This window comes from Rothia sp. HMSC078H08 (assembly GCF_001808955.1).
In the GTDB taxonomy this organism is placed as follows: Bacteria; Actinomycetota; Actinomycetes; order Actinomycetales; family Micrococcaceae; genus Rothia.
The window spans coordinates 316,307-373,977 of the sequence record NZ_KV795256.1 but is presented as its reverse complement, the minus strand read 5'-3'; the positions used below and the strand labels follow the sequence as shown (position 1 = coordinate 373,977).

At 57.7% G+C, this 57,671-nt stretch carries 41 protein-coding genes, 1 tRNA gene and 1 pseudogene (1 of these 43 cut by a window edge); 36 read left to right on the top strand and 7 right to left on the bottom strand.

Features of this window, described 5'->3' with window-relative positions:
• Positions 1-86: 86 nt before the first annotated feature.
• The 19 genes and pseudogenes from merR to HMPREF2528_RS06785 form a co-directional block, all read left to right on the top strand.
• A pseudogene (gene merR / locus HMPREF2528_RS09055) lies at positions 87-407 on the top strand (Hg(II)-responsive transcriptional regulator); the annotation flags it as partial.
• Between the two features lie 35 nt (positions 408-442).
• Positions 443-2,101 (top strand): mercury(II) reductase, encoded by a 1,659-nt coding sequence (gene merA, locus HMPREF2528_RS09050; protein ID WP_083297888.1) that lies wholly within the window; start codon positions 443-445, stop codon positions 2,099-2,101.
• A gap of 324 nt (positions 2,102-2,425) precedes the next feature.
• On the top strand, positions 2,426-3,463 hold the full coding sequence (locus HMPREF2528_RS06865) for an NAD kinase (RefSeq protein WP_141744447.1): 1,038 nt from the start codon (positions 2,426-2,428) through the stop codon (positions 3,461-3,463).
• Between the two features lie 19 nt (positions 3,464-3,482).
• Positions 3,483-5,201, top strand: a complete 1,719-nt coding sequence (gene recN, locus HMPREF2528_RS06860) for a DNA repair protein RecN (RefSeq protein WP_005506652.1) — start codon at positions 3,483-3,485, stop codon at positions 5,199-5,201.
• A gap of 340 nt (positions 5,202-5,541) precedes the next feature.
• A complete protein-coding gene (locus HMPREF2528_RS06855) occupies positions 5,542-7,236 on the top strand; it encodes a CTP synthase (protein ID WP_070543410.1) in 1,695 nt (564 codons plus the stop codon).
• Between the two features lie 145 nt (positions 7,237-7,381).
• Positions 7,382-8,050 carry an NUDIX domain-containing protein gene (locus tag HMPREF2528_RS06850; protein ID WP_070543408.1) on the top strand — a complete coding sequence of 223 codons (669 nt, stop codon included), beginning with the start codon at positions 7,382-7,384 and terminating at the stop codon, positions 8,048-8,050.
• Between the two features lie 96 nt (positions 8,051-8,146).
• A complete protein-coding gene (locus HMPREF2528_RS06845; protein WP_070506807.1) occupies positions 8,147-9,319 on the top strand; it encodes a site-specific tyrosine recombinase XerD in 1,173 nt (390 codons plus the stop codon).
• Between the two features lie 94 nt (positions 9,320-9,413).
• Positions 9,414-10,274, top strand: coding sequence for a ParA family protein (locus HMPREF2528_RS06840; RefSeq protein ID WP_005506637.1), 861 nt, complete (start codon positions 9,414-9,416; stop codon positions 10,272-10,274).
• 192 nt (positions 10,275-10,466) lie between these two features.
• The gene (locus HMPREF2528_RS06835; RefSeq protein WP_070543405.1) at positions 10,467-11,474 is read left to right on the top strand and encodes a segregation and condensation protein A; all 1,008 of its coding nucleotides are present in this window, start codon (positions 10,467-10,469) and stop codon (positions 11,472-11,474) included.
• Positions 11,449-12,471: an SMC-Scp complex subunit ScpB gene (scpB, locus tag HMPREF2528_RS06830; RefSeq protein WP_070543403.1), complete on the top strand. Its 1,023-nt coding sequence runs from the start codon at positions 11,449-11,451 to the stop codon at positions 12,469-12,471. The genes HMPREF2528_RS06835 and scpB overlap by 26 nt, the downstream gene beginning before the upstream one ends.
• A gap of 169 nt (positions 12,472-12,640) precedes the next feature.
• Positions 12,641-13,801, top strand: a complete 1,161-nt coding sequence (locus tag HMPREF2528_RS06825) for a pseudouridine synthase (RefSeq protein ID WP_070543401.1) — start codon at positions 12,641-12,643, stop codon at positions 13,799-13,801.
• A gap of 18 nt (positions 13,802-13,819) precedes the next feature.
• A complete protein-coding gene (locus HMPREF2528_RS06820) occupies positions 13,820-14,989 on the top strand; it encodes a prephenate dehydrogenase (RefSeq protein ID WP_070543399.1) in 1,170 nt (389 codons plus the stop codon).
• 54 nt (positions 14,990-15,043) lie between these two features.
• A complete protein-coding gene (gene cmk / locus HMPREF2528_RS09210) occupies positions 15,044-15,736 on the top strand; it encodes a (d)CMP kinase (protein ID WP_070543397.1) in 693 nt (230 codons plus the stop codon).
• Between the two features lie 111 nt (positions 15,737-15,847).
• On the top strand, positions 15,848-17,428 hold the full coding sequence (gene der / locus HMPREF2528_RS06810; protein ID WP_070543394.1) for a ribosome biogenesis GTPase Der: 1,581 nt from the start codon (positions 15,848-15,850) through the stop codon (positions 17,426-17,428).
• Between the two features lie 240 nt (positions 17,429-17,668).
• Positions 17,669-17,742 (top strand) — tRNA-Pro (locus HMPREF2528_RS06805).
• A 579-nt stretch (positions 17,743-18,321) separates the two neighbouring features.
• Positions 18,322-19,959 carry an L-lactate permease gene (locus HMPREF2528_RS06800; protein WP_070543392.1) on the top strand — a complete coding sequence of 546 codons (1,638 nt, stop codon included), beginning with the start codon at positions 18,322-18,324 and terminating at the stop codon, positions 19,957-19,959.
• A gap of 493 nt (positions 19,960-20,452) precedes the next feature.
• The gene (locus HMPREF2528_RS06795; RefSeq protein ID WP_070543390.1) at positions 20,453-22,075 is read left to right on the top strand and encodes an L-lactate permease; all 1,623 of its coding nucleotides are present in this window, start codon (positions 20,453-20,455) and stop codon (positions 22,073-22,075) included.
• 573 nt (positions 22,076-22,648) lie between these two features.
• Positions 22,649-24,271: an L-lactate permease gene (locus HMPREF2528_RS06790; protein WP_049362796.1), complete on the top strand. Its 1,623-nt coding sequence runs from the start codon at positions 22,649-22,651 to the stop codon at positions 24,269-24,271.
• Between the two features lie 272 nt (positions 24,272-24,543).
• Complete coding sequence (locus HMPREF2528_RS06785; RefSeq protein ID WP_005506606.1) at positions 24,544-24,933, top strand: DUF1304 domain-containing protein; 390 nt, start codon at positions 24,544-24,546, stop codon at positions 24,931-24,933.
• Between the two features lie 136 nt (positions 24,934-25,069).
• Here HMPREF2528_RS06785 and HMPREF2528_RS06780 read toward each other — a convergent pair whose 3' ends face one another.
• Both HMPREF2528_RS06780 and HMPREF2528_RS06775 read right to left on the bottom strand, forming a co-directional pair.
• Complete coding sequence (locus HMPREF2528_RS06780) at positions 25,070-25,858, bottom strand: DNA-3-methyladenine glycosylase I (protein ID WP_049362798.1); 789 nt, start codon at positions 25,856-25,858, stop codon at positions 25,070-25,072.
• Positions 25,859-26,073: 215 nt separating this feature from the next.
• Positions 26,074-26,685 (bottom strand): methylated-DNA--[protein]-cysteine S-methyltransferase, encoded by a 612-nt coding sequence (locus HMPREF2528_RS06775; protein ID WP_049362801.1) that lies wholly within the window; start codon positions 26,683-26,685, stop codon positions 26,074-26,076.
• Between the two features lie 313 nt (positions 26,686-26,998).
• On the opposite strand from HMPREF2528_RS06775, the gene HMPREF2528_RS06770 reads away from it, so the two are divergent.
• Positions 26,999-27,604: a hypothetical protein gene (locus HMPREF2528_RS06770; RefSeq protein WP_152901969.1), complete on the top strand. Its 606-nt coding sequence runs from the start codon at positions 26,999-27,001 to the stop codon at positions 27,602-27,604.
• Positions 27,605-27,711: 107 nt separating this feature from the next.
• On the opposite strand, the gene HMPREF2528_RS06765 is transcribed toward HMPREF2528_RS06770, so the two are convergent.
• Positions 27,712-28,026, bottom strand: a complete 315-nt coding sequence (locus HMPREF2528_RS06765; protein WP_246823643.1) for an N-acyl-D-glutamate deacylase — start codon at positions 28,024-28,026, stop codon at positions 27,712-27,714.
• A gap of 350 nt (positions 28,027-28,376) precedes the next feature.
• On the opposite strand from HMPREF2528_RS06765, the gene HMPREF2528_RS06760 reads away from it, so the two are divergent.
• The 7 genes from HMPREF2528_RS06760 to grpE all read left to right on the top strand — a co-directional run bounded on the left by HMPREF2528_RS06760 (position 28,377) and on the right by grpE (position 38,339).
• Positions 28,377-30,557, top strand: coding sequence for a hypothetical protein (locus HMPREF2528_RS06760; protein ID WP_070543387.1), 2,181 nt, complete (start codon positions 28,377-28,379; stop codon positions 30,555-30,557).
• A 97-nt stretch (positions 30,558-30,654) separates the two neighbouring features.
• Complete coding sequence (locus tag HMPREF2528_RS06755; RefSeq protein WP_070543385.1) at positions 30,655-31,278, top strand: hypothetical protein; 624 nt, start codon at positions 30,655-30,657, stop codon at positions 31,276-31,278.
• A 78-nt stretch (positions 31,279-31,356) separates the two neighbouring features.
• Positions 31,357-32,925, top strand: a complete 1,569-nt coding sequence (locus tag HMPREF2528_RS06750; RefSeq protein ID WP_246823908.1) for an Hsp70 family protein — start codon at positions 31,357-31,359, stop codon at positions 32,923-32,925.
• Between the two features lie 119 nt (positions 32,926-33,044).
• Positions 33,045-34,280, top strand: a complete 1,236-nt coding sequence (locus HMPREF2528_RS09045; protein WP_083297887.1) for a J domain-containing protein — start codon at positions 33,045-33,047, stop codon at positions 34,278-34,280.
• A 127-nt stretch (positions 34,281-34,407) separates the two neighbouring features.
• Complete coding sequence (locus HMPREF2528_RS06740; protein WP_070543378.1) at positions 34,408-35,958, top strand: Hsp70 family protein; 1,551 nt, start codon at positions 34,408-34,410, stop codon at positions 35,956-35,958.
• Between the two features lie 83 nt (positions 35,959-36,041).
• Complete coding sequence (locus HMPREF2528_RS06735; RefSeq protein ID WP_141744695.1) at positions 36,042-37,196, top strand: J domain-containing protein; 1,155 nt, start codon at positions 36,042-36,044, stop codon at positions 37,194-37,196.
• A 504-nt stretch (positions 37,197-37,700) separates the two neighbouring features.
• The gene (grpE, locus tag HMPREF2528_RS06730) at positions 37,701-38,339 is read left to right on the top strand and encodes a nucleotide exchange factor GrpE (RefSeq protein WP_070543375.1); all 639 of its coding nucleotides are present in this window, start codon (positions 37,701-37,703) and stop codon (positions 38,337-38,339) included.
• Between the two features lie 426 nt (positions 38,340-38,765).
• Here grpE and glpK read toward each other — a convergent pair whose 3' ends face one another.
• The 3 genes from glpK to HMPREF2528_RS06715 all read right to left on the bottom strand — a co-directional run bounded on the left by glpK (position 38,766) and on the right by HMPREF2528_RS06715 (position 43,252).
• The gene (gene glpK / locus HMPREF2528_RS06725; protein WP_049353020.1) at positions 38,766-40,322 is read right to left on the bottom strand and encodes a glycerol kinase GlpK; all 1,557 of its coding nucleotides are present in this window, start codon (positions 40,320-40,322) and stop codon (positions 38,766-38,768) included.
• A 42-nt stretch (positions 40,323-40,364) separates the two neighbouring features.
• Positions 40,365-41,162, bottom strand: a complete 798-nt coding sequence (locus tag HMPREF2528_RS06720; RefSeq protein ID WP_005507711.1) for an MIP/aquaporin family protein — start codon at positions 41,160-41,162, stop codon at positions 40,365-40,367.
• Positions 41,163-41,506: 344 nt separating this feature from the next.
• Positions 41,507-43,252 carry a glycerol-3-phosphate dehydrogenase/oxidase gene (locus HMPREF2528_RS06715; protein ID WP_070543373.1) on the bottom strand — a complete coding sequence of 582 codons (1,746 nt, stop codon included), beginning with the start codon at positions 43,250-43,252 and terminating at the stop codon, positions 41,507-41,509.
• A gap of 123 nt (positions 43,253-43,375) precedes the next feature.
• On the opposite strand from HMPREF2528_RS06715, the gene HMPREF2528_RS06710 reads away from it, so the two are divergent.
• The 3 genes from HMPREF2528_RS06710 (at position 43,376) to HMPREF2528_RS06700 (ending at position 46,776) form a co-directional block, all read left to right on the top strand.
• Positions 43,376-44,323, top strand: a complete 948-nt coding sequence (locus tag HMPREF2528_RS06710) for a sugar-binding transcriptional regulator (protein ID WP_070543371.1) — start codon at positions 43,376-43,378, stop codon at positions 44,321-44,323.
• Positions 44,324-44,524: 201 nt separating this feature from the next.
• On the top strand, positions 44,525-45,967 hold the full coding sequence (locus HMPREF2528_RS06705; RefSeq protein ID WP_246823907.1) for a 6-pyruvoyl tetrahydrobiopterin synthase: 1,443 nt from the start codon (positions 44,525-44,527) through the stop codon (positions 45,965-45,967).
• Positions 45,968-45,978: 11 nt separating this feature from the next.
• Positions 45,979-46,776 (top strand): transcriptional initiation protein Tat, encoded by a 798-nt coding sequence (locus HMPREF2528_RS06700; protein ID WP_070543367.1) that lies wholly within the window; start codon positions 45,979-45,981, stop codon positions 46,774-46,776.
• 193 nt (positions 46,777-46,969) lie between these two features.
• Here the strand turns inward: HMPREF2528_RS06700 and HMPREF2528_RS06695 are convergent, their stop codons facing one another.
• A complete protein-coding gene (locus tag HMPREF2528_RS06695; protein WP_070543365.1) occupies positions 46,970-47,896 on the bottom strand; it encodes a LysR family transcriptional regulator in 927 nt (308 codons plus the stop codon).
• Between the two features lie 514 nt (positions 47,897-48,410).
• Between HMPREF2528_RS06695 and HMPREF2528_RS06690 the strand changes: the two genes are divergently transcribed.
• From HMPREF2528_RS06690 to HMPREF2528_RS06665, 6 genes are all read left to right on the top strand, one after another.
• The gene (locus tag HMPREF2528_RS06690; protein WP_070543363.1) at positions 48,411-51,902 is read left to right on the top strand and encodes a bifunctional proline dehydrogenase/L-glutamate gamma-semialdehyde dehydrogenase; all 3,492 of its coding nucleotides are present in this window, start codon (positions 48,411-48,413) and stop codon (positions 51,900-51,902) included.
• 332 nt (positions 51,903-52,234) lie between these two features.
• Positions 52,235-52,627: a glycine cleavage system protein GcvH gene (gene gcvH, locus HMPREF2528_RS06685; RefSeq protein WP_070543359.1), complete on the top strand. Its 393-nt coding sequence runs from the start codon at positions 52,235-52,237 to the stop codon at positions 52,625-52,627.
• A gap of 597 nt (positions 52,628-53,224) precedes the next feature.
• Positions 53,225-53,998, top strand: coding sequence for a transcriptional regulator FtsR (locus HMPREF2528_RS06680; RefSeq protein ID WP_049337539.1), 774 nt, complete (start codon positions 53,225-53,227; stop codon positions 53,996-53,998).
• 715 nt (positions 53,999-54,713) lie between these two features.
• A complete protein-coding gene (locus HMPREF2528_RS06675) occupies positions 54,714-55,358 on the top strand; it encodes a MerR family transcriptional regulator (RefSeq protein ID WP_049340762.1) in 645 nt (214 codons plus the stop codon).
• A gap of 191 nt (positions 55,359-55,549) precedes the next feature.
• Positions 55,550-56,362: a ParA family protein gene (locus HMPREF2528_RS06670; RefSeq protein WP_049345252.1), complete on the top strand. Its 813-nt coding sequence runs from the start codon at positions 55,550-55,552 to the stop codon at positions 56,360-56,362.
• Positions 56,363-56,637: 275 nt separating this feature from the next.
• Positions 56,638-57,671, top strand: partial view of a mycothione reductase gene (locus tag HMPREF2528_RS06665; RefSeq protein WP_070543357.1) — the 5' portion only. It continues 424 nt past the right edge of the window; 1,034 of the gene's 1,458 nt are visible here — the first part of the coding sequence; its start codon is at positions 56,638-56,640; its stop codon lies off the right edge, out of view.

Here is a 57,671-nt window from a genome sequence, read left to right as displayed (position 1 = left end):
ATACTTTGGGAAAAAAATAAAATAGTCCAATTTACTTGACCGTGTACTATGGTACATGGTTTATAATATTCAGGGGGTGAAATAAGATGATTTATCGCATTAGTGAGTTTGCAGATAAATGTGGAGTTAATAAAGAAACGATCAGATATTACGAGCGAAAAAATTTATTACAAGAACCTCACCGAACGGAAGCTGGTTATCGGATATATTCATATGATGACGTTAAGCGTGTTGGGTTTAATAAACGAATACAGGAACTTGGTTTCTCTTTAAGTGAGATTTATAAATTACTTGGTGTTGTAGATAAAGATGAAGTTCGTTGTCAAGATATGTTCGAATTTGTTTCTAAAAAACAAAAGGAAGTGCAAAAACAAATAGAGGATTTAAAACGAATTGAAACTATGTTATAATAGAAACATTAACAAACGAAAGGAGCTTTTTTATGAATAAATTTAAGGTAAACATTTCAGGAATGACTTGTACGGGTTGTGAAAAACACGTAGAATCAGCACTTGAAAAGATAGGTGCTAAAAATATTGAGTCTAGTTATCGTCGTGGTGAAGCAGTATTTGAACTGCCCGATGATATTGAGGTTGAAAGTGCAATAAAGGCGATTGCTGACGCAAATTATCACCCGGGCGAAGCAGAAGAAATACAAGTGCAATCGGAAAAAAGGACAGATGTAAGTTTAAATGATGAAGGTAACTATGATTATGATTACATCATCATCGGTTCTGGTGGAGCTGCCTTTTCATCTGCCATTGAAGCCGTTACTTTGAACGCAAAAGTGGCTATGATTGAGCGTGGAACGGTGGGTGGAACTTGCGTTAATGTCGGATGCGTTCCTTCTAAGACCTTATTAAGAGCAGGGGAAATCAATCATCTAGCAAAAAATAATCCATTTGTGGGATTACACACTTCGGCTTCAAGTGTTGATTTAGCGCCATTAGTAAAACAAAAGAATGATTTAGTAACCGAGATGCGAAATGAAAAATATGTGAATTTAATTGATGATTATGGTTTTGAATTAATAAAAGGTGAAGCAAAATTCGTAAATGAAAATACAGTTGAAGTAAATGGCAATCAAATCACAGCCAAAAGATTTTTAATAGCTATAGGTGCTTCTTCAACTGCACCTAATATTCCCGGATTAGATGAAGTAGATTATTTAACAAGCACTAGCTTATTGGAATTAAAGAAGGTTCCAAATCGTCTTACCGTAATTGGTTCAGGATATATCGGCATGGAATTAGGACAACTATTTCATAACCTCGGGTCAGAAGTCACTTTGATTCAAAGAAGCGAGCGTCTATTAAAAGAATACGATCCTGAAATTTCAGAAGCCATTACTAAGGCCTTAACAGAACAGGGAATTAATTTAGTAACAGGTGCAACCTATGAACGAGTTGAGCAAGATGGAGACATTAAAAAAGTTCATGTTGAGATAAATGGTAAAAAGCGAATTATTGAAGCAGAACAATTGCTAATTGCCACTGGAAGAAAACCAAATACAGAATCATTAAACTTACATGCAGCAGGCGTTGAAGTTGGTTCCCGTGGTGAAATTGTCATTGATGATTATCTTAAAACGACCAATTCCCGAATTTATTCAGCTGGAGATGTCACTCTCGGTCCCCAATTTGTTTATGTAGCTGCTTATGAAGGTGGACTTGCTGCTCGTAATGCAATCGGAGGACTAAATCAAAAGGTCAATTTAGAAGTGGTTCCAGGCGTTACGTTTACTTCTCCATCGATTGCAACGGTTGGTTTAACGGAGCAACAGGCAAAAGAAAAAGGATATGAAGTGAAAACATCGGTATTGCCGTTGGATGCTGTTCCAAGAGCGCTCGTTAATCGGGAAACAACAGGTGTTTTCAAATTAGTGGCAGACGCGAAAACATTGAAAGTGTTAGGGGCGCATGTAGTGGCAGAAAACGCAGGAGACGTAATTTATGCAGCAACATTAGCTGTGAAATTCGGTTTAACTGTTGGAGATCTGAGAGAAACGATGGCTCCATATCTAACAATGGCAGAAGGATTGAAGCTGGCTGTCCTAACTTTTGACAAAGATGTTTCGAAATTATCTTGCTGTGCAGGCTAAGGGAACTTTTTTACAACTCCCTATTCAACGGTGTCGAAAGTAAATATAGTGCCGAAAATAAATAGTGCTAAGGCAGTCTGAGAGAAACCGCTCGGTAACGCAGGACGCGTTGAGGGCGGGGCTTTCTCAGGCTGCCGCGCTATTCGCAGGTATTTTTACAGGTATTTTTACAGGTATTTTAGAGATACCCCAGCCGTACGCTATTCGAAATAATTTTCTAAAAATATAGCTCTTTAGAAAATCTTCGAGAACATATTCGGTATGATAGGTGTAGATACACCATCTCAACATCCCGATCTCAACACCCGATGGGAGAGAGTCGTTATGGCAGAACACGAAAGCCACGCACCGCAGGAAGCAACCGCACAGGTAGTTGCCGCAGGTGCGCGTCATAGTTCCGAATACCACAGTTTCGAACGTCATGGTTTTGAAGACTCGGTGGAACAACGTCACCGTAAGATTCTCGTCTTCGCCCATGTGGGGCGCAAAGAAGCACGAGATGCCGCCCGACAGGCATGCACCCAGCTCTACGAAGAGGGACTCGCACCCGTCATGACTCGCTCCGATCTGGAAACCCTGAGCGAAAACTGGGACGAGCCCGTCCCCGTGCAGGTCGTCCATGAATCCGTGGCGCTCATCGATATTGAACTCGGCGTGGTACTCGGTGGTGACGGTTCGATTCTTCGCGCCGCAGAAATGGTGCGCCGAACCAGTGTTCCGCTCATCGGTGTGAACCTGGGGCACGTCGGCTTCCTTGCCGAATCCGAAGAGAGCGACCTGACCGAAACCGTTCGCTGCATCGTCAACAACGAATACACCGTTGAAGAACGCATGGCAATCGACGTGGAAGTCTGGAACGACGGCAAGCGCGTGCACAGCGACTGGGCGCTGAACGAAGCCAGCGTCGAAAAGGGCAACCGCGAAAAAATGATTGAAGTCATTATCGAGGTGGACTGCCGCCCGCTCAGCAGCTTCGGATGCGACGGCGTGGTCATGGGAACCCCCACCGGCTCGACCGCCTACGCTTTCTCCGGCGGCGGCCCGGTCGTCTGGCCCGAAGTTGAAGCAATTCTCATGGTGCCCCTCTCGGCTCACGCGCTCTTCGCACGCCCGCTGGTAGCAGCGCCGACCTCCACTCTGGCGGTAGAAATGATGCCCGGAAACGGCGCTTCCGGCGTGCTCTGGTGCGATGGCCGCCGAACCGTAGAGCTGGACCCCGGCTCCCGTATTGAGGTGAGACGCTCCGAAAAGTCGGTGCTGCTCGCCCGTATCCACCCGGCTCCCTTCTCAGAGCGACTGGTGCGTAAATTTGAGCTTCCGATCCGTGGCTGGCGCGGCCCGCAGGATACCGAGAAGCACTAAAGAAAAGGAACGAACGTTCGTGATTGAGGAAATCCATATTCGAGACCTCGGCATCATCACCGATGCGAGGCTCCCCCTCGAACCCGGATTCTCCGTGCTGACCGGCGAAACCGGCGCAGGTAAAACCATGGTCGTCACTGCCCTCGGCATGCTCCTGGGCGCCCGATCCGACGCATCCAGCGTGCGCAACGGCGCCAAGAGCGCCCTCGCCGAAGCAGTCATTCGCCTGCCCCACGGGCACCGCGCCCTTGAGCTTGCTGAAGAAGCCGGCGGCACCGCCGAAGACATCGACGAACAGACCTCCGAGCTGCTTCTGGCACGCACCGTCAACGCCTCGGGACGCTCCCGCGCGCATGTTGGAGGTTGCTCCGCGCCCATCGGAACCCTGTCTCAGATTGGTCAGACTCTTGTTGCAGTCCACGGCCAGTCCGATCAGTTGCGCCTCAAATCAGCGGCAGAGCAGCGCCAGTCCCTCGACCTGTACGCGGGTGAAGAGCTCGCCAACCTGCTTGAGAAGTACCGCGAAAACTACGAGCGATACCGCGCCGCCGCCGCAGAGCTGAAGGAAGTACGCGAAAACTCTCGCGCACGAGCCCTCGAAGCGCAGACCCTGCAGGGTGCCCTCGAAGAAATCAGCGCCGTCAATCCGCAGGCCGGGGAAGAAGAAGAGCTCAAAGCCGAAATGGTGAAGCTCATGAACGTGGAAGCGCTACGCATTGCCTCGGCAACCGCATCCGCAGCGCTCAGCGGTAGCGAGTACTCCACCGGCGACGAGCAGAGCGTCATGAGCTTGCTCGATGCAAGCCGCTCCGCGCTACAGGCGCAGGCAGACGCTGACGAAGAGCTTGCCTCCCTCGCGGCGCGCGTCAACGAGCTGCTGATTCTTGCCACCGACATCTCTTCGGATCTGTCCTCCTACATGGCCTCCCTGGATGTTGAAGGGCCCGAACGTCTGGCGCAGGTGCAGACTCGCCGCGCCCAGCTGGCGACCCTCACCCGCAAGTACGGTGCCGATATTGCTGAGGTCCTCGAATGGGCCGAAGAATCCCGCGCACGCCTTGAGACCCTGGTGGACGACCCGCAGCGACAGGAAACCCTGGAAACCGAGCTGGTACAGCTACGCAAGGTGCTTGGCGCCCAGGCAGAAGAGCTGACCGCCCTGCGCCGTGCCGCCGCGCAGAAACTGGCGGACGCCGTCAGCGAAGAGCTCACCGCTCTTGCCATGCCGAACGCCTCCCTGGTCGTGGAGGTTGCCGAAGCTGAAAAGTTCTCGGTGCACGGTCGAGACACCGTGACCTTCATGCTGGCCCCGCACCGAACTGCCGTGCCGCGCCCGCTCGGTAAGGGCGCCTCCGGTGGTGAGCTTTCCCGCGTGATGCTCGCCCTGGAGGTAGTGCTTGCCGAAGTGGATCCCGTGCCCACCTTCATCTTCGATGAGGTGGACTCCGGTGTGGGTGGTAAGGCAGCTATCGAAATCGGTCGCCGCCTTGCCATGCTCGCCCGACACGTGCAGGTTCTGGTGGTCACCCACCTGCCGCAGGTTGCCGCCTTCGCGGACCAGCACATCCTTGTGCTGAAAAATGATGACGCGTCCCTCTCGAAGGTCAAGGTACTTTCCGAAGAGGAACGCGTGGTGGAACTGGCGCGAATGCTCTCCGGGCACGATCAATCAGAATCGGCACGAGAGCACGCCCGCGAGCTGCTGGCAGCCGGTCGAGAAGTGCCGCAGGGGCGCTGAAACTGACGGCAAACCTGCAGGGAAATACATTGGGAAAGTGCTGGCAAAAGCGTCGAAAGATAGCATCTTTCGCACTAAAGACCATCAAAGGGACTGAAGTGCGCGAGCCTGCCCCGGAAAGTTGTCAGTACAGCCCAAGCCGGTGACCAACAGTGGTGCATGGAGTGCGGAGGATGTGAGATACTCTGTGCATACTCCTACACCTGCTTCTACACGGCGCGGCGGGAATAATAAATCCCCAGCTCCGTTTACAGTGGTGATAAGGACAAATAGGGGAGGGAAAACCGCCTGAGAGAATCCTCTCGCGGCAAAACCCTCTGCTTGGATAGCAGACAAGAAAATGGTAGGCTTAAATTCCGTGGTGAATGAAAAAAATAACGCTCTGAACGCGTCCTCTAACGACAAGGTAACCCGCCAGATTTTCGTGACCGGCGGCGTTGCATCTTCTCTCGGTAAGGGCCTGTCGGCCTCTTCCCTCGGTCAGCTTCTTCGCGCACGTGGCCTCTCTGTGACCATGCAGAAGTTCGACCCCTACCTGAACGTTGACCCCGGTACGATGAACCCCTTCCAGCACGGTGAAGTCTTTGTCACCGACGACGGTGCTGAAACCGACCTCGACATCGGACACTACGAGCGCTTCCTGGACGAAAACCTCGACCAGTCCGCTAACGTGACCACCGGCCAGGTCTACTCCTCCGTCATCGCAAAGGAACGCCGCGGCGAATACCTCGGCGACACCGTCCAGGTCATCCCTCACATTACCGACGAAATCAAGGCCCGCATGCGTCACGCAGCGGAAATTGACAACGCACCCGACATCATCATCACCGAAATCGGTGGTACCGTCGGCGATATCGAGTCCCTGCCCTTCATGGAAGCAGCACGCCAGGTACGCCGCGATGTTGGCCGCAAGAACGTCTTCTTCCTACACGTCTCCCTGGTGCCCTTCATCGGCCCCTCCGGCGAGCTCAAGACCAAGCCGACCCAGCACTCCGTCGCAGCACTGCGTGGCCTGGGTATCCAGCCTGACGGTCTGATCCTGCGCTGTGAGCGTGAGGTTCCCGTATCGCACCGTACCAAGATCGGTAACGCATGCGACGTGGACAGCGACGCAGTCATCTCCTGCGCCGACGCACCCAGCATCTACGACATCCCCAAGACCCTGCACAGCCAGAAGCTCGACGACTACATCCTCGACTACTTCGGCATTGAGGCTCCCGCACCGGACTTCACCCAGTGGGACCGCCTGCTCGACGCAGTGCACCGCCCCGCAGCAGAGGTGAACGTGGCCCTGGTCGGTAAGTACATCGACCTGCCCGACGCATACCTGTCTGTCTCCGAGGCTCTGCGCGCCGGCGGCTTCGCAAACAACGTGAAGGTCAACATCAAGTGGGTTGCAGCCGACCTGTGCGCAACCGACGAAGATGCCGACCACCAGCTGCGCAACATGGACGCAATCCTCGTGCCCGGCGGCTTCGGCATCCGCGGCCTGGACGGCAAGATCGGCGCCCTCAAGTACGCACGCGAGCACAAGATCCCGACCCTGGGTATCTGCCTCGGCCTGCAGTCCATGGTCATCGAGTACGCACGCAACGTACTGGGCCTGTCCGAAGCATCCTCCACCGAGTTCGATCCGGAAACCTCCGTACCGGTCATCGCAACCATCGAAGAGCAGAAGCAGTTCGTCGAAGGTGCAGGCGACCTGGGCGGCACCATGCGCCTGGGCCTGTACGAGGCAAACCTTGTTCCCGGCTCTCAGGTTGCTAAGGCGTACGGTGCAACCGAGGTTGCAGAGCGTCACCGCCACCGCTACGAGGTGAACAACGAGTACCGCGAGCAGCTTGAAGAAGCAGGCCTGCGCATCTCCGGTACCTCCCCGGACTCCTCTCTGGTTGAGTACGTGGAACTGCCCGCAGAGGCACACCCCTACTACGTGGCAACTCAGGCACACCCCGAGTACCGCTCGCGTCCGACCCGCCCGCACCCGCTCTTCTCCGGCCTGATTAAGGCTGCTCTGGAGCGCCGCGGCGCCTAACATCTAGGCACAAACGTTCAGCATCCCGCTCACCCCGCGCAGGGGAGAGCGGGATGCTTTCGTTTAAACCTGAACGTGCTTTAATCCGTGCCCGTACCTGACGCGCCAAACGTAGCGGGGCTAAGAAGCCGCCTACAATGAAAGAATGAGCAACAACCAGCAGATTATTGATGCACCCTCCGAACGCACCATCCGCACCCGCACCGTGAAGTACAGCGGCTACGTGATCGAAACGACCGTTGAAGAGTACGAACTCAACAAAAACACCGTGCTGACCCGCGACGTCGTGGAAATGCCCGGCGCCGTCGCCGTGGCGGTCCTCAACGACAACGACGAACTGCTGATGCTCAACCAGTACCGCCACCCGGTGCGCATGAACCTCTGGGAAGTACCCGCTGGACTGCTCGACATCGATGGTGAAGACCCTCTGGTCGCCGCGCAGCGCGAACTCGCCGAAGAGGCAGACCTGCAGGCAGAAACCTGGAACGCACTGACCGACTACTTCAGCAGCCCCGGCGCAACCAGTGAAGCGGGTCGCGTCTACCTGGCCCGCGACCTGAGCGAACTGCCCGCCGAAGAACGCATCGAGCGTACCGAAGAAGAGGCGGAGATGACCTACCGTTGGGTTCCCCTGCAGGACGCGGTGCAGTTGGTTCTGGACGGTAAAGTGCACAACGCGCTGGCCATCCAGGCGATTCTGGCCACCTACGCCGCCTCGGCGCGCGGCTTTGAGGGCCTGCGCGAAGCCGCCGGCGGCTGGGAATTCCACCCCTACATGGGGCATCGCCGACAGAAGCCGCAGACCTTCCGTTAGGGTTCGGAATCTTCTCGCCCGATCCCTCGAAGAGGCATTTCGCGCTACCGTGCGCATCCGAACAAACCCGAACGACCGCGTGAGAAGGGAAGAGATATGGCACAGCCCGCACTGAAGGGCGCTACCCCCGCGGTCGAGGGGGCCGGCGAACAGACCCCCCTGGAGCGGGCCATCGACCAGTACCTGGTGCATCTGCGGGTCGAGCGGGGTAGCAGCGAGAACACCATCGCCTCGTACGCGCGAGACTTGCGCCGCTACGCCGCGTACCTCTCCACCCTCGGGGTAATCGACCCCGAACGCATTACGACCGCGCAGGTGCGTTCATTTATGCGCGAGCTTGCCGCACCCACCGTGCCCATACCCGGCCTGGCCGCTCCAGCTAAAAAGCAGCCGGGGGAAGAGAACTCCGTGGATGCCGAGGAGGCCGCAGAATCCCTGGCCGTCCTCATCGCCGCCGAAGGGGGCCGCGGTACCGCGGCGGGGGAGCGGGAGAGCGGCGAGGGAAGCATCCCGTTGCCTCTAGGCCCTAACTCCATTGCCCGCACCATGGCCGCCGTGCGCGGAGCCCACGCCTTCTGGGTCTCTGCCTTTCTGGTGGAAAAAGACCCCGCCGCGACCGTGACACCGCCCAAAAACGTCAAGCGCCTACCCAAAGCTATTACTGTGGAGCAGATGCAGCGCCTCCTCGCCGTGCCGGATCGAGACACTCCCATCGGCCTGCGAAACCGCGCCATACTTGAATTCCTGTACGCCACCGGTGCCCGTGTGAGCGAAATGCTCAATGCCGATATCGACGACGTGCACTTTGAAGAAACCCTGACTGACGAGGACGGCAACGACATCACCCTCCCCGGGTACGTGCGGCTCTTCGGCAAGGGGAGCAAAGAACGCCTCGTGCCCCTCGGAAATTACGCCCACAAGGCCATTCAGGATTACCTGGTGCGTGCCCGCCCCTCCCTCGTAGCGCACGGTAAAGGCACCGCCGCGCTCTTCGTCAACGGACGAGGCGGCAGACTCGGACGCCAAGGCGCCTGGCTCATCCTCAAAGAAGCCGCCGAAGCCGCCGGGCTCAGCTCCGACTTCTCGCCGCACTCCATGCGCCACAGTTTCGCAACGCACCTGCTACAGGGCGGAGCCGATATTCGTGTGGTGCAGGAACTGCTCGGGCACGCCTCCATCGCGACCACGCAGGTGTACACGAAGGTCACGCCCGAGGGGCTCATGGAGGTGTACCGCATGGCGCATCCGCGTGCTCACGAGAGGGGATAAAACCCCGTCAATCCGCGGAACAGCCGCTCTTGAGGTAACCTTATAGACAACGCTTAAACTTTAAAACTTCGAATTCATTGATGAAGGTGAACCATTGACTGAAGCTCAGGCTCAAGAACTCGGCCCCACCGGTCGACCCCTGCGCGTATACCCCGACCCGGCTCCGCTGAGCAGCCACGGTCCCGCCCGCATTATCTCTATGGTGAATCAGAAGGGCGGCGTGGGTAAGACCACCTCCACCATTAACCTGGGCGCGGCGCTGGCAGAATGCGGCCGTAAGGTGCTGCTGGTCGACTTCGACCCGCAGGGTGCTCTCTCCGCCGGTTTCGGTGCGAACCCGCACGAACTGGACCTGACCGTCTACAACGTCATGATGGACCGCAAGGTCGACATCAAGGACGTCATCCTGCCTACCGGCGTGGAGAACATCGACCTGCTGCCCGCCAACATTGACCTCTCCGCAGCTGAAGTTCAGCTGGTCAACGAAGTGGCTCGCGAGCAGGTTCTCGCCTCGGCACTGCGCAAGGTCCGTGACGAATACGACGTCATCCTCATCGACTGCCAGCCCTCCCTGGGCCTGCTGACCGTCAATGCACTGACCGCTTCCGAAGGGGTCATCATTCCGCTGATTTGTGAGTTCTTCGCGCTGCGCGCCGTCGCACTGCTGGTCGACTCCATCGAGAAAGTTCAGGATCGACTGAACCCCGACCTCGAAATCTCCGGCGTACTTGCCACCATGTTCGATGCGCGCACCATCCACTCCAAGGAAGTTCTGGCACGCATCGTGGACGCATTCGGCGACAAGGTCTTCGACACCGTCATCAAGCGCACCGTGAAGTTCCCGGACGCATCGGTGTCCGCTGAGCCGATTCTCAGCTACGCCTCCAGCCACCCCGGCGCGGAAGCATACCGCCAGGTGGCACGCGAACTGATCTACAAGGGCGGCGCACGCTAAAGCCCCCACACCTATACGCCCTCTGCTGAGGTGATTCTCACCCTTGAGTCACACCGGCAGAGGGCGTATAATTGTGTGGATTCTAAAGACCCCGCACACTGCTTACGCCGAAAAAGTAGGCGAAGTAAAAGCCGCATCTGAGACGGCACCAACAAAGCCGGGGAGAATAAACCTAAGGAGAATAGGTCGTTTATGACCACGAACGTCGCTGCCGTGAGGGTACCGACACCGAACGCAGACACCGCCGCAAACGCCCGGACTGAGGGCCGCGGCCTGCAGAACCCGGGTTTCACCCTCACCCTCAGTAATTTTGAGGGTCCCTTTGATCTTCTACTGACCCTGATTTCGCGCCGCAAACTCGACATTACCGAGGTGGCGCTTGCAGAGGTTACCGACGAGTTCCTCGCATACCTGCACGCCCTCTACGCTGAAGGCACCGAACGTGCACTCGACGAAGCCAGCGAATTTCTGGTCACCGCCGCAACCCTGCTGGAACTCAAAACCGCACGCCTGCTCCCGCAGCATCGTGAACCCCTCGAAGAGGACGTTGCACTGCTGGAGGCGCGCGACCTGCTTTTCGCCCGTCTGCTGCAATACCGCGCCTACCGCGAAGTCGCCGATATTTTTGCTGAACGCTGGGCGCAAGAAGCGCAGCGTTTTCCCCGTGCGGTAGCCCTCGAAGAACGATTCGCCCAGGCGCTACCCGAGCTGGTCTTCACCGGAGGTGCCGAAGAGTTCGCCCGCATCGCCGCAGCAGCGCTGAGCCGAACCCCCAAAGAGTCCGAACCGGAACCCGAAGAAATCGTTGAAGAACTCAACGAGCACCTGCACGTTCCGCTAACCACCATCGCGGCTGAAGAACACTACATTCTGCACAGCCTGCTCGATACCGCGGCGCGGGAGCTGAGCTTCGCCGAACTGGTTCAAGGATCCGGCGAACTAGAAATCGCGGTGGTTCGTTTTCTCGCCCTGCTCGAGCTCTACAAAGAAGGCGCCCTGCACGTGGAACAGGACACACCGCTCGGAGCCATTCGGGTACGTGCGAGCGCGAGCGCTGCACAGTTCGTGATTCGCGAAGCAACAGACACTCAGGATGCGCATGAAATCGGTGAAGCGTCTGAATCACCCGAAGTGAACGAATCTGAAGCTAACACGGAACCGGTAGAGGAGGATTATGAGTATTCACGGCTCACGCTTTGACCGTGAATTCACCCCTGATGACCTTGCCATCGTGAACATGGGCTACTGGGATCCGAACGCGGATGAGGATTCGGAACAGGCTGACTCGGCGCCGGTAGAGGTAGCAGAGACGGTAGAGACTGAGAGCTCAAAGCCTGCTGAGGCGGACGCTGAGCCTGCTGAGCACGAGGTAGCAGCAGCCCCTCTGGGCACTGAGGTTGCCGAAAAAGCTGAGGACGCTGAAACGGTAGAGGACTCCGATAATTCCGAAATCCCTGAGGAATCGCAGGAAACTGCGCCCCGCGAGTCGAAGAAACCGGAAGCGAAATCGGTAGCGAAATCGGCAAAGATTCCGGCGGGAGGCCCCTCCACCGCACCCAGCGTGGCGGTCGATGCCGAAGCCGAATTTTCCAAGGTCGAGGCAATCCCCGGTGGCGTCAAAAGCGCCATCGAGGCGATCCTCGCCGTTGCCGAAGCGCCCGTGAGCGTGCGTGAACTCTCCGCCGCTCTCATCGTCAGCGAACGCGCTGTTGAGCACGCGCTCGACCAGTTGTACCGCGAGTACAACGGCGAAGAAAGCGGCTACGGAGAAGACGAAAACCGGGTGGCGCCCGAACCGCGCGGATTCCAGCTGCGGAACATCGCAGGAGGCTGGAAGCTCTACGCCCGCGACGACTTCGCCCCCTGGGTGGCACGCTTCGTGACCCGCTCCAAGAGCGCGACGCTGAGCAAGCCCGCCTACGAGACGCTCGCCGTGATTGCCTACCAGCAGCCGGTGACCAGGGCGAGGGTAGCCTCCATTCGAGGCGTAAACGCGGACGCGGCAATCCGTCAGCTACTGCAACGGCAGCTGATTCGTGAGGCTGGTCGTGAATCCGGAAGCGGCGCGACCCTCTACGAAACCACGGAGCTGCTGCTGGTGAAGCTCGGGTTGAACTCCCTGGAGGAGCTGCCGGCGCTTGCGCCCTTCCTGCCCGACGACACGGAGGCGGCGGTCCTCGCCGAAGGTAACGACTAGCCCGCCAGCTACAGCCGTTTCGGCAATAACGAAACGTCCAACGGTTCTGCTGAAAACCTGCGGCAGAACTACCCGGATAAGCGCCCTTGGCGCTGACATAAACACCGCATATTCGGTGCCGGGCACAAAGACTAACAAGAACTACAACGACAGAAAAGAGAAGAACACCATGGCATATGGAAACTCCTCCCGCGGCGGCCGCTCTGCATCCGGTCGCCCCCAGAACTCCCGCGGTGGCCGTCCCGGCGCCGGTCGTCCCGGTCAGGGCGGTAAGCCCGGCGCTAAGGGCGCATCCGCACGCGGCGGTCGTCCCGGCGCACCGAAGAGCGGCGCAGGCAAGGGTGGCGCAAAGGGCTTCGGCGAGAAGAAGTTCGGTGACAAGAAGTTTGGCGAGAAGAAGTTCGGCGCAGGCCGCGCAGGTTCCGGCCGAGGCCGCGGTACCGAACTGCCCAAGCGCGAACGCCGCGCACCGGGCCGCCCCTACCGCTCCGGCGAAGCCTTCGCAAACGAGCGCGGCGAATACCGCGTCAGCAACTACGCCGGCCCGCACCGCCCCCGCCGCCCCCGCAACGCCCCGGTAGACCACTACGAGTTCTACGACCACGACGGCGTGCGCCTGCAGAAGCTGCTGGCTCAGGCCGGTGTGGCATCCCGCCGCGTCTGCGAAGAAATGATTACCGAAGGCCGCGTTACCGTCAACGGTGAAGTCGTGACCGAACTGGGTGTGCGCGTGGACCCCTCCAAGGTGACCGTGCAGGTGGACGGCATGACCGTTCAGACCAACGACAAGCTCGTCTACATGGCATTCAACAAGCCCGCCGGCGTGGTCTCCACCATGGAAGATCCCGAAGGTCGCCCCTGCATCTCTGACTTCCTGCGTTCCTCCATGAGCGAGCGCGTGTTCCACGTGGGCCGCCTGGACGTCGAAACCGAGGGTCTGCTGCTGCTGACCAACGACGGTGAACTGGCGAACCGCCTCACCCACCCCTCCTACGAGGTGCCCAAGACCTACCTGGTGCAGGTTCCCGGCCCGATGGAGCCCGGCGTCGGCGCAGCCATGAAGAAGGGTATTCGCCTGGAAGACGGTGTGACCCGCGTGGACGAGTTCAAGCTGGTGGACTCCACCCCTGGCCACGTGCTCGTTGAGGTGACCATCCACTCCGGTAAGAACCGCATTGTGCGCCGCCTCTTCGACGCGGTCGGCTACCCGGTCGAGCGCCTGGTCCGTGTCGAGATGGGCCCGATTCGTATTGGTTCGCAGAAGCAGGGCACCGTCCGTAACCTCTCCAAGGTCGAGATCGGTCACCTGCTCGCTTCGGTGGACATGTAATAACGCTAAGGAGTTGTCATGAGCTCGCCCGCTGAGCTTTCCGCATCTGAGCTGCCCATGGACTCAACGCTAACCGGGCCGGTGCTCATTATCGGCTCGGGTCTGCTGGGTGCCTCCATTGGTTTGGGGTTGCGTGCGGCAGGATGCGAGGACGTGTACGTCCAAGATATTTCACCCACCGCCGAGGCAGTGGCGCAGGATATTGGTGCCGGTACAAGCATCTCCACCCTGTCGGAGGAGGAACGCGCCGCGTTCGCCCCGCAGCTGGTGGTGGTGGCGGCGCCTCCGGATAGTGCCGGTGCCGTGTGCGCTCGCGCGTTGAACACCTATGCGCCTCGACCGGAGGCGGGCTACCCCGGCGCCGTGGTGACGGATGTTGCCTCGGTGAAGGTGCAGCCGCTGGCTGATGTGCTTGCCTCGGGTGCGGATGCGTCCCGTTACGTGGGTTCGCATCCGATGGCTGGACGTGAGAAGTCTGGCCCGGTGGCTGCTCGCGGTGAGCTGTTCCAGGCGCGTCCGTGGATCATCTGCGAGCACGATTCGGTCCGCCCCGAGTGTGTGCGCCTGGTGCGTTCTGTTGCGGTGGAGCTGGGCGCGATTGTGACTTCTCTGGGCGTTGAGGAGCATGATCAGACGGTTGCCCTGATCTCTCATGTGCCGCAGGCGATGAGCTCGCTGTTGGCTTCGCGTCTGCAGGACACTCCGCTGTATGCGCTGTCTTTGGCGGGTCAGGGCTTGCGCGATACGGTGCGTATCGCGGCTTCGGACCCGACGCTGTGGGTGCAGATTTTTGCGGCGAACGCTGACCCGATTGTGAAGACCCTCTACGGGGTGCGTGATGACCTGAACCGCCTCATCGCGACGCTGGAGAACCCGACGGCATCCGGCGCTCGCCTGGATTTGGCGCAGCTGATGAGCGAAGGCAACGCGGGCGTGAGCCGTATTCCGGGTAAGCACGGTACTGCCCCCGCCGCGTTTGCAAAGATGACGGTGCTGGTGGACGACACCCCCGGCACGCTGGCTCGTTTGCTTGCCGAGATTGGTGAGCTGGGCGCGAACCTTGAGGATTTGCGTCTGGAGCACTCGACGGGTGCCCCGGTGGGTATGGCTGAAATCTCGGTCAATCCGTCTATTCATGAGGCACTGGTCCGCGATTTGTCGGCTCGCGGTTGGCGTGTTGTGAAGTAGAGTTAAAGCTGTATTTTCCGGCATAAAGTTTGAGACGAATTTTAAGGAGTGCTGATGCACGAGAACCCTAAACTGACGATTGCTATTGACGGTCCCTCCGGTTCCGGTAAGTCGTCTGTGTCTAAGGAAGTTGCACGCCACTTTGGCCTGGCGTACCTGGACACCGGTGCAATGTACCGTGCCGCAACCTACCGTGTGCTGGAACTTGGCATTGACCTGAACGACGCTGAGGCGATCGCGAAGGCTGTCGAGGAGATGCCCCTGGTGTTCGGTACGAACATTAAGGAAGAAGAGATTCTGATGGGCTCGACCGATATCCGTGAGGAGATTCGTAGCGAGCGCATTTCTTCGGCTGTGTCTGCTGTGGCTTCGGTTCCGGCGGTTCGTGAGCACCTGATTGGTCTGCAGCGTTGGATGATTGACCACGCTATTAACGGCATGGTCGCTGAGGGCCGCGACATCACCACCGTGGTTGCTCCCGACGCTGATGCGCGCATCCTGCTGACTGCTTCTGAAGAGGTGCGCATGGCGCGCCGCGGCCTGGAGAACTCCGAGAAGTCGGGTGCTTCGGGTGATTTGAGCAAGCAGATCGCTGAGCGTGATGCGAAGGATTCGAAGGTCAATAACTTTATGGAAGCTGCCGAGGGCGTGACCCTGGTGGACAGCTCGGACCTTGATTTTAATGCGACGGTCTCTGCAGTGATTAATGCTGTGAATGACCAGTTGAAGGCGAAGCGCGAGGGCTAGGCCCCGCCGAAACGCTGGGGGAGTGGTGCAGCCGCTCTCGCGAAGACGTTGAGCCGCGCTCGCGTGCTGACCTTTGGGTTGGGCGTGGGGCGGGTAGAGAAAGGAATGCGCATGGCTGAGGACGCTATCCGCGACGATTACGAAGATAAGTACCTGGGCGGTGGCGAGGACGACGTTATCGAGCGCCTCGCTGAGATTGATGATGAGACTGCTGATCAGCGTGCTCAGGCTCTTCTTGAGGGTCTTGAGGACTACGACCTGGATGAAGAGGACCGCGCCCTGCTGGGTGCTTGGGGCTTCGACATTGAGGAAGAGGAAGAGCAGCTCGCTGATCCGGTAGTGGCGATTGTTGGCCGCCCGAACGTGGGTAAGTCGACCATCATTAACCGTATTCTGGGCCGCCGTGAAGCGGTGGTTGAGGATAAGCCGGGTGTGACTCGTGACCGCGTGTCCTATAAGGCTGAGTGGCTGGGTAAGAGCTTCACCCTGGTTGATACCGGTGGTTGGGAGTCTGACGCTCGCGGTATTGACGCTCAGGTTGCTGAGCAGGCTGAGATTGCTGTGGAGCAGGCCGATGTTGTGGTCCTGGTGGTTGACGCCCGCGTGGGTGTGACCGCTTCGGATGAGCAGATTGTGCGTATGCTGCGCCGCGTGAAGAAGCCGATCGTTCTGATTGCTAACAAGATTGATGACGCTCACCTGGAGCCGGAGATTTATAACCTCTGGTCGCTGGGTATGGGTCAGCCGTTCCCGGTGTCGGGTCTGCACGGTCGCGGCCTGGCGGATGCCCTGGACGAGATTCTTGAGGTCATGCCGGAGCACTCGCAGTTCGCTCAGCCGGAGGCGCTGGGCGGCCCGCGTCGTGTGGCTCTGGTGGGTCGCCCGAACGTGGGTAAGTCTTCGCTGCTGAACAAGCTGGCTGGTTCTGAGCGTGCCGTGGTGAACGACCTGGCTGGTACGACTCGTGACCCGATTGACGAGATTATTGAGCTGGGCGGCTACCCCTGGCGTTTCGTGGATACCGCGGGTATTCGCCGTCGTCAGCACATGGCTAAGGGCGCGGAGTTCTACTCTTCGCTGCGTACTCAGACTGCTCTGGAGCGTTCTGAAGTTGCCGTGGTGCTGCTGGATGTTTCCGAGCCGATCTCTGAGCAGGACGTGCGTATCGTGCAGACCGTGATTGATTCGGGTCGTGCGATGGTCCTGGCATTCAATAAATGGGATACCCTCGATGAGGACCGCCGCTACATGCTTGAGCGCGAGATCGAGCGCGACCTGGCGCACGTGCAGTGGGCTCCTCGCGTGAACATTTCGGCGAAGACCGGCTGGCACAAGGACAAGCTGGTGCCCGCCCTGGAGCACTCGCTGGAGTCGTGGGATTCGCGTATTCCGACCGGTCGCCTGAACGCGTTCCTGGGCGAGATTGTGGCCGCGCATCCGCACCCGCTGCGTGGTGGTAAGCAGCCGCGTATTCTCTTCGGTACTCAGGTGTCTTCGCGTCCGCCGAAGTTCGTGCTCTTTACTACCGGCTTCTTGGACCCGGGTTACCGTCGCTTCATTATGCGTCGTTTGCGTGAGACTTTTGATTTCACGGGTACTCCGATTGAGATTTCGATGCGTGTGCGTGAGCGCCGTTCCCTGGGTGAGCGTCAGAGCGCGAAGGCTAAGAAGGGCAAGAGCGGCCGCCGCTAGTAGCGGTACGTACCTGCTTGGTGCCGTGTTGCTGGGCTGGCTCCCTTGCTAGGCTTGTGCTAGGCTTGGCTCCCGCGCGCTGGATTCTGTGCGGAAAATCTGCACGAAAAATCCGTGAGGAAAAGATTTTTAAGATTTTTTCTAAAAATAGGGATTCTGGCTTGCGCGGGGGTTAAAAGCCCGGTATAGTTATTCGAGTGTTCAGGGGAAACCTTGAAAACAATATCGTGAATAACGAATCGGGTTGTGGCGCAGCTTGGTAGCGCACTTGACTGGGGGTCAAGGGGTCGCAGGTTCAAATCCTGTCAACCCGACAGATAAAGCTCCGGAAGGTTTTCCTTCCGGAGCTTTTTGTATGCCGTTTAGTGGTTTTTGTTTTGCTTGCTTGGATGGGGAAATACGGGAGTCGGTGCCAAATACACGGCTGGAAGCACTGAAGGGCGCTCTCTTCCTTGGGATGGCGGGGGAGGGGCCGGCATTGCACCTGTAAAGCGGTGGGTCTTTAGGTTAGTGTGCAATTATGAGCTTCGATCTAAATGTTGGAATATGCCCGATTTTGTGGGTGATGGGTGGTACATTGGGTACACAAGGAATCGCGTTTTAGCGGTCAGAAATTTTAGCTTTGGCACTGAATTTCCCTTGACAAATCAAGGAATATTTAGGTTTCTGTGACTAAAACACGACTTCATACACACTGAATTTCATAGCCGCAAAACCAACACGAACCCAAGTGAAGGCATATATCCCCAGAGGATAGCGCCCATAACGCATAAAACAGCTAGGTGCACGCACCTGCAACACACGGCACACACGCCGCCACAAGCGTCGCTGGGAAGGTTTTACGGCACAACTCGATCCCGCCCCCGTGGGCGTGGAAAGGAACGCAATAAACCATGTGGCAGCAAGTCTACGACCCGCTGAACTCGAGCGCGCTCTCCGCACTTGTAGCAGCAGTCCCGATTATTTTCTTCCTTCTGGGCCTCACCGTCCTGAAGCTCAGCGGTATTAAATCTGCCGTTATCTCCCTCGTTCTAGCTCTCCTCATCGGTTGCGCTATCTTCGGTATGCCCGTCACCGCAGGTGCAGGCTCCATCCTCTACGGTTTCCTCTCGGGCATGTGGCCCATCGGCTGGATCGTTCTCATGGCAGTGTGGCTCTACCGCATTTCCGTGCGTTCCGGCGGCTTCGAAATCGTTCGTTCCTCCATCTCCTCCATCTCTACCGACCAGCGCATCCAGATGCTGCTGATTGCATTCTGCTTCGGCGGCTTCCTTGAAGGTGCTGCAGGCTTCGGTATCCCGATTGCTATCTGTGCTGCACTGCTCGTGTCCCTGGGCTTCAACCCGCTCAAGGCTGCAATGTTCGCACTGATTGCTAACGTGAGCTCCGGCGCATATGGCGCTATCGGTATCCCCGTGACCACCGCAGCAACCCGCGGTGGCGTGGACCTGCACGGTCTGTCCACCGAGCTGGTCCTGGTTATCCAGATCATCGCAGCTCTCATCCCCGTACTGCTCGTGGCTATTCAGGACGGCATCCGCGGTATCCGCGAAGTCGGTCTGGTAGCTCTCATGGTCGGCGTTATCTACTCCGGTGGCCAGTCCGTTCTGCTCGCAACCCTGGGTAACCCCGAGCTCGTTGACATCATCCCGCCGCTGCTGGCACTGGTCGCTCTGGCACTGGTCATGCAGAAGTGGCAGCCCAAGCACATCTTCCGCGAGCCCACCGCTCCCTCCCTGGAAGAAGTTCAGGCTCAGCAGAGCGTCAAGCACACCAGCGGCGAAATCCTCAAGGCTTGGAGCCCCTTCGTCTACCTGTCCGTCGTGATTCTGCTCTGGTCCACCGCTCTGAAGCCCCTCTTCGCTGCTAAGGGCGCGCTCGGCTTCACCAACATCTCCTTCCCCCTGCCCTGGCTGCACCAGAGCATCTCGCAGGCGGCACCGATTGTTGCAACCCCCAAGCCTATCGACGTGACCTACACCTGGAACATTGTGGGCGCATCCGGTACCGCAATTCTGGTGGCTACCATCATCACCATCCTGACCTCCTCTATTAGCTGGGGTGAGGCTATCGAGGAGCTCGGCGGCACCTGGAAGCAGCTGCAGACCCCGATCCTCATGATTTGCCTGGTCATGTCCGTTGCTAACGTCATGAACTACGCGGGTATGATTACCTCCATCGCACTGGCTGTTGCCGCTGTGGGCGCAATCTTCCCGCTGCTGTCCCCGATTATCGGTTGGATTGGCGTGTTCGTGACCGGCTCCGTGGTGAACAACAACATCCTCTTTGCAGGCCTGCAGGCTACCACCGCACAGCAGATTGGCGTCAGCCAGACCCTGCTGGTTGCATCTAACACCGCTGGTGGTGTGATGGCGAAGATCGTTTCCCCGCAGTCCATCGCAATTGCAGCTGCTGCTGTGAACAGCTCCGGCGAGGAATCGAAGATTACCTCCATGGCGATCAAGTACAGTGCAGCTCTGCTGGCTATCACCTGTGTTTGGGTTTACGTCCTGTCTCTGGTCGGCATCTAAACAGCGTGAGAACCCGATGCGTGTAGCCTACCTTCTCTGAAGGTAAGGTGCCCGCGACACGGTTGAGCGAAAGCCCCTTCTACTTCGGTAGGAGGGGCTTTTGCGCGTCTGTGTTTGTGTGCTGGGGAGGAGGTTTGTGGCTAAGGAGCGCAATTATGCACATAAGTTTCATTTGTGCACACTTAAGGTCACCCTATCCTGAAGTCTCGAGGAAGACCTGTTAGCTTAGACAGATAAAGTCAAGAGCACCTAGTGAGAGGGAAAGGTTCCGCTCACCGCCGCCGCGCCCCGGTATATTGCCTCGGCATATCGCCACGTCATACAACCAAACGCCCGGCAGCTCAAGACCATCACGCTTCACCGATGGACCCATCCACGACGCAAGGACCGGGGCCATCGGTTTTTATGCGGCCTAATGCTTCCATACAGCGCAGGCGCCGTACCGGAAGAAGCGACCGCTAATACACACAGACCGAAAGGAACACCCGCCCCAATGTGGCAGCAAACCTACGACCCGCTAAACGCACCGGTGCTCTCCGCACTGGTTGCCGCAGTGCCCATCATTCTCTTCCTGCTGGGCCTGACCGTCCTGAAACTCAGCGGTCTCAAATCAGCGCTGCTGACCCTCGGCACCACCCTCATCATCGGCTGTGCCATCTTCGGCCTGCCTATCACCGCAGGCGCCGGTTCCATCCTCTCTGGCTTCCTCTCGGGCGCATGGCCCATCGGCTGGATCGTACTCATGGCGGTGTGGCTCTACCGCATCGCCGTGCGCGCCGGTAACTTCGACATTGTGCGGGCATCTGTCTCCTCCATCTCGAACGATCAGCGCATCCAGGTGCTGCTGATTGCCTTCTGCTTCGGTGGCTTCATCGAAGGCGCGGCAGGCTTCGGCATCCCGATCGCTATCTCTGCTGCACTGCTGGTATCCCTGGGTTTCAACCCCCTCAAAGCATCCATGCTGGCGCTGGTAGCCAACGCCGCATCCGGCGCATACGGCGCTATCGGTATTCCCGTGACCACCGCAGCTAAGGTCGGCGGCCTGGACACCGCGCACCTGTCCGCAGGCATGGTTCCGGTACTGCAGATCTTCGTCGCCTTCGTGCCGCTGCTGATGGTCGCAATCCAGGACGGTATGCGCGGCATCCGCGAGGTCGGTCTCGTAGCGCTCATGACCGGCGTCATCTTCTCCGGCGGTCAGGCAGCTATCCTGACGCTGCTCGGCTCTCCCGAACTGGTCGACATCATCCCGCCGCTGCTGTCCCTGGTAGCACTGGCACTCATCATGCAGAAGTGGCAGCCCAAGCACATTTTCCGCGAACCCACCGCGCCCAACCTCGAAGAAGCCCAGGCACAGCAGAACGTCAAGCACACCGGCGGCGAGATTGTTAAGGCGTGGAGCCCCTTCATCTTCCTCTCCGCAACCATCCTGCTCTGGTCCACTGCCCTGAAGCCGATTTTCGCAACCAATGGCCTGCTCGGCGCTGCAACCCTGGCATTCCCCATCCCCGGCATTCACGAAGCCATCACCACCGGTGCCGGCAAGACCGTGACCGCGATGTTCTCCTGGAACACCCTGGGCGCATCCGGCACCGCAATTTTGGTAGCGGCACTCATCACCATCCTGACCTCGAATATCAGCTGGGGCGAAGCCTTCGAAGAACTCGGCGGTACCTGGAACCAGCTGAAGATGCCGATCCTCATGATCTGCCTGGTCATGTCCGTCGCGAACGTCATGAATTATGCCGGTATGACCACCTCCATCGCTCTGGCGCTCGCGGCAGCCGGCCCGGTCTTCCCGCTGCTGTCCCCGATCATCGGTTGGATTGGCGTGTTCGTGACCGGCTCCGTGACCAATGCTAACGTGCTCTTCGCGGGCCTGCAGTCCACCACCGCAGCCCAGATCGCTGTTGACCCGACCCTGCTTGTTGCCGCAAACACCGCCGGTGGCGTGATGGGTAAGATTGTCTCCCCGCAGTCCATCGCGATTGCGGCGGCGGCTGTGAACAGCGCAGGCGAGGAATCGAAGATTACCTCCATGTCCATCAAGTACAGCGCTATTCTGCTGGGCCTGGTCTGCGTCTGGTCCTTCGCCCTCTCGCTCATGGCTGGCTAAAGCCATTCGTGAGCCTCACACCAGGGCAGATAGCGGCATGACGCTGAACCCCTGATGATTCTGATGCAAAGCCCCCTTCTCGACCCGTGCGGTCGGGGAGGGGGCTTTGTCTTATCTGCCGCCGTATAGGTTTGGCTCGGGTAGCAGAAAGGGATTGACCGGAGAAAAATTACCGACAAGAGCTAAATCGTAATGACTCTTAACTAGCGTTTCACACTGTAAAAGCACCCAGTACCTAGCAAAGGACCCACATGCCACAGTGATACAGTTCTCAGTGGGCATTGGCGCCGTAGGCGAGAGCACGAGCTAAGGAACTTTTAGCTTCGAGGCCTCCAACGAGAGAACCAACGCCCCGCATCGTGGAAATATCCTTCCCCGCGCCCCCTGCCTTCAGCCAAGGCTACAACACAGACACATGATGTTGCTACGCCTTTCACGTTCAGGGACCCTCAGCGGTAGAGGCGTCGTGAGGTTACGCCTCGTGCTACCCCATAAGGGCAGGCGGACGCACCCTACAGCGGCATCCAAACCGCTGTAGGTACACCCTGCGGCGAGGAAGGACATACCACTCTCATGTGGTCGCAAACCTACGATCCCCTCAACTCCCCGGTGCTCTCTGCACTCGTAGCGGCATCTCCCATTATCCTTTTTCTACTCTGCCTCACGGTTTTCAAACTCAGCGGCATCAAATCAGCGCTAATCACCCTAGCCCTGACCCTGTGTATCGCACTCGGAGTCTTCCACCTGCCCTGGACAGCAGCCGCAGGTTCTATTTTCTACGGATTCCTCTCAGCGCTATGGCCTATTGCATGGATTGTGCTCATGGCAGTGTGGCTCTACCGTATCGCGGTGCGCAGCGGAAAATTCGCCATCGTGAGGTCCTCTGTCTCCTCAATCTCAGCGGACCAGCGCATCCAGGTGCTACTCATCGCCCTCTGCTTTGCCGGGTTTATTGAGGGCGCGGCGGGCTTCGGCATCCCGATTGCTATTTCTGTAGCGCTACTGGTTGCCCTGGGTTTCAACCCGCTCAAAGCCGCTATGCTCTCCCTGGTCGCTAACGCCACCGTGGGCGCCTACGGTGCGGTCGGTATTCCTGTGACCACCGGTGCCGCTATCGGTAACGTAGACCTGGGGCACCTATCCAACCAGATGGTTTGGGTCCTGCAGATTTTTGCGGCCCTCGTACCCGTGCTCGTGGTCGCTATTCAGGACGGTCTGCGCGGCATTCGTGAGGTAGGCTTAGTAGCGCTCGCAACCGGTATCGTGATTTCTGGCTTGCAGAGCATCATGCTGTGGGTCCTGCAGGACCCCGAGCTCATCGGCATTTTGCCGCCCCTTGTCGGACTGGTGTTCCTGGCGGTCGTGATGCACTTCTGGCAGCCCAAGCACGTCTATCGCGAGCCCACCGCACCGACTCTGGAAGAGCTCTCCGCGCAGGACGAACCGACGTACAGCCTGCGCGAAGTTGCGAGCGCCTGGAGCCCCTTCATCTTCCTTTCCATCACCATCCTGCTCTGGTCCACCGTGCTGCGCCCCGTCTTTGACCATAACGGAGCCCTGGGCTTTGCAAACCTGAGCTTCCATGTGCCCGGTATCCACCATCAGATTGGCGACGGTGAAGGCCTGGCTATCCACGCGGTCTTCAACTGGAACATCCTGGGTGCGGCGGGTACCGCCATTCTGGTGGCGGCTCTGCTCTCTGCGTTCACCTCGAAAATTACCGTCCGTGAGACTCTGCAGGAGCTTAACGGTGCATGGCAGCAGTTGAAGAAACCCATCTACATGATTTGCCTGGTCATGTCCGTAGCAAACCTCATGAACTACGCGGGCATGACCTCCTCCATCGCTCTGGCGGTAGCTACCGCGGGTGCGCTCTTCCCGCTCTTCTCGCCCATAATCGGCTGGGTTGGCGTGTTCGTGACCGGTTCGGTGACCAACAACAACGTGCTCTTCGCCGGTCTGCAGGCAAGCACCGCGCATCAGATTGGTGTAGACCCCGCCATGCTGGTTGCAGCCAATACCTCCGGTGGTGTGATGGGCAAGATTGTGTCCCCGCAGTCGATTGCGGTGGCGGTTGCCGCCGTGAACGAGGCAGGGCAGGAGTCGAAGGTTACCTCCATAACCATCAAGTACAGTCTCTTCCTGCTGGTACTGCTGTGCATTTGGACGTACCTGCTCACGCTCATCGTGCACTAGGCTTTTAAGCGACTTTTCCTGTCTTCGAGGAAGAACCGGAAAGATGGGCTGAACGCTCGTTGCGACGTAACGTCGTGGCGAGCGTTCGCCGTATCCTGGGGTCCACGGAACAGAAAGCAGACAAACCACGAGGTAGGGGTAGAATTAGTATTTGTGCCCACACACCGGAGACGTGCACAGGAGAGGCAGCCCGGCTGTTATCTGTGCGTTACTCGCTCGCCCGCTACGTGAGACACACGGCTAACAGATGACCTACTACTCAAGGAGAAACAATGCAGGCACTCGCAACGGTCACCACCGTTTTTGCCTTCGTAGCAATCGCTATTCACGTGTACATCTGGATTATCGAATCCTTCCTCTGGACTAAGCCTAAGGGTCGCGAAACCTTCGGAATGACCGAAGAATTCGCCGAGTCTACCAAGGAGATGGCAGCAAACCAGGGCCTGTACAACCTGATGCTCGCCTGGATCGCCGCAACCGGTCTGCTCGCTTTCTGGTTCGGCTCCCCGCAGGTAGGTGTGGCACTCATGTTCGCAGGCCTGGGCTCCATGGCGATTGCCGGTGTCTACCTGTTCCTCACCTCCCCGGATAAGCGCAAGCCGGCACTGATTCAGCTGACCCCGCCGCTGCTGGCGCTGATTTTCCTCTTCGTGATGATCTAACCCTGTGACGATCTAATTCAGAGCGGAACCTCTCAACGTATAGAAGCCGCGTGCTTACTTCTACGAAGTGGCGCGCGGCTTTTCTGCGCCCTTAGACGCGAGCACGCCGAGCGTGGGGAGCTTAGGGCGAGGGGGCTTAGGTAAAGAGCCCCGAACAGCCGCGCCGATGCGAGTCCACCAGGTGCGCATCCACCATGCCGACCGCGCACATGAGCGCATAGGCAGTCACCGGACCCAAGAACACACCTCCTAGAGCTTTAAAAGATTTGGCAAGAAGCGCGGACTCGGGTGTATCGGTAGGAATATCCTGCAGGGTATGCGGCGCGATAGTCTCGTGCGGCGCGAAGGACCACAGCCACGCCGGTAGCCCGCCCGGTACACGCGTGCCGTCGGATAGGGTGCGCTCGCGCATCCGGTCCAGATCTTCATCGCTGAGCGTACGAACTCGACGACGGCGGGTATTCGGCGCCTCAACGCTATCCGTATTGGTCGGGGCAGAAGAGGGAGCGATAAGGGGAAGACGAATATCCTCCGCGGATGCGTCACGCTGCGTGGCGGCAAGCTCACGCATCCGAAGGGTCAGCTGCGCATTGGAGATGACCGCGCGAATCTTCCGCTCGTTACGGATAATCTCTTCGTCCTGGAGGAGCCGCGCAACATCCCGGTCGGTGAACGCAGCCACGCGTTCGGGATCGAAACCCTCGAAAGCGTGACGAAATGCCTCACGGCGGGCAAGAATCGTGCGCCAGGAGAGCCCAACCTGAAAAGCCTCGAGACTCAGGGCTTCGAAGAGTCCCCGCTCATCGGTGACGGGCATACCCCATTCGGTGTCGTAGTAGTCGCGCAGAAGCTCATCGGTCACCCACGTGGGGTAGCTCGGGGTGTTTTCGAGGGGGTTGGCGGGAATAGTAGGTTGCGAGGTCACGGTTTCTCCTCTCTGAGAGTGCTGAGCTCATCCGAATATTTCGGAAGCATGTTCTACTTAAACAGTAGCCCTAGCGTGAGTAAATCGCAAGTATATTCGATTATATGTCGTGGTGCAGAGCAACGAAACCGAAAATAGGTACGACAGAGGGCAGAGCCCGCATCCGATGCACGCTCCGCCCTCTGACAAGTCTCAATCACCGCCGGGTGACATCGCTAGAAGAGCCGCGCCTCCCGCACCTCTTCCGGCTCCTCCAGATTGAGAAGGAACTGCTTACGTTCAACCCCGCCAGCGTAGCCAGTCAAACTACCATCAGCACCAATAACGCGGTGACACGGAATCATAATAGAAACCTTATTGCGGCCGACCGCCTGACCCACCGCCTGCGCCGGAGCACCGGGACCAACCGCACGCGAAATCTCACCGTAAGTGGTGGTGTACCCGGCAGGAACAGTCTTCAGATGCTCCCACACAATCAGCTGAAAATCGGTGCCCTCAGGATCTAGCGGCAACGTAAAAGAAGTGCGCTTGCGCTCAAAATACTCGGAGAGCTCTGCCTCAGCACGCGACAGCAGCCGCGCCGCAGCATACTCTTCGGTAGGCTCTTCCTCTTCCGCCGTGTTGTGCTCCCGCAGGTAGGCTCCGGGATTCTCGATGAGTCCACCGAGCTCATGGGGGAGCGGAAAATGTGCCTGATCCTCGTACCAGATGCCAACAATCGCGTTCGCGCGGGCGGCGATATAGAGCACGCCGACGGGGCTCGAGTAGCGAGTGTACCAGCGCGTGAGCGCTTCCGGCGGCTGCGGCGAATCGGTCGCTTTGGTCATGCTCTTCCTCGTAGGCTCGTGGGTGTGTACTGCCGATGGTGCAAAGGGCAAATACCCCTTTCAACCATCATAGGGGAGGGGTGCCTCCGTACCGTACCTGTAGCGGGTTTTGTCTATAACTGACCGGTATATATGAGATGTATGCACCGCTGTTGAAACATCTCAAGACGCCCCGTCAATTTTGCCTGAGCCCCAAGAGCTGGCATTCTGTGAAGTACACACCGATACACCGCAATTCAATACTCCGGCTTCTCCACCCCGCAGCGGGTAGGGGATGGCCTGTGTTTCTCGTACCCCAACGATGGGTTCAACGATGACTGAAATTGCAAGGAGAAACATGGAAGATCTGAAAGACATCCGCCGGCAACTCAAAGAAAACCCGGAGAGCCGAGAGCTTAATAACCGTTACGCGCAGGCGTGCCTCGACATCGCGAAAGAATATACCGTTACGTCCCAGGGACATATCTTTATTTGCTCGCCCTCAGATTTAGAAGCCGTACGGTACGTCATGGCCAAGATCCCTAACGCTTCGCTTCTAGACGGCGAAACCTTAGAGGAATACAAACGTCTGAAGAGAGCCGTCACCCAAGCCCGTATGAATAGAGGCAGGCCCGGTAGCATGATGGGCATTTACTATGCCCTCATCCTTTTTATAGTGATGCCTATAATGGCGGTACCAATCCTTGCGCTGTGGGAACTCACCGCGGGGAGCACCTCAGACCACACCCGCGACCCGAGAGCCCTTATTTACCTGATTCCTGTCGCTCTCATTACCGCTGCGCTTCTCTGGGTTGGGTGGCTTTTTGAACGAATCCCCGGCTGGAAATATAACGCTCTGATCGTCGAAAAGAACAGAAGGATAGAACTAGCCAGAGCCGAAGCTGAAGCGCAGCGGAGCACTGACTCAAACCAGAAATAATCTTGAGTGTAGGGTCGGACTCTGAACCGCGATTTTAATGCAAACGTGCCGCCTCACCGGTACCGGTGAGGCGGCACATTTATGCTGTCTAGGGGATGGCAGGCACGCTACTTAGCAGCTGCTCCGTTGGGATTGCCCTCCGTGTGGTGAAGGTGCGGCAGGTGGGTCGAGTGCAGGTCGTGACCGAGCACATCGTGTGCGTCCGGGTCCTCGTTCGGGAGCACGTGCGAGTACTTGGAGTAGTAGCGGTACAGCGCGTAGGCGCCAATCACAGTCAGTACGATAGCAACGCCCAGAGCCCACGGTACAGCTGCGGGAGAATACATGACAGAGAAGAGCACCAACAGCCAGGAGAGAGCAGCTGCAAGAACCGAAATGTTCATAGCAATAATTGCAAGCTTGCGGCGACGGACATCAACCATAATCGGTGCGGGAAACCCGCTCCCTCCTTCCAACGGAGCCTCTCTCCGTTCTCACGACCACCGGAAGGTGCCAGATGCATAACCAACCGCCATCTTCGGCGACCAGAATAGAATCAATAAGCCTATATATCTATGATACGGCGCTTGAAATGGACATCAAAGGTACACAAACGCTGTTAGACCAACCCCACACAACATGTGAATAACTGTCTCAGCAGAGGAGTAGATGACGATACAGGTCACTCGGTGAAGATGACCTGTGGCATGATTAAGACACTGAACACAACCACACCCATACGACATATGATGATGCCAGCGACGGTACCGTCATAATGAGGAGAGCCATCGAGATGACGACTTTCACCGGCGATTGGGGGAGCGCTGAGCGCGTTTCTGCTTACTTCCGTGACCGATACCGTGCCCACGATCAATGCGGAACCCTTGAACTTAACAACCCGCACGCTGCCAAGAACGCTTACGCGGCTCTTTTCCTGGGACTGAACGACTCAGCAGGGCAACCGACGAACGCCTCTCTCGCCGTGGAGGCGCTACACCTGAGCGCCTCCGAATGCCGGACCGTAGACTTGGGGTTTGATTTTTCCCCCTTCTACTCGGTACCTCCTCTGAACCCTCCCGTATGTCACCTGGTGATGGGAGCAGACTTTGGTCCTGTCAATCAGAAGTACGCGCTATCCAGCCTGTACGGAACACCTCGACTGTACCTGGTAACCGGTGACGCACCGGATAAGAACCCCCAGGGGTTCTACGCCAAGCTCGCCCTTTTTGCTTCGAAACTGCGCGCCGCCGAAACTTGGAACCGTACTAAGGTGTACGTGCTGGCCTCCCACTTTACCGGGGTAGCCAATGAGAAGCTGGGGCCCGGCTACGAAGCATTCACCACCTATTCTGTGCCGATGAAGGGCGCGCCCGGCACCGCTAAGGGGCAGCGTGAAGAGATCGTTAACCTCAGCCTGCACAGCTCGTTCAAGCCCCGCGTCTTCTGGAAGGATCACTCGGCTTTTCCCGCAGATGGCCGCGGTAAAACCCCCTGCATTGAAGGCAACGAGCTCATCAAATCCACCCCGGAAATCGGTTCCTCTCTGAGCGCTGAGGAAATCGCTGAGGTATTTGGGAATAAGAGCACCCTGAATGTCTATATCTACCGCATTAGTGTTCCGCAGATTTTGGGTATGGGACCTCACGTCTGGGGTGCATCGCACATGCTGTGGATTTTGACGAACCACCTGCGTGAAACGGAGTATTTCCCCTTCGGCGAAGAACTGCTGCAGGACATTCAGTCGGTTGAAGCGCTCTACCAAATGACCTACCAGATGTCTGCAGGAAGCCACGCTCTTACCACTTGGCAGACGAACCGTATTCAGGCGGCAGAAGAATATCCCCAGGTCGAAGAGCTACCGATTGATGTGGATGTCGTCCAAGGAATTATTTGGGATTTCGAACTAGCAACCCGCGTGGCACTCGAGTTCGAGGCATACGGCGAAATAGCGTACCGAACCTCAACCTTCTCGAAGGACCCGAACGCCCAATGGTACGAGGCCACCCGCAACCCCAATATTCAGGTAGACATCAAAAACGCGGCTGAGGACGAAGCATCCGCTTCCGAGAACATGGAACAGGAGATGAACTCACAGCAGATGGTCCAGGAACTGGCTGAAGGAGCCGAATGCACCGTTGTATTTGGCGTGTACCCCGGTCTGGTGGATTACCGTCGCGGCCCGAAGGACAGCCGCTGGACGAACTGCCAGCCTCTGCGTACCGTCGCCCTCATGGCGCCTGAGGAACGCTCCTTCCGTGTTGACCAGATGAATAAGGCACTCTACGAGAGTGACGAAGCTTTGGAAATGCGAATTCGGCACATGCTCCTGCCCGGTGAGGAGGGGGTAACTCCTGACCATCACCTCGTGCTTGTTTACGGGCAGGTGCCTGATATCCAGCGGGACGAAGCCCTCAACAGCCTGTTGACGCAACTTAGCGCGTACAACCCGAAGGTTATCATTCTTGAGACCGGCGCGCTGGACTACGACGAACGATACGAGCAGACCCCCTGCTCGACCGCAACCTACCGCACCGACGGCAAGCTCTACGAGCAGCCAATCCCTCTCTCGGAGTATTACCGTCGATGCGTAGAATGCGAACCCGGCGCGCCCTACGATGTATCGCATCCGGCAAAATTCCAGAGCGGTACGTTCGACCATGAGGTCGCTGAGCAGACCGAGAACCTCGCCTTCACCATTCATTACGAATGGGGACTGCCGGTGACGGTACTCCGCGTGGGCTACGCATTGCCCTACCTCTACAAGACGGAAGGCACCATGCTTATTTCTCAGGCAGTCCTTCGCCGCCTGGAAGAGCAGCTACCTACTCCCATCTTCGGCTCGCGTGAACGTGAAGTCATTGACGCAATGGTGCTCGACCAGTACCGAGCATTTGAAGAAAAGATGGAAACCGACCCGGATGCACGTGACGCTCTGACGAAGGCCCGCCGCGGGGTACTACCCTGGGGCGTGTAACCGTTCGCCAGCCGTACCGTTTACCAGCAGTGGAGCCCGGCACATTAGCCGGGCTCTGCCGGAGCCCTCGAAGGAAGGCTTGCAGGAAGGAAGACCAATGAACGTTGACAACAAGAAGAAGCAGCCTCGCCGCGGCGTGGGTGCCACGCTGGCCATTACTCTAGCCTGCCTGCTGACCGGATGCGGAAATATCTGGGGATACACGCATCCCGATGGTAGCGGCGGAGGATTTGTAGATAACCTGTTCCGCGGGAATGGAAATAGTTCATCAAATACCGTCCAAAAACCGAAAGTTCCTGCTGATGCATATCCAGGAGCTGGGGAGAAGCGCATCCCCTCCGATGCTGTTGAGCTACTTTCTTCAACGACCCGTAACGGGCTGACTGCTCCGATTTTCCGCTCTCCGACAGGCAATATTATCTGTCAGAATATCGAGGGGAATTTCGGTTGCGGAATTGTAAACTACTATGAAGACAAACCTTATGGAGTGGATGCCAACGGCGAAACTCTCTGGTGGATTGAATTTAGTGCTGAGGAAGTTCATCTAACTGCTCATGAGACCCCCGAGGCTACCACGCAGACGGAAGCTGTGTTGCTCTACAACACGAGCGTGTACAGCGGAAATATTGTCTGCGGCGCAACCGAAAAGGGCGTAACCTGTTGGGACTACACGACCGGCCACGGTGCGTTTATGAGTCGAGATTCGTATACTGCCTTCTAACAACGGTTATAAGCTGACTTGGTAACTCTCAGAGGCAAGGGCTACCATGAACCAATATTCACTGACGATAGATGGAGGATGACGATGGGAATCGCCGTCGGAATTGACCTGGGTACAACCAACTCCGCTGCTGCTGTGGTGGATCCCACCGGCGTGCCGCGGATTGTGCGAAACCGCGATGGGGCAAATACGACCCCCTCTGTAATCCTGTTGCAGGACTACGGTGCCGGTGATGAGCCTCTGGTAGGCGCCCAAGCAAAGCAGCATGCCAGCCGTGTTGGCTCGGACGTCGCCCAGCACGTTAAGCGGTACATGGGCGACCCCACCTGGCGATTCGACTCGGCTACAGGTTCCAGCTACACCTCGGAGGAAATCTCCGCAATGATTCTGCGTCGATTGAAAGAAGACGTCGAGGTGCAGATGAATGTCCCCGTCACGGACGCAGTAATTACTGTGCCCGCATACTTTGACGATGCACGCCGTCTAGCGACCCGTCACGCCGGCGAGATTGCGGGACTCAATGTGCTGGGTGTGCTGAACGAACCCACCGCTGCCGCGCTAGCCTATGGTGTCTCCACCAGGGGAAATACCCATGAGACTGTCCTGGTATACGATCTGGGCGGCGGTACCTTTGACGTGACCATCCTGAACGTTTCAGGCGGCGATTTCACGGTTCTGGCAACGGACGGTGACCGACGACTGGGCGGTTATGACTTCGACAGCGAACTGCAGCTCATGATTGATGAACAGGTCCGTTCGCAGGGAGGTCCCAGTTGCCTTGACGACCTGAACGCTCTTAACGTAGTGCGCGAGCAGGCTGAACAGATAAAGAAGGGGTTGTCAACCGCGGCTACAGCTGGAGCTCTAATCGTGGTTGGTGGTGCTTCATATCGAGTTATTGTTGAACGCTCAGAGTTTGAACGACGAATTGAGCGTTTTCTTAACCGTACCCGTGACCTGGTCATCGACACCCTGGAATCAGCACAGTTGGGTTGGGCTGATATCTCTCGTGTGCTTTTGGTAGGTGGCTCTACTCGAGTGCCTGCTGTGCACAAGATGTTGAAGGTACTGAGTGGCAAGGAACCGGACACAAGCATTAATCCGGATGAGGCTGTGGCCCTTGGGGCGGCGGTGCAGGCAGCTCTTCTTGCTCCTGAAGATCAGGAAACTGTCGGGTACTTGGGTGGTCGTTCTGCTGTGGAGGGGTATATCGGTGCCCCGGTGCGCGTTCAAGATGTGACTAGCCAAGGATTGGGAGAGATACTGCTGGAAAGGGATAGCGATAAGAAAATTAACTCTATTATTATTCCTCGCAATACCCCTTTGCCTGCTCGAGAAACAGGATATTCCTCGACCCGTTACGACAATCAGGTAAGGTTCGTAACTACCGTGACGCAGGGAGACGATAGGGACCCTGAGTTTGTGGTTACTCTTGGAGAAGCCATCATTGATATTCCGCCGTATCCTAAGGGGGCACCAATCGCCACGACCTATAGCTACGATTTGGACCAGATTGTTCATGTGGAAGTTATCGATGAGACGACGGGCCTTCAGCTGGAAACCTTTGAGATCGAACGCGTATCAAATCTGAAGAAATCGCAGGTCGAAGAGGCAAAGAAGCGTATCGGCGGCATGACTATTATGTAGCCGGTTGACTTTACATAGCGGTTGCTCTTGAATGGGCGGGTTGTGAATAGGGCAATCCACCCCTCCTAGCCCAATAGTTAACAAGACCGACGAGAAAGCGATGAGGACTAGCTGTCGTCATGCAGAATTACTACGAAATCCTGGAGATTGAACCGACCGCAACTGAAGAACAGGTGCGTTTGGCTATCACTCAAAAGCGTCGTACTACGCGGGCGCTTTCCAGTCACCCGAATGCGGAGAAGCGCCACAAGGGTGAGCGACTCATGCAGCAGCTCGCTGAGGCTGAGAAAATCCTGCTGAATCCGCAGACCCGTGTAACCTACGATGCGGATCTTCAGGCATTCCTCAAAGATGCAGACCAGGAAGAACATGGCACCGATCAAAGCGTTCCTTTGCAACAACACGAAGAATTGCGCCAGCAGACTCTTCAAGCGCAGCAACAAAACGCGCAGATGCAACGTGAGATGGAACGTCTGCAACAGGAGATCCGGCGTAAGGAGCTCGAACACGAACAAGAATTACAACGTCTGCAGAATCAGACTTCTTCCGATCCTACACAAACCCCTACCCAGGTTATAAAGCAGCCTGAACCGTCGCAGGATAGTAAGAAGCCTAAGCAAATAACTACTTCAGCATCTCCACAGGATCCGAATAGAGCACCATACCGTACTCTTCCTGTGCTTGAAGCTCGTGATGCAAGTCGGGAACAGCTTGAATCAGCTGACGAAATCCTTCGACAAGCGGGTGTAGGACATACGCAGGATGCAGTACGTGCTGCTAGTGAACTATATCAAGCAGGTCGGCGTGACGCAGCGATTATTCAGGCATATGCATGGGCGCTTATATACGATATCTATCGTTGCACCTATGCGGGCTTTGCAGGTCCTAACCCATACGGTGTACAGCGCTCACCATTGGGTACCTTAGTGAGTTCGGCGCAAATCCGAATCGTCCAGTTGCGGTTAGCACAACTAAAGAGGCTACCTCTACTGGGATTCACAGAGATTGATCAGGCTACGCGAGAAATCCAAGACGCTTTATCACATGCGCGTAAACGTCAGAAACGCCTTAACTGGGTTGGTATTATTCTAACTATTTTTCTCGCTAATTACCTTTTCCTTCCTCAGCTGATGGAATTATTGGGCCTGAGCGGAATTCCTGCAGATCGCGCAGCATCTGTATGGTTTAAGGATCTTGTTCAAGTGCTTCTTTTCCCGTACGTGTTTATAGCGGTAGCTTTTCCTGCTCAATGGGCTGAAGATCGGGCCTTTATAAAGCGTGCGAAGAAGAACTCTCCCTCTGCGCCTCCCGTGCCATGGTGGTACGGGGTGAAACGAGCCGAACCGCTGACGTAGCCCTGAAACGCCCTCGCGACGCTGTAGCGCGGACGTCGGCTATCGAAGACAGAACACGAAACGTTACTCATATACACATCTGCGGTATTTTGCCGTAGCAAGCATACGACTAGAAAGAGAATGACTTATGGGTATTGCAATTGGTATTGACCTGGGAACCACTAACTCTGCAGTTTCGGTGGTTCGTCCTACGGGTGTGCCTGAGGTGCTTCGCAACAAAGAAGGCGACACCGTGACCCCCTCCGTGGTGCTTTTCCAGTCCTTCGGCGGCGCGGATGAGCCTCTGGTGGGTGAGCAGGCGAAGCGCCAGGCAGCGGCGTTCCCCGAGGACATCGTCCAGTACGTCAAGCGTTTTATTGGCGACCCGACCTGGCGTTTTGACGCTTCTTCGGGTACCCAGTACACCGCTGAGGAAGTTTCTGCAATTATCCTGAAGCGTCTGAAGGAAGACGCTGAGCTTGCCCTGGGTGAAGAGGTCACCGACGCTGTCATCACCGTACCCGCTTATTTTGATGATGCCCGTCGTACCGCTACCGCCCATGCGGGTCAGATTGCTGGCCTGAACGTTTTGCGTGTGCTGAACGAGCCGACCGCTGCGGCCCTGTCGTACGGTGTGGAAGCTGACGCCAACGGCACCGTGCTGGTATACGACCTGGGTGGTGGCACTTTTGACGTCACTATTTTGAAGATTAACGGCACCGAATTTGAGGTTCTGGCTACCGATGGCGACCGTAACCTGGGTGGTTTCGATTTCGATAACGCCCTGATGGAGTACCTGAATAAGCGTCTGATGGAGCAGGGCGCTCCGGACGCTCTGGAAGATCCTTCCCTCACCGCTGCGTTGCGTGAGAAGGCTGAGTTTGCGAAGAAAGCGCTGTCGACTGTTCCGAAGACGAATGTGCAGTTTTCCGCAGAGGACCAGCACTACCGTGTGCCGTTGACTCGTGAGGAGTTTGAGGAATGTACGGTCAGCCTTCTGAACCGTACCCAGGAGGTTCTCGAGGACGTTCTGAGCGCAGCGAAGCTGACCTGGGCTGATATCGATAAGGTGCTGCTGGTGGGCGGTTCCACTCGCATGCCTGCGGTTCGAACCCTGGTGGAGCGTATCTCTGGCAAGACGCCTGAGCTCGATATTAACCCTGATGAGGCGGTCGCTCTCGGTGCTGCAGTTCAGGCAACCCTGGCTGGCGACGTGGAGGTCAGCACGGAGCAGGTTGGTTCCAAGGCTACCGTGGAGGGCTTCCTGGGCGGTAGCGTCAAGATTAGCGACGTGACCAGCCAGGCGCTGGGCATTATTCTCTACAACGCCGACGGTTCGACTTTTAACCATGTGGTGATTCCGCGTAACACCAAGGTTCCCTGCACCCACGAGCAGAACGCCCAAACCCTGTTTGACGGTCAGAATGCCCTGGACATTAAGGTCACTCAGGGCGAGGAACGCGACCCCGAGCTGGTGACCGTTGTTGGTAGCGGCGAGCTTTCCTTGCCCGCCTACCCGAAGGGTGCGCCGCTGAAGGTCATCTACGCCTACGACGTGGACCAGACGGTTCGTGTTGAGGTGATTGACCTGACCGCTAATGCTTCTCTCGGCTCTTTCAACATTGAGCGTGTGGCTAATCTGCGCCCTGAAGAAGTACAGGAGGCGCAGCGCAAGATTGGCGGCATGGAGGTGAACTAGCCTTTGATGTCCCTCAGGAGGCTCTTCATGGGTCTCCTGAGGGATATTCCCTCCATTACTGGTTGATACGGCAGACAAACACTATGGATACTCAGAATTATTACGAATTGCTTGGTGTAGACCCAACAGCAAGCGCAGAAGAGATTCGGCAGGCGCTGAGCGCAATGCGAACACGATTCCGAAGACTGACTTCGCACCCGGACCGAGCCAAAGTTCGTGCTGGCGAAGACAGGCTGGAGCTTCTAGAACACGTAGAGAAAACTCTACTAAACGCGTCTGCTCGAATTGCGTATGATCGAGACCTTGCTCAGGAACAAGGTACGAGCGCATTTACTGGGAATTCCGGAAGCGAAACGAAATCGAACCCTCGCATAGAAGGACTACGAATCGACATGCGTTATGCATGGGAGCAGAATAACTGGAACTCCCTGGCAAAGTTTGCGCAGTCGATGACTCGTCTTAAGCAAGATGATAGTGAAGCCTGGGAAATGCTTGCAATCGCATATCTATTGGGGGATTGGGATCGTAATCGCCGCCGTGAGGCGCAACATGCTATCTCTCAAGCTCGACGTTATGGGTCAGATAACGAGGAACTATTACTCAATCTTGAATACATCATTGCGAATAAATCAAAGGATATGTCTCGGGCTGTAGAGATAGCTCAGCAACGAGTAAATATAGACCCTGAAAATGCTGATTATATTTATGACTTTGTAACTGCACTTTGGAATAATGGGCAGCGTGCTGAAGCCTTGCAAAGTATTGAGCAGGCGGTTGCAATTCATGTGAATAATCCTGATTTACAGCGTCTGCAGGCAGATCTTCGCCTGAGGGAAGCGAACTTACAGGGAGTTGTTTATAAAAAAGATATACGGATTGTCTCGAAGGACCAGATTAAAGCTACTCGCACTAACCTCTCCATGATTACCGATGCTCATTTATTGCCAGATGATCTGCTACAGATGTATCGTGCTATCGATAATAGGGTGATATATGCCCGGCGTCGTCCCTTTACCATAGGGAGACTTATACGTTTCGGCGTATACGTAATTGTTGGATTTATCTTGATGGGTATAATTACTCCTATACTGAGTGGAATTGCTTCAATTGTTGGTGCCGGTGAAGCGGTTCATACTTTTATGTCATTTTTTACAGTTTTTGGAGTCCCAATTATTAGTTTTATTCATTGCTTCCCTCCTTACTGGAAAATTTTCCAAAAAGAGGTGGGTCGCCGATAGTTGAAGTGTGCCCTAAACTGCATTTCATCTTGTTTTAATTTATTTCTACCCTTATAAATAATAGATTTTGTAAAATCTGTATGATGAATAATGCCTTATTGAACGATATGATTCATTGTTTTTCTGTGCTGTTTGCTGGGAAATGCGTTGTTTTATATGGGTTGGTAGGCAAATTTTTAGTCTATGAATTGTAATAACCGTATCTAAGATGAATCCGCTACTAATCTAGGTAGCGGGGATGTCGATATATCATGACAAGGAGATAATGCCATGTCTATCATGGGTCCGGGGGATGCTTTAGCCTCTGGTTCTGATTCTTTTGACTCGGAACGGGAACATGAGAAAGCTCTTAAAGAAGCCCTCGAGAAGACGCACCGAGCGTTTCGGCACGAGGCGGAGCCCCTGCCCGAAGGGGCGGAACCACCCGCTTCGTCCGAGACCTCTAACTCGGACGCAGAGTTTTCTCAACAGCATATAGACACGGGCGAGGAAACGCATGAGGAGGTGGCAGCCACCGAGAAGGAGGAAGCGCCTCAGCTTGCCTCACCTTTTGTGACTGAAGACTTTGAGGTGCGCGTCCTGGAGCAGCTCACCGAGCTCAACCAACGTTTTGCGCAGCGCATCGCCGAGGACGGCGCTAAGAACCAGCTTATTCGTTCTGTACAGGCAAGCCTGCAGGAACGTGACGAGCGAGCATCCGGAGAGGCGTACCGTTCCCTCTTCCGCGATGTGCTCAACGCCCTGGACCGTCTGCTGAATCAGGAGGCGAGCGCATCGCTGAGCGAGTCTGTTGCCGATGAGATCGTCAGTATTTTTGAGATCCGCGGATTGCAGCGCATCGACGCGGTGGGTAAGTTCAACCCGGCGATCCACGAGGTTTCGGGTGTGGTTCCTTCTGCGCCCGATTACCCTGCCGGTACTGTGGTATCGGTGGAGCGGGAAGGGTATATTCTGGGTGACCGGACTTTGCGTCCCGCTCGTGTGATTGTGGCGAGGGATATGCCGAATCGTCAGCCTGCCGCCTCTACTGGAGCGGCTACTAACCGCCCTCAGGATGCGGCTGAGAGCGGTACCGGAGGTAGCGGCGAGGACAACCGCACCATCCCGCTTCCGACGGTGCCGAACAGCCCCTCCGGTGTGTAGTTTTTGACGCGAGTAAACAGTTTGTGCCTGACCACGAAGGTCAGGCACAAACTGTTTAACCCTTATATAAGCCCGTCCGCCGCAGTTCTTCAGGAACCACGGCGGACGGTGATAGGAGCGTAAATAAGTATCAGCGCGAACCGTCGACTCCTGTCAGGACAGCGCATGAATATGTCGCGTACGCGTCCTGTGCGGTACTGACACCTCACGAACAACACCGCGCCAGGTGACCGGCGGAAGATACCGAATTTACAAAAACCAACGGTACCCCAGCACTAATTTTTGTAGAAATTACGCCGCAATAAACGCTGAATTGAGCGTCATAAAACAGCGAAAAGCCCCGGCTGCTTCAACCCCATAGCGGGGGAGAAGCAGCCGGGGCGTCGCTAGTACGCGGGCCGTGCCGTTAGGCAACGGGTGCTGTGATTAGGCGGTCGGAACGTCCTCGTCAACCCACTCGAGGGTGCGGGAGACAGCCTTCTTCCACAGGCGGTACTGGCGGTCAACCTCTGCGGGCTCCATGGAGGGCAGCCAGCGCTTGTCCTCAGCCCAGTTGTCCACAACGTCCTGCTCGCCGCTCCAGAAACCAACAGCGATACCTGCAGCGTATGCTGCGCCCAGAGCGGTGGTCTCAACAACCTTCGGGCGGATTACGGGAACGCCGAGGATGTCAGCCTGGAACTGCATGAGGAACTCGTTAGCGGTCATGCCGCCGTCCACGCGCAACTCGGAGAGCTCAACACCGGAGTCAGCGTTCATTGCGTCCAGAACCTCGCGGGTCTGGAATGCGGTTGCTTCCAGCGCCGCACGCACGATGTGTGCACGGTTCACGTAGCGGGTCAGACCAACGATGACGCCGCGAGCGTCGGAACGCCAGTGAGGTGCGAACAGGCCGGAGAACGCGGGAACAACGTAGCAGCCACCGGAGTCCTTGACGGAGGTAGCCAGTTCCTCAGACTCTGCAGCGTGCTCAATCATGCGCAGGTTGTCGCGCAGCCACTGGATCAGGGAGCCGCTCATTGCGACCGAGCCTTCCAGAGCGTAGACGGGTGCTGCGTCGCCAATCTTGTATGCGACGGTGGTCAGCAGACCGTTGTTGGAGAAGACGGGCTCGTTGCCGGTGTTCATGAGCATGAAGTTACCGGTACCGTAGGTATTCTTCGCCATACCCTTCTCGAAGCAGGCCTGGCCAAAGGTGGCAGCCTGCTGATCGCCCAGGATACCGGCAATCGGGGTGCCGTTAAGCAGACCGGTTGCGCGGCCGAAGCCGTACACCTCGGAGGAGGACTTGATTTCGGGCAGCATGCTCATGGGGATGCCCATGTCTGCAGCGATCTGCGGATCCCATTCGAGGGTGCGGATGTTCATCAGCAGGGTACGGGATGCGTTGGTTACGTCGGTGACGTGAACGCCGCCGTCAACACCACCGGTCAGGTTCCAGACCAGCCAGGTGTCGGTGTTGCCGAAGAGCAGGTCGCCGCGTTCTGCGCGCTCGCGTGCGCCTTCAACGTTGTCCAGGATCCACTTGATCTTGGGGCCGGAGAAGTAGGTAGAGAGGTTCAGGCCGACGATGTCGTGGTACTTGCCAACGCCCTCTTCGCCTGCGAGCTCTTCAACGATTTCCTGGGTGCGGGTGTCCTGCCAGACGATTGCGTTGTAGACGGGCTCACCGGTGTTCTTGTCCCACACGACGGTGGTTTCACGCTGGTTGGTGATGCCGACTGCAGCGATTTCGTGGTGGTTGACTTCGCCGTTTGCCATAGCCATTGCTACGACCTTACGGACGTTCTGCCAAATCTCGGTTGCGTTGTGCTCGACCCAGCCGGCCTTGGGGAAGATCTGCTCGTGCTCGAGCTGGCCCTGAGCCACGTTCTCGCCCGCCTTGTTGAACAGGATCGCGCGGGAGCTGGTGGTGCCCTGGTCGATGGAGAGGATGTACTTGCGTTCGACGTTGAGGGTTGCGGAGTGCAGAGAAGTCGTCATTGATTTTTCCTTAGAACAAAAGAACGGGGGTATTAGAGAGGTTTAGAGGGGCAGAACTGCCGGAACGATCAGGCCTGCGAGGATAGCGCCGATGATTGGGCCAACAACCGGAACCCATGCGTAAGACCAGTTGGAACCGGTCTTACCGGGGATAGGCAGGAAGGTGTAGGCGATACGGGGGCCGAGGTCACGTGCGGGGTTGATAGCGTAACCGGTTGCGCCACCAAGACTCATACCGATAGAAACAACGACCAATGCAACAGCCAAGGGGCCAATCTGGGCGGGGGTCTTACCGGATGCGATGATCCAACCAATCAGGACGAAGGTGCCGATAATCTCGGTGAGCAAGTTCCAGCCGTAGGACTTGATAGCGGGGCCGGTTGCGAAGATGCCGAGGCGGTCGCCCGGGTCCTCATCGAAGTGCTTCTTGTAAGTCAGGTAGGCTGCGGTTGCACCAGCCATTGCGCCGAGCATCTGAGCGACGATGTACAGGGTGATGTTCAGCGGGGTTGCGGGAACGCCGGTTGCCAGGTCGCGGCCTGCAGTTGCCAGGCCAACGGTCACAGCGGGGCTCAGATGTGCACCGGAGTGGAAGGAGAGGTATACGGCGGTGAACACTGCCAGACCCCAACCGAAGGTGATAACAACCCAGCCTGCGTCCTTAGCATAGGACTTCTTCAGGGTCACTGCGGCGCATACGCCGGCACCGAGCAGAATCAGGATGAAGGTGCCGAAGAACTCGGAAAGTACAAAACCAAGAGTGGTGGGGGCACCGGATGCATCCACGAGTGCGGATGAGCCGGCTGCAAGTACAGTTCCTGCGGAAGCAAGAAGAGACATTGATGCTCCTTGAAGACGAAGCGTCTGGAAGGCAAGCGAACCTTTGCTTGCGTGTTCCCGTGCGTCCTCACCGCACGGGCGGATCGGGGCACAACGCTGTGCTGAAATGTGTAGCGGATTGCTACGAAAAATTGATAGATGTTTTTGGATGAGAAGCAGATCGTACCAGTGGGTTAACCCTGTATTTAGCTCGCTGCTTCTTATGCAGGGGATTATCGTAAACGGTTATTTAACCTCTCGTCCACCCCTCACCGAAAATATGAGATAATCCATGCTCGGTGAGGGGTGAACGGTCGGTTCGTACCGGATAACCGGTCACGAAAGGTGCGTGGAATCTCTACGGATTAGAGCTTCACACGGGGTGCCACGGGGGTGACAGCCTCAATCTTTGCCGATGCCTCAGCGTCGGTGGAGGTGGACTCTGCCTCGCGGATAGCCTGTACGCGTGCGGCGTAGAGGTCGAGTTCCTCCTTGACCTTCTTATCGTCCCAGCCGAGCTCGGCACGCAGGATATCGAGGATCTCGTCTGCTGCTGCCAGGCCGCGGTCGCGCTGCTCGAGGTCGAGGCGTACGCGGCGGACCAGAACGTCCTCCAGGTGCAGGGCACCTTCGTAGCGGACAGCGAAGACAACGTCTGCACGCAGGAACTGGGGTGCCTTAGCCAGGGGAGCACCGAGAGAGGGGTCAGCGTCGATGAGAGCGCCGAGGTCTTCAATCTGCGCGCCGTAACGCTCGAGCAGGTGGGTGATACGGTCCTCATCCCAGCCGTAACGCTCTGCGTAGCGTGCACGGTTAGCAGCGATTGCGTGGTAGCCGTCTGCGCCGACCAGGCCGATGGTTGCGGTCACGGAGGGGTTCTGCTTAGCCTGCTCGCCCAGTGCGAAGTCGACAGCGTCGGCAGCCATGACACGGTAGGTGGTGAGCTTGCCGCCTGCGATTGCGCTCATGCCGGGTGCAACCTCGGTCACGGTGTGCTCGCGGGAAACCTTGGTGGATGCTGCGCCGTCCTTGACCTTGGGCTGCAGCAGCGGGCGCAGACCGGTGTAGGTGCCGATGATGTCCTCGCGGGTCAGCGGGTTAGCGAGCAACTTGTTAGCCTGCATCAGCACGTAGTCGATGTCCTTGCTGGTTGCGACGGGGCGCTCGCGGTCCTCGGTGTAGGGGGTGTCGGTGGTGCCGATGATCCAGTAACGCTGCCAGGGGATGATGAAGAGCACGGACTTTTCGGTCTTGGTGAAGATACCGCTGGTCGCGTTGATGCGGTCGCGGGGAACCACGATGTGGATACCCTTGGATGCCAGAACCTCCAGGCCACCTTCGGGGTTAGCCAGGGACTCGGACTCTTCGGTCCACACGCCGGTTGCGTTGATGACGTGCTTTGCGCGTACGTTCAGGCGCTCACCGGTCTCCAGGTCTGCCAGCTCTGCGCCGATGACGCGGCCGGATGCGTCCTTGGTGAAACCGACAACCTGGGTGCGGGATGCAGCCAGTGCGCCGTAGCTTGCAGCGGTGCGGACGACGTCGATGACGAGGCGTGCGTCGTCAACGCGTGCGTCGTAGAACTGGATTGCGCCGCTGAATGCGGAGTCCTTGATGTCGGGGAAGACGGTCTTGGTGCCGGCCTTGGTGAAGTGGCGCTGGGAGGGGACGCCCTTGTTGCCGCGGGAGCCGAGGAATGCGAGGGTGTCGTACATGCCGATGCCGATTGCGGAGTATGCGCGCTCGATGACGGGCATCTTCAGGGGCCACAGGAAGGGCTGTGCGTGCACCAGGTGGGGTGCGATCTTGTTCAGCAGCAGGCCGCGCTCGGTCAGTGCTTCGGTCACGAGCTTGAAGTCGAGGTTGTAGAGGTAGCGCAGGCCGCCGTGAACGAGCTTGGAGGACCATGCGCTGGTGCCTGCAGCCCAGTCGCCTGCTTCGACGATACCGGTGCGCAGACCGCGGGTTGCTGCGTCGAGGGCAATGCCTGCACCGGTGATGCCGCCGCCGACGACCAAGATGTCGAGTTCTTCGTTGACCATGCTCTTGAGCGCCTTGGCGCGGGACTCGGCGGTCAGCTGAGACTGCTGTGCAATGTGCTGGGAGCTCATGTACTGCTCTTTCCTGTATTGCCGCTTGTGCGGCGTGGGGGTTTCATCTTGCATTTAGTAAAACCCAATGGTGAAATAATAACCAAGCAGTATGAACGGATTTTCACTGGGGGTCTGTGGCAGATGAACGAACGCGCTAACCATACCTATGAGGCAGCGCAGCTGTACTACATCCACAACATGACGATGGATGCTATCGCGGCTCGTCTGGGAGTCTCCCGCGCCACTGTATCGCGCCTCCTTAAAAGTGCTCGTGAAAGCGGCATGGTGCAGATCCGTCTAGATGATTCCTTCCGCGCCCGTAGCGAGCTTGAGCGCCGCATCGGTGAGCGCTATAAGGTGCGCGTTACTCTCGTGAACGTGCGCCCGGATGCTACCCCCATTGCCCGTATGAGTCAGGTATCCCGTACTGCGGCGGCTCTACTTGACTCCCTGATTGATAATGGAACGAGCCTGGGTGTGGCGTGGGGTTCGACCATGACTGAGATTTCTCGTCATCTGCCGCGCCGCCCCCTGACCGGCGTGAAGGTCGTGCAGCTCAACGGCGCGGGCAACGCGCACCACTCGGGTATTCCGTACCTGGGTTCTCTGTTGGGGCAGCTGGCCAACGCCTACGAGGCGCAGACCGTGCACTTCCCGGTTCCCGCCTTCTTCGACTACGCCGAGACGAAGGAAGCCATGTGGCGCGAGCGCAGCGTGCAGGCAAGCCTGCGGGTGCAGCAGAGCGTGGACCTGGCCATCTTTGGCGTGGGTGCGTTCGGCGGCCCGATTCCCTCGCACGTGTACTCGGGCGGGTATTTTGACGCGGAGGAGCAGTACCGCTTGCGCGAGCTGGGAGTCGTGGGGGATATGTGCACCGTGCTATTGCGCGAGGATGGGTCGTGGGCCGATTTGGAGCTGAACCGGCGCGCATCGGGGCCCACTCCCAAGGAGCTGGCGCGTATCCCGCGGCGCATTTGCGTGGCTTCGGGGGTGCACCGCGCGCGGGCGCTCCGCGGGGCTCTGCGCACCGGCGCGATTACGGATTTGGTGCTGGACGATGCGCTCGCCAAGGTTCTGATGGATAGGTAGCTTTCTCGGGGGGGGGGAGGAGGTACTCCTCGACCGCCGCGAATTATTCGAGCTCGGCCTGAATGATGCTTCAAGGTGACACTGAAGTGTCGTCGTGAGGCGGTTCTTAGACGTACAATGTGAGTCGTTTGCACTGCACTCGGTGCAAATTTTTGCTTGCGGATGCAACATTCGCCTGCAGAACACCGATACAGAACACCGATGTCTACCGCTTACGTGCGCACCGCACGAATTGGCGAGTCACTCACCGTTGAAAGAACCAGCCACATGAACATCACCTATAACGCCCAGCGGAACCCGCACCTGGGCGCTCCCGGCGTCACCACCATGCACGGTGAGGCTCAGTCCTCCGACGCGACCCCTCTGCCCGGCCCCGGCGCGGGGCAGTGGCGCATCACCGGAACCAAGCTTGGCGGCGCCTGCCCGACGATCCTTGCCGGGCGCGACGGCTTCATCCAGGTGCTGTGCACCCAGGTCTTTGCGCACGGAGAATTCATCACCCCGAAGCTTTCGATTCTTGACCCGCACACGGGCCGCGAGCTTTCGCACCTGGACATCCCCAAGGGGGCCCTGCTGGGAGGCGTGTACGCCTACCTTGACGCGAAGGACCGCATGGTTCTGGTGGACGGTTCGCGGTGCCTGCTGAAGCTGGGGCACTCGAGCGACGGCCGCAGTATTCGCGTGGAGGAGCGCATCGACCTGAGCCGCATGCTGGCCCAGAGCCCCAAGGACGCGGTGGTCGGCCTGGTGCCCGATTGGGGCGGGCGCATCTGGGTTGCCACGAAGAACGGCTACGTCGCGGTCGTTGATGCGGAGCGCGGCACGATTCGTTCCATGCGCTTGAACAGGGTGTCGGTGGCCGGCGAGCGCATCGACAACTCGATTTCGGCCTGCCCGCTGGGAGTGAGCGTGGTGACTTCTCACGCGATTTATATGCTGAACGCTACCGCAACCGGTGCCCCCGTCCTCAAATGGTGGCATGCCTATGACCGCGGTAGCGCCCGCAAGCCGGGTAAGCTCGCGTGGGGCTCCGGTGCCTCCCCGACGTTCTTTGGTCCGAACGGCTCCGATTACGTGATGCTGACCGATAACTCTGATATTCAGGAGTCGGTCATTGTGTACCGCACCAATAATGGCGCGAAGGTCGGTAGCGCCGGCCTGTTTACTGCCGGTACCTCTGGCACTGAGAACTCCATGATCGGTGTGGGTAACACGATGGTCGGTGCAAGCACCTACGGCTACCCCTACCCGAAGTACCCGGAGGGCGCCGGTCCGTCGGTGCCTGCGAACGCGCTTTTTGCTCCCGGTATGGAGCGTTGGGATATTACCGACCGCGGTCTGCGTAAGATTTGGGATCGTAAGGATGTGTACTCTTCGGCTGTTCCTCGCTATTCCGCCGCCGACGGGCTGATTTACACCTGTGAGCGTCGCCGCGGTCCGGCTGGTTTGGCGAATGGCGCCTACGCGTGGGCTGTCGCGCTGGACATGGAAACCGGTAAGACGATGCACGAGCAGCGCCTGCCTCAGCACGTGAGCCTGCTGCTTGGCGGTGGTGACACCCTGCAGATGGTGGGCACGATTGACCGTTACGGCACCTGGTGGCAGGGCACGATTAGCGGCGTGTACCGTATCGCGAAGGCTTAGGGGAGTAGAAAATGACTAAGAATAATCTGATGAACGCTTCTCGCCGTACCGCGTTGAAGGTTGCGGGCGCTTCGGCTGCCCTCGTGGCTGGCGGCGTGAGTGCTGCGGAGGCGGCAACTCGTTCGGGCGGTAAGCGCGCTCGCGTGAGCCCGGTGACCCAGCGTCCTGGTGGACAGCGTGGCGGGCAGCGCGGCGGCGGTGGACAGCACGGTGGCGCGGCGAGTTCTGCGCTGATGCAGGTGCCGATGCGCTATAACGAGTCGTGCATCCGCCTGGAGTTGAAGGCAACGTCTGGTGTGCAGGCTGTGTCTATGCAGAGTCAGCCGGCGCGTACTGTTGCTTTCCGGAATTTGCCGACTCGCCTGAGCATTATTAACGAGGGTAATTCGACGCTGCCGGTGGGTACTCGCCTGATGGTGCGCGCTCGCGCGCAGGATCCGAAGACCGGTTTGTTGTTGAATCCCGCGGTGACTCTTCGTGTTACCTCGGGTCAGGCGGTGTTGCCTTCGGGTATCCTGGGCGCTTCGGCTTTGGTGGCTCCTGTGGATGCTCTGAATCTTGATGCGGTGCGCCGTAGCGAGCAGACCGGTCAGGCTGGTGCCGGTAGCGAGAATGTTCTGGAGTTGCGTACCGCTATTCCTCGCGGTCATCGCCTGGATGTTCAGCTGAATTATCAGGTGGCTTCGGGTGTTGCCGGTTCTGCGTTGAAGCAGGTTCATGTGAGCGCTGTGCTGGATATGACGGCAGCCGGTTTGTCCTCTTCGTTCTACGAGGTGCAGAGCCCGGCTGTGGTGGCTTCGCTGAACTAGCAGTTAAGCTGGCTCCTATGGCTCCTACGAAGGAGGGGCACGGCGGGGGAGTAGCTCCGCTGTTGTGTGCTTTTATACCTCTATATATAGGCGCCTGTTCAAAAAGGCATGGTGAAAGGTCGGGGTCGTTCGTGGGAACGGCCCCGACCTTTGTGTCGTCTAGCGCGCCGGCATGGGTGGCGGCTGATTTTTCCTATACGGTTTCGGTCTTTTCGTGTTCGCCGAATGCTACCTTGACCGCGTGGTGCAGTGCTTCGCGCACCATGGCGATGGCGGGGTTGGCGGCGGACTCTCGGCGTACGGCGGTAAAGATTTTGCGGCAGGGCTTGCCGGGTAGCTCTACGATGCGTAGCCCCTCGGTGGTGGAGAGGGAGGAGAGGATGAATCCGGGCACGATGGTGACGGCGAATCCTGCTTTGACGAGGTTGGAGTTCGTAATCATGTCATTGGCGCTGTAGCGGATGACCGGCTCGAATCCTGCGGTGCGGCACTGGTTGAGCGCCCAGCTGCGGGAGGTGTTCTGTTCCATTTCGAGAACCCAGGGCAGTGCGTGCGCTTCCTCGATTGAGGTGATGGTGGAGGTACTGGGCACGATGAGACTGAGTGGGTCTTCGGTGAGCAGTTCGGAGTGTAGTTCGGGGTATTCGGGGATGTGGTGGTGCGGGTAAGCTTCGGAGAGCACCATGTCGTATTCGCGGCTTCGGGTTAGGGAGGTGCCGGTTTCGGGGTCGATTTGCAACACCTGCAGGGTGAGTGCGGGTGCGTGTTCGGCAAGGTAGCTGAGGGTTTCCGGTAGCAGTGCGAAGGCGGCGGACTGGAAGATGGCGAGGCGTACCATGCCAGCCGGTTCGCCGGTGAGGTTGGCGACGGAGGTTTGCATGCGGTCGAGTTCGCGCAGGATGCTGCGGGCGCTGTCGACGATGATGAGTCCGGCGCTGGTGAGCTGTACGCGCCTGCCGATGCGCTGCAGCAGCGGGGTGCCGGTTTCTTTTTCGAGGGTGGCGATTTGCTGGGAGACGGCGGAGGGGGTGAGGCTGAGTGCTTCGGCTGCGGCGATGACGGTGCCGCGTTCTTGGATTTCGAGGAGCATTTGCATGCGTCGGATATCGTAGATTGACACGTTTTTCCTCCCTGGTGCGCCCGGTTGTTCGGGTGGGTTGTGCTCCCGAACTCTTCCGTGGCGCGTCTCTCATCGTGGACTCTTGTCTATGGTACCGCGCGGGCTTTCGGCCGGCTCTTTTTGAGACGTCTGAAGTGGGGTGCCGACATGTTGGCTTGTGTAGCGAGTATTTTCGCGCTGAATGTGATGATTCTTGGGGTTGAAGATGCTTTTGGGACTGGTTTTGAAGTGTTCGTCTGTTACGAAGTGGGTTCGATATTTGCGCTCTGAAAGTGCTAGCCTGAGAGAGATGGATAGCGATGCCGCTACAAACTTCACCTTGTCTCTTCGAACAGGAGGTTCGGAGGGGGCGCGGGGTGAAAACCTCACCGCACAATCATTTAGAAAAACTAAATGGATTTTGGAAAAAACATTCAGTTTTTCTAATGAGGTATTTATTACCCTTTTGTGGTGAAATAGAGACATCGCCAAACGTGGTGTGCACCGCACACAGTAAGATAGTTAGGAGTCAAGGATGACCCATCCTTTCGCATCTGAGCACTACCAGAAGATGGCTCTGGAAGCTCGTCAGCTTGTTCGTCAGTGGGTAAACGAGTCCCAGTCGATCAAGCCCACCTTCGCGGCTGAGCAGCTCGCCGGTGTTCTGAAGGACCCCAATGGTCTTCCCTTCACCGTCGGCTTTGTTGATGGCGTTATTCGCCCCGAGGACGACAACGTCTCCGGCCGCAACCTTTCCCGTATTTCCGGCCTGGCACCTTCCTTCCTGCCCTGGTACATGAAGTCCGCTGTTGGCTTCGGTGGCAAGCTGGCTGGTAAGGTCGCATGGCCCACTGTTCCCGTTGCACGCCGCGTGCTGCGCGAGATGGTCGGTCACCTGATCGTCGACGCTTCCGAGGAGAAGCTGGGCGACGCAATTGCAGAGCTGACCAAGACCGGTAACCGCCTGAACGTCAACCTGCTCGGTGAGGCAGTTCTGGGTGACAAGGAAGCAGAGCACCGCCTGGCTGAGACCAAGCGCCTGCTGGCACGTGACGACGTTGACTACGTCTCCATCAAGGTGTCCGCTGTTTCCGGCCCCCACCAGCACTGGGCATTCGACGAGGTTGTTGAGACTGCTGTTCGCCGCCTGACCCCGCTGTACGAGCTGGCTGCTTCTTCCTCCCCCAAGAAGTTCATCAACCTGGACATGGAGGAGTACAAGGACCTGGACCTCACCATTGAGGTATTCACCAAGATCCTGGACCAGCCCCAGCTGAAGGACCTGGAAGCAGGCATCGTGCTCCAGGCATACCTGCCCGACACCCTGGCTGCAATGCAGCACCTGCAGGAGTGGGCTGCAAAGCGCGTTGCTGCTGGCGGCGCAGGCGTCAAGGTCCGTCTGGTTAAGGGTGCAAACCTCTCCATGGAAATCGTGGAAGCTGTTATGCACGGCTGGCCGCTGACCACCTGGGACACCAAGCAGGCTGCTGACACCAACTACAAGCGCGTTCTGGACTACGCACTGCGCCCCGAGCACGTGAAGAACATCCGCCTCGGTATTGCAGGCCACAACCTCTTCGACGTTGCTTTCGCTCTGCTGCTGTCCGAGGACCGCGGTGTTAAGGATCGCGTCGAGTTCGAGATGCTGATCGGTATGGCTGAACAGCAGGCTGAGATTATCCGCCGCCGCGTTGGCCACCTGCTCCTGTACGTGCCCGTCGTGAACCCCAAGGAATTCGACGTTGCAATCGCATACCTGATCCGTCGCCTCGAGGAGAACGCTTCCTCCGAGAACTTCATGTCCGGTATCTTCGACCTGGCAACCGACGAGTCCATCTTCAAGCGCGAAGAGGACCGCTTCATGCGTGCACTGAACTCCGTCACCGATGAGGTTCCCGCATCCAAGCGCTCCCAGAACCGTCTGACCGAGAACGAGGACAACGTCTTCGTACCGGCAGGCCGCTTCGAGAACACCCCCGACACCGACCCCGCACTGGCAGGTAACCGTGAGTGGGGCCGCGCAATCCTCGAGCGCTCCAAGACCAGCAAGCTGGGCATCGACACCCTCAAGGCTAACGAGCTGACCAGCGAGGCTGAGGCTGAGAAGCTGATCAAGGAAGCTGAAGAAGCTGGCAAGGCATGGGGTAAGCTCTCCGGCCACGAGCGTGCAGAGATTCTGCGCAAGGTCGGTAAGGCTATTGCACTGCGCCGCGGTGACCTGCTGGAGGTTATGGCAGCTGAGGCTGGCAAGACCCTGGAGCAGGGCGACACCGAGGTCTCCGAGGCAATCGACTTCGCATACTACTACGCAATGCTGGCTGAGGACCTCGAGAAGATTGACGGCGCAAAGCACAAGTCCGTGGATGTGACCCTGGTTGTTCCCCCGTGGAACTTCCCGACCGCTATCCCCGCCGGTGGTGTTCTGGCTGGTCTGGCTGCAGGTTCTGCTGTCATCTTCAAGCCCGCAACCATCACCGCTCGCACCGGTGCCCTGATCGCAGAGATCATGTGGGAAGCAGGCGTTCCCAAGGAAGTTCTGAAGCTCGTCAAGGTTGTTGACCGCGCTGCAGGCAAGCTGCTCATCTCGCACCCCGAGGTTGACCGCCTGATCCTGACCGGTGGTTACGAGACCGCTGAGCTCTTCCGCTCCTGGCGTGATGACCTGCCCCTGTTCGGTGAGACCTCGGGTAAGAACTCGATTATCGTCACCCCGAACGCTGACATCGACCTTGCCGTCAAGGACGTCGTCTACTCGGCATTCGGCCACGCAGGTCAGAAGTGCTCCGCTGGTTCGACCGTTATCCTGGTTGGCTCCGTGGCACAGTCCGAGCGTTTCCGCCGCCAGCTGATTGACTCCGTCAGCTCCCTGCACGTGGCACACCCGCAGGACATTGAGTCCCAGATGGGTCCCGTTGTTCAGAAGCCGGAAGAGAAGCTGCTGCGCGGTCTGACCACCCTCGGCCCGGGCGAGCGCTGGCTCATCCAGCCGAAGGAACTGGACGAGACTGGCCGCCTGTGGAGCCCCGGTGTTCGTGAAGGCGTCAAGCCCGGTTCCGAGTACCACATGACTGAGTACTTCGGCCCCATCCTGGGTATCATGACCGCTGACACCCTGGAAGAAGCAATCGAGCTGCAGAACGCACCCGATTACGGCCTGACCGCAGGTCTGCACTCGCTGGATGCTGATGAGCTCGAGCTGTGGCTCTCCAAGGTTCAGGCAGGTAACCTGTACGTCAACCGTGCAATTACCGGTGCAATCGTTCAGCGTCAGCCCTTCGGTGGTTGGAAGAAGTCCACCGTGGGTTCCGGTACCAAGGCTGGTGGCCCCAGCTACCTGATCGCTCTGTCCGATTGGGAGCCCGTACAGGCAACCGCAACCGCTGTCACCCACTCCGTGACCGTCCGCGAGACCCTGGCTACCATCGAGAACTCCGAACTGGGCAAGCGTGAGGACTTCGGCTTCATCAAGCGCGGTGTCTCCTCTGACGCACACGCTTGGGACACCGAGTTCGGCTTCGGCCACGATCCCTCGAAGCTGGGCGTGGAGCGCAACATCCTGCGCTACGTACCCACCCAGGTTCTGGTTCGTGCAGACGAGTCCGCATCTGCAGCAGAGACCCTGCGCGTTGTGCTCGCCGGTCTGGCAGCTAACGCACCGGTTGCTCTGTCCGTCGGTAAGGACCTGCCGGTCGACGTCCGTGGCGTCCTCGAGAACAAGGGCATCAAGTACGAAGTCAAGTCGGACGCTCAGTTCCGCGAGTACCTGGCTTCGAACGCTAAGACCCCGGTTCGCGCACTGGCTGGTACTCCGCTGGAAGGCACCCGTATCCGCTACATCGGTAACGACGTGAAGTCCATCTACTCGGCACTGGGTGGTCGCCCGGATGTTGCAGTGTACTTCGCACCGGTCACCGAGGCTGGCCGTATCGAGATGCTGCCCTTCCTCCGCGAGCAGGCTGTTTCGATTACCGCACACCGTTTCGGTAACCCGAACCGCTTCTCCGAGCGCGTCATTTCTTCCCGCTAAGGCGCTGTGAGAGTTTAGCTCTCTAGCCTAGGCTCAGGGCCCTGCACCTTCATGGTGTGGGGCCCTGAGCCTTTTGGTGTGTCTGATGGCTGTCTGCTGGAGGTGAGTAATAGGGGTGCTTCTAGGGCCTTGGGAAGGGGTGATTGTTGAGCGGCTAGATAGGATAAGGAAAATATAGTGTCTTAGAAGTGGTACGGGGGTGTTTGGACGTGCCCCGCGTTACTTCTTATGTGATAATTGGTGTAGGACGTTCCGTCATCCCACATACGGAACGACACCGTGCGCGGGACGGTCCGCGCTACGCAAGAACACACTGAAAGGACACCGCTGCTATGAGCAACGTTCCCGCAGAACTCTCGTACACTTCTGAGCACGAGTGGGTTTCCGCTCTCACCGCTGAGGGCACCGTCCGTGTTGGTATTACCGACCACGCTCAGGATGCACTGGGTGACGTCGTCTACATCGACCTTCCCTCTGTCGGCGACTCTGTAGCTGCTGAGGATAGCTTCGGTGAGATTGAGTCCACCAAGTCTGTCTCTGATCTTTTCGCTCCTATCGCGGGCGAGATTGTCGCAGTGAACGAGGGTCTGGAAGATGATCCCGCGCTGGTTAACTCTGACCCCTACGGCGAGGGCTGGATTGTTGAGATTCGCCCCGAGAACGCTGATGACCTGGCAAACCTGCTGGATGCAGAAGCATACAAGGCCGAGCTGGACAAGCTCTAAGTCGATAGACTTCTAAGACCTTCTATAGGCCTCAGATAAGAGGTACGTAGTGGTGAGACGGCGAGACCGATTGGTCTCGCCGTTTTTCTTTTAAAATGCACACAAACGCAAATAGTGGGGCGCATTTAAGGTTCTTCTTGAGGGTGTCTAAACCTGTTGAAGAGGCTTGAAAGATGGCTAAACCCCAAGTGGGAGCCTCTTTCAAGTTAAATGTGATGAAAACTTCAACTATCGCGAGAAGATAAAATTTTCCTTGTAAAGCAGTCCAATGTGGGAAAAGTATGTTCACAATAGTGGAATTTTGTTAAAATTGGTACTGCCACTGCTGGAAAGTGTCTGAATGTGTGGTTATTTTTGGGTTCAAAACGCCCCTGAAAAGGGTGAACTGAATAGCAAAATGCCTTGTGAGGCTATAAGATTGTCTGGAAGGTTTGCGGTTTATCATTTCGTGATAAACAACTAAACTTATCTATCACACTCTCAACACTAAGCAAAGATGTTCGGTACGCTGCGATAACCCCTCGCCAGGGGAACGAGCCACTCACTCAAATTTCGGCTCGTATCGACATCGTCTGAACAAGTACCCGAAAGACATAGATGACCTCACGCATCGATGAGAACCTCACTAACGCTGAGGTTCAACTAGAGGACGTGGAGAACGGCGGCTCTGACCGTAACCCGCGTGACGTTAAGAGCCGGACCATTGGTCAGGTTCTTAGCCAGCTTGACCTGGAGTTCCCCGGAATTAGTGCATCCAAGATCCGCTTCCTGGAGGAGCGCGGTCTCGTGCACCCCAGCCGTACCGAAACCGGTTACCGCAAGTACTCCCAGACGGATATTGAGCGCCTGCGCTACATCCTCACCATGCAGCGCGACCACTACATGCCGCTCAAGGTAATCCGTCAGCACCTGGAGGACATGGAAGCCGGTCGCGTACTGAACTCCATGCCTGCCACCGTAAGCGAAGACGTGCTAGACACCGTCCTTGGCCCGAACGAGCAGGAAGGTCGCACCTACACTCTCCGCGAGCTGGCAGAATACGCTAACACCACCCCCGAACTGATTCGCGAGCTGATTGACTTTGGACTGCTCGAAGACGGTTCGGATGTGGAGTACACCGATTACGATGTGCTGATTGCCCGCGTTAGTGCAGAACTGACCCAGCACGGCATTCAGCCTCGTCACCTGCGCGCATTCAAGTCAGCGGCAGACCGCGAAATTTCCCTCGTGGAAATTGCGGTGGCTCCGCTGGCATCACGCCGCGACGCAGCCTCTCAGGCTCAGGCGCAGGAACGAGCCGACAAGATCCGCAAGTTGTGCTTGCAGCTGCACGCAACTCTGGTCGAATCGGCGATGCCTACCTACGAGTAGGCGCACGAAGACGCAGACTACCGGACAGTCTGCTGCTCGTAAACCCTCAGCGGTTCTACCACACCCCAAACGGGGATTTCCCTCGGGAAACACCACTGACCATGGTGATTCCCTCTATAGTCCCTACCCCTTACCAACGGGTAGCGGCCTCTAGACTTGGACGAAGCCGACGCTGGCACGCTCGGAATTTCTACCCCTTCGTCCAACACGAAGAGCTTTCTCACCAGGGGGCTCCCGGCCTGCCAAGGCTGTTCACTCAACTCAGCTGTAAATGCGTACGGACTGCTCCGTACGCATTTACTTTTTAAACTCCCCTGTGGGATGGATACCCAGAAAAAGCGAGGAGAATAGCGGGGGAGGAGCACCCCCACAGGGCGTTAAAGAGGTACGAATGAATCTGAAAAGATCATTCGCTTCGGTGGGTTCAATTTTAAGTAGAGCCCTCTATCAGTTAAAATAGATTGAACAACCGCGCCTATCGCGCATCGGTCGCACTATCGAATCGTGTTCTACGAACCGAATAGTCGAGCCAATGTGTAGTATTGAAAACCGCGTAGCTAACCTCGCAGAGGGAAGCCACGCGAATCATAGATGCAGATTCTAAGGCCTAGCCCTAGAATCTCACCCCGAGAATCGGGTCTACACCGGAACGACATCGACCGCATTGATGGGGCGCGGTGAAGCACTTAAAAGGGTTTAACGAAAAGGAGGGACCGTGCTAGAGCAGCAGGTAGCCGAAAATGCAGGCGAGGTCGCAACCACGCACGCACCCCAGGGCTTTGATCAGCCCCTGGATGGCTTCGACACCCTCTTCCCTGTAGCGCCGCCTCCGCGCGGTGAACAGGGCGTGCTCTTCACCGACCCTGTCTCTGTCGTCGAGGAAAACCTCGGCTACCGCGGCGCCGTCGCCTGCAAGGCAGCCGGCATCACCTACCGCCAGCTCGACTACTGGGCACGCACCGATTTGGTCGTACCCACCGTGCGAGGCGCATCCGGCTCCGGCACCCAGCGCCTCTACAGCTTCCGCGACGTGCTCGTGCTCAAGATTGTGAAGCGATTGCTCGACACCGGCGTGTCCCTGCAACAGATTCGCACCTCCATCGAGCATCTGCGTACCCGCGGCATTGACGACCTCGCGAACATTACCCTGATGAGTGACGGCACCACCGTCTATGAATGCACCTCCCCGAGCGAGGTCATTGACCTGGTTCAGGCAGGTCAGGGTGTCTTCGGTATCGCGATTGGCCGCGTCTGGCGCGAAATCGAAATGAACCTCAACGGTCAGCCCGGCGAAGAAATGCACGAAAACTTCGAAGGCGACGAACTTGCCGCCCGCCGTGCCCGCCGCGCACAGGCATAAAGCATAGTGTTTTGAATTTGCCCGCGCTCACTACCTACCAGGTGGCGAGCACGGGCAGAAGTTTTAAACCCAAGGGAATATTCATTGCTCGTTTGAGAAAAAACTCAAGATACCCCCTGTCAGAGCCGGAAGAAAAGCGAAGATTCGCTAAAATAAAGGGGCATTACACCTCACTCAAAAAAGGGATCTGCATGCCCCGCATCGTCAGTATCAGCAGCCTCAAGGGTGGCGTTGGCAAAACGTCCATCACTTTGGGGCTCGCCTCCGCGGCATTACACAGCGGACTCTCCACACTCGTTATTGACCTCGACCCCCACGGCGACGCCAGCACCGGCCTGGCAGTGGATGAAACCATCCCCGACGTCGCCTCCCTGATCGCTAGTTCCAATGAGCGTGCCTTCGCGGAGGAAGCCGGTAGCTCCTCCTGGAACGCGCTCGTCGGCAAACCCACCCTGCTGACCAATAACCCCGTGACCACCGGTAGCGTGAAGGTGGCGCGAGGCTCGGCGCGCTCCACCCTCGTGGACCGTCAGGAAGCCGCGCCGTTCATCCGCCGCTTCAAGCGCATGGTGGAGGCGGCTGCGGACGCCTACGACGTCATCCTGATTGACTGCCCGCCGTTCCTCGGAACCCTGTCTTCAATGGGCTGGGCAGTGAGCGAGCGCATCCTTTCGGTCGCAGAGCCTTCCCTTTTCTCCGTGGCGGGCACCGAACGAACCCTGCGCGCCATCGTGCGCTTTCAGCAGGAAAGCGGCATCAGCATTGACGGTGCGGGAGTAGTTATCAACAAGATGCGCCCCAACGACAGCGAACACCGCTACCGACGCGACGAAATGCGCTCCCTTTTCGGCGATCTTGTCGCAGAGCCGGTGCTCGCTGAAAGCCCCGTGCTGCAACGCGCCCAGGGTGCGGCGTACCCGATTCATTTTTGGCCCGACGAAGAATCGGTTGATCCCGCCATTGACTTCACCCGTCTGCTGGCTGGGCTTATGGCAGACATCTAATCGCTGACCTCTTAGCGCAGACATATACGCGTCACTAATCCGCGGGCTCGAATAGTTCTCAACGCTTGAGTGCGTCTTCTCAAAGAACCGCTGTGTTCTCAGCGCTGTGGTTCTTTGGGACGGCGCACCTTTCGCATATCCGTCAACATTGACACCAGATAGTGGGAATAGCCGGTAGCCTCCACGCGTTATAGTGGCAGTAACAGAAATAACCCCGCTATCGAGGGGCACGCTGGGAACGAGCCCAGCCTCAACACCAACAACGAGAGGACCACATGAGCATCGAGAACGTAGAACGCATTGACGGCGTAGCACAATACGACCTCATCGTCATCGGCTCCGGATCCGGCAACACCCTCATCGGCCCCGAATGGGACGACAAGAAGGTCGCCCTCATCGACGGCGGCATCTTCGGCGGCACCTGCCTGAACGTTGGCTGCATCCCCACCAAGATGTACGTCTACCCGGCGACTATCGCGCAGAAGACCCGCGAGGTCAAGCACCTGGGTGTCGACGCACATGTAGACGCCGTGCACTGGGCACAGATTCGTGACCGCATCTTTGCCTCTCGCATTGACCAGATTGTTGAAGGCGGCCGCGAATGGCGTGCCGGTCTGCCCAACGTCGATTTCTACGACCAGTACGCGCGCTTCGTCGGCTCCCACACCGTCGAGCTGACCGACGGCACCCGTCTGCAGGGCCGCCAGATTGTCGTTGCGGCAGGCTCGCGCGCCGTGCTGCCTCCCGTGCCCGGTATCGACTCCTCCAAGGTCTACACCAACGACAACGTCATGCGCCTGGACGAACTGCCCGCCCGCATGGTCGTCATCGGCGGTGGCGTGATTGCGGCAGAATTCTCCCACGTTTTCTCCGCATTCGGCACCGAAGTAACCCAGCTGAACCGCTCCTCCCGCCTGCTGCGCGGCGTGGACGAAGAGGTCGTGGCACGCTTCGAAGAAGCCGCAAGCAAGCAGTGGAACATCGTCAAGGATGCGTCCCTCTCCGAAATCCGTGAGAACGCCGACGGTAGCGTAACCGTCGTAGCTAAGCACACTACCGAGAACGGTGAAGAACTGCTCGAAATCCCGGCAGACGCTGTGCTCGTGGCAACCGGCCGCCGCCCCAACACCGACACCCTCAACGCGAAGAACTACTTCGACGTGCAGGACGGCGGTCAGCTCAGCGTCGATAAGTACCAGCGCGTGCTCTACAACGGCGCGCCCGTACCCGGCGTCTACGCCCTCGGCGACGTGTCCAGCCGCTACCAGCTCAAGCACGTGGCAAACCACGAGGCACGCGTTGTGCAGCA

Bases quoted from the DNA above. Each gene is read 5' to 3' on its own strand.
- merA (WP_083297888.1), top strand. From the start codon at position 443: ATGAATAAATTTAAGGTAAACATTTCAGGAATGACTTGTACGGGTTGT.
- HMPREF2528_RS06865 (WP_141744447.1), top strand. From the start codon at position 2,426: ATGGCAGAACACGAAAGCCACGCACCGCAGGAAGCAACCGCACAGGTA.
- HMPREF2528_RS06855 (WP_070543410.1), top strand. From the start codon at position 5,542: ATGGTAGGCTTAAATTCCGTGGTGAATGAAAAAAATAACGCTCTGAAC.
- HMPREF2528_RS06850 (WP_070543408.1), top strand. From the start codon at position 7,382: ATGAGCAACAACCAGCAGATTATTGATGCACCCTCCGAACGCACCATC.
- HMPREF2528_RS06845 (WP_070506807.1), top strand. From the start codon at position 8,147: ATGGCACAGCCCGCACTGAAGGGCGCTACCCCCGCGGTCGAGGGGGCC.
- HMPREF2528_RS06835 (WP_070543405.1), top strand. From the start codon at position 10,467: ATGACCACGAACGTCGCTGCCGTGAGGGTACCGACACCGAACGCAGAC.
- scpB (WP_070543403.1), top strand. From the start codon at position 11,449: ATGAGTATTCACGGCTCACGCTTTGACCGTGAATTCACCCCTGATGAC.
- HMPREF2528_RS06825 (WP_070543401.1), top strand. From the start codon at position 12,641: ATGGCATATGGAAACTCCTCCCGCGGCGGCCGCTCTGCATCCGGTCGC.
- HMPREF2528_RS06820 (WP_070543399.1), top strand. From the start codon at position 13,820: ATGAGCTCGCCCGCTGAGCTTTCCGCATCTGAGCTGCCCATGGACTCA.
- cmk (WP_070543397.1), top strand. From the start codon at position 15,044: ATGCACGAGAACCCTAAACTGACGATTGCTATTGACGGTCCCTCCGGT.
- der (WP_070543394.1), top strand. From the start codon at position 15,848: ATGGCTGAGGACGCTATCCGCGACGATTACGAAGATAAGTACCTGGGC.
- HMPREF2528_RS06800 (WP_070543392.1), top strand. From the start codon at position 18,322: ATGTGGCAGCAAGTCTACGACCCGCTGAACTCGAGCGCGCTCTCCGCA.
- HMPREF2528_RS06795 (WP_070543390.1), top strand. From the start codon at position 20,453: ATGTGGCAGCAAACCTACGACCCGCTAAACGCACCGGTGCTCTCCGCA.
- HMPREF2528_RS06790 (WP_049362796.1), top strand. From the start codon at position 22,649: ATGTGGTCGCAAACCTACGATCCCCTCAACTCCCCGGTGCTCTCTGCA.
- HMPREF2528_RS06785 (WP_005506606.1), top strand. From the start codon at position 24,544: ATGCAGGCACTCGCAACGGTCACCACCGTTTTTGCCTTCGTAGCAATC.
- HMPREF2528_RS06775 (WP_049362801.1), bottom strand. From the start codon at position 26,685: ATGACCAAAGCGACCGATTCGCCGCAGCCGCCGGAAGCGCTCACGCGC.
- HMPREF2528_RS06770 (WP_152901969.1), top strand. From the start codon at position 26,999: ATGACTGAAATTGCAAGGAGAAACATGGAAGATCTGAAAGACATCCGC.
- HMPREF2528_RS06765 (WP_246823643.1), bottom strand. From the start codon at position 28,026: ATGGTTGATGTCCGTCGCCGCAAGCTTGCAATTATTGCTATGAACATT.
- HMPREF2528_RS06760 (WP_070543387.1), top strand. From the start codon at position 28,377: ATGACGACTTTCACCGGCGATTGGGGGAGCGCTGAGCGCGTTTCTGCT.
- HMPREF2528_RS06755 (WP_070543385.1), top strand. From the start codon at position 30,655: ATGAACGTTGACAACAAGAAGAAGCAGCCTCGCCGCGGCGTGGGTGCC.
- HMPREF2528_RS06750 (WP_246823908.1), top strand. From the start codon at position 31,357: ATGACGATGGGAATCGCCGTCGGAATTGACCTGGGTACAACCAACTCC.
- HMPREF2528_RS09045 (WP_083297887.1), top strand. From the start codon at position 33,045: ATGCAGAATTACTACGAAATCCTGGAGATTGAACCGACCGCAACTGAA.
- HMPREF2528_RS06740 (WP_070543378.1), top strand. From the start codon at position 34,408: ATGGGTATTGCAATTGGTATTGACCTGGGAACCACTAACTCTGCAGTT.
- HMPREF2528_RS06735 (WP_141744695.1), top strand. From the start codon at position 36,042: ATGGATACTCAGAATTATTACGAATTGCTTGGTGTAGACCCAACAGCA.
- glpK (WP_049353020.1), bottom strand. From the start codon at position 40,322: ATGACGACTTCTCTGCACTCCGCAACCCTCAACGTCGAACGCAAGTAC.
- HMPREF2528_RS06720 (WP_005507711.1), bottom strand. From the start codon at position 41,162: ATGTCTCTTCTTGCTTCCGCAGGAACTGTACTTGCAGCCGGCTCATCC.
- HMPREF2528_RS06715 (WP_070543373.1), bottom strand. From the start codon at position 43,252: ATGAGCTCCCAGCACATTGCACAGCAGTCTCAGCTGACCGCCGAGTCC.
- HMPREF2528_RS06710 (WP_070543371.1), top strand. From the start codon at position 43,376: ATGAACGAACGCGCTAACCATACCTATGAGGCAGCGCAGCTGTACTAC.
- HMPREF2528_RS06705 (WP_246823907.1), top strand. From the start codon at position 44,525: ATGTCTACCGCTTACGTGCGCACCGCACGAATTGGCGAGTCACTCACC.
- HMPREF2528_RS06700 (WP_070543367.1), top strand. From the start codon at position 45,979: ATGACTAAGAATAATCTGATGAACGCTTCTCGCCGTACCGCGTTGAAG.
- HMPREF2528_RS06690 (WP_070543363.1), top strand. From the start codon at position 48,411: ATGACCCATCCTTTCGCATCTGAGCACTACCAGAAGATGGCTCTGGAA.
- gcvH (WP_070543359.1), top strand. From the start codon at position 52,235: ATGAGCAACGTTCCCGCAGAACTCTCGTACACTTCTGAGCACGAGTGG.
- HMPREF2528_RS06680 (WP_049337539.1), top strand. From the start codon at position 53,225: ATGACCTCACGCATCGATGAGAACCTCACTAACGCTGAGGTTCAACTA.
- HMPREF2528_RS06670 (WP_049345252.1), top strand. From the start codon at position 55,550: ATGCCCCGCATCGTCAGTATCAGCAGCCTCAAGGGTGGCGTTGGCAAA.